Consider the following 57671-nt stretch of genomic DNA (forward strand, 5'->3'; position numbering starts at 1 on the left):
CGTCATTCCGGAAATCGATGCCGAGGATGCCGAGTTCCTCAAACAGGCCGCCGATATGCTGCCCGAAGGCGAGCTTGACGGCACCAGCTGGAAAACCTGGACCACAGCACTTAAGGAAGAAACCGGGCGCAAGGGCAAGCAGCTTTTCATGCCGCTGCGCAAGGCGTTGACCGCGCGTGAACATGGTCCGGAAATGTCGACGATGCTGGTTCTGATCGGGTCTGAAAAGGCGCGTGACCGGTTGTGTGGGAAGGCGGTCTAAGCAACTGCTTTGATCGCCGGAAAATGCACGCATTTGACCCGAAAACACAGCCAAACGGACATTTGAAATGACCAAAACCCTTCGCATCTTTGATACGCTCACCCGCGAAAAGCAGGTGTTCGCGCCGATTGATCCCGATCACGTGCGCCTCTATGTCTGCGGCCCGACGGTTTATGACTATGCCCATGTCGGCAATGCCCGCCCGGTGGTGGTGTTTGATACGCTGGTGCGCGTGCTGCGCCATATGTATCCCAAGGTAACCTATGTGCGGAACGTCACGGACGTTGATGACAAGATCAACGCACGTGCCAAGGAAAGCGGCGAGCCGATTTCCGAAATCACCAAACGCACCCATCAGGCCTATCTGGAAGATATGGGTGCGCTTAATGCCGCCAAGCCCGATATCGAACCGCGCGCGACCGAACATATCGCGGAAATGATCGCCATGTGCGAAAGCCTTATCGAACAGGGCTTTGCCTATGCTGCCGAGGGCCATGTGCTGTTCTCGGTCGAGGCGTTTGAGGACTATGGCAAGCTGTCGCGTCGTGACCGCAAGGAAATGATCGCCGGTGCCCGTGTGGAAGTCGCTCCTTATAAAAAAGACCCGGCCGATTTCGTTCTGTGGAAACCGTCGAGTGATGATATTCCGGGATGGGATAGCCCGTGGGGCAGGGGACGCCCGGGCTGGCATATTGAATGCTCTGCCATGTCGACGCGTTATCTGGGCGAGAATTTTGACATCCATGGCGGTGGTTCGGATCTGGTGTTCCCGCACCATGAAAATGAACTGGCGCAAAGCTGCTGCGCCAACAAGGGCTCCAGCTACGCCAAATACTGGATGCATAACGGCCATCTGATGGTCGAAGGCGAAAAGATGTCCAAGTCATTGGGCAACTTCGTCACCGTGCATGAGCTGCTTGAAAAATGGCCGGGTGAGGCGATCCGTCTGGCGATGATGGGGACCCATTATCATCAGCCGATCAACTGGACCGAAGAAAACCTGCGTCAGGCCAAAGAGGCGCTTGATCGTTTTTATACGGCCCTGCGCCAAAGTTCTGACGTGACCCCGGAAAATATGCCGGTACCGCGTGCGGTGCTTGATGCGCTGTGTGATGACCTCAATACGCCGCTTGCGATTTCGGAATTCCATAACCTTGTGACCAAGTTCAACAAGGCGGAAAAGAAGTTCGAACGTGCTGAGGCCAAAGGTGAAATCCTTGCTGCGGCAAAGCTTCTGGGCATTCTTGAAGCGGATCCCGAAGCCTGGTTCACCGGATCAGCCGATGAAGACGAGGCGGCCGAGATCGACGGGCTTATTGCCCAGCGTGCGGACGCCAAGAAGAACAAGGATTTCGCAACGGCGGACAAAATCCGTGATGACCTTCTGGCACGCGGCATCATCCTTGAAGACTTCAAGGAAGGTACAAGCTGGAAGCGGGTATAGAAAATTCTAAGTATCTTAGATGCTTTTAAAGGCCGAGGAGACCTCTCCTTGGCCTTTGTTTGTTTTACCGTGATTGACATGCACAAACGAAGATGGGGACTTTTTGGGGTTTGTTGGATATTATTTTTCAACCTATGGTTATGTTTGTGGTATAAGCGGGATTGGTTCTTTTAGCTTTCAGGAGGGGATGATGGCTACCGGGGTGAAGACCAAAGGTTCACAAAAAGGCGAACGAATTCCGTCAGACCAGCAGGTAAAGGCTGAAAAAGCAGCCACAATGTCACCACAAAAAATCGGGTTAGGTGTGATCGTTATTATTGCATTGTGTTTGAACCCAATGATTTTTGCCAACTTCCTTCGGGACGTATTTCTCAACGTTTTAGACGAAGGGGGTATCTTCGACGCGTATAATATCAGTTATTACGTATTTGGTTACATCGTCCTGATTCTTGTCGCTATTTTACTCGCGCAGCAGCTTCCTAAGGTACAATCTGTTCTCAATGGTCCCGTTTCTCGAGGTGAGAATAACCTAGATTCAGTGGTTGAACGAATGGTGAATGAGTTGCGTTCACGGGCGAGAATGCACCGCCGGTCTTGTGGCATGAATTTGTTAGTTATTGTGCTCGTGCTGTTTTGTTCGGGGCTTTTTATGATTTTTGCAGCCCAATTGATTGCAGGAGATCAAGGTCAGATACTTGGTAGCGCGCAAATCAACCAACAACTAGAAACTGAACACAGAAAAGAAACCAAACTGTTTGATGGAATTCCCGAACAACTACGAGAAATTGTTACTTACTACGAGGATTCTGCAAAAGCGATCATGGGAAGCATTGCGGATCAGGAAGAGAGACTTGTTCAGGCAACAAAGTTGACCGTGGTAGAGCCTTCATCTGGGGGGGGGGAGTGAAAACCGTATCGCGCTTGCGCAGATCCAAGCTACCTTCGACAGAGTAAGCAATGAACTTACATTGAGTTTGGAGAAACTCGAAGAATTTGTTGATGAATCCAGCACGAAACTGGCAATAGTTGCATCGGGTGGTGACATTTCATATGCCAATATCGCCAATAGAATTAGCAACCTTCAAGAAAAGTATGCTGAGATGCTTGCCAATGAGCATGATTCATTCGGAGATTACGAGTCACGTGAGAGAGCACAGCTAACTCGGATAACGATTATTAGACTGTTTGTTTTTTGGTTGCGATATATTTGGTTCAATTGCTTTACGGTATGTACAAATACAACAGTAAAGCTGCGGCGATTTATCTTGGTCGAGCTGATGCCTTGGCATTGCTTGGTGCGCACAAGCAATTGGACGACGCCAATAAACTCAAAGAATGGATCTCCATGCTGAGTGCTGAGGGGTATGATCTTGGGCACTCGCCTTCTAGCCCGTTGGAAATGACAATAAATACTATCGAGAAAATATTTGGTCGCAAAAATCATTCGTCTGAAGACAAAAAACAAAACAAGGAAGATTCGAAAAAGGGCTGAAACTGGAGATAAGTGTTCTTCTCTACCCAAATCAGAACCAGTTCGTTCGCTGAAAATGAGCTGACAATGCCACAACGTGATGTTGTGGCCCTTTTTTTGGGGGCGTCAACCGTGATCTATATTTGTGCAGATTTTTGCCCAAATCTTTATGGATCATGCTTTCTGATTGGTCCGAAGCAACGAAAAGGTGCTCTAAACCATGTCTGAATTTGAACGTCGAGGGTTTCTGAAGGCTTCTGCCTCATTAGGCGCGCTTGGCCTGTTGGCGTCGGGTGTCCCGGCCTGGGCGCAGGGAAGCTCCGATGCGCGCGCATCGGAAGTATTGCAAAAGCAAATTCCCTCAACCGGTGAAGAAATCCCCGCTGTCGGGCTTGGAAGCTGGATCACATTTAATGTCGGCCAAGACATTGAGCTGCGCAATCAGTGCGCGGATGTCATGTCGGCGTTTTTCGATGCCGGTGGGCGCATGATTGACAGTTCGCCGATGTATGGCTCTGCCCAGGATGTGATTGGCTACGGGCTTGATAAGCTTGGTGCGCGGGATCGTGTGTTTTCGACCGACAAGGTCTGGACCGCAGGCGATGGTGCCGAACAGATCGCCGAGACATCAGATCGATGGAAGATCGAGCAGTTTGACCTTTTGCAGGTCCATAATCTGTTGGGCATCAATGAAAACCTGCCGCTTCTGTTTCGCATGAAGGACGAAGGGCAGTTGCGCCATGTCGGTGTGACGACCTCGCACGGGCGACGTACCGAAGACCTGATCGCGGTGATGAAGAACGAACGGCTTGATTTCGTGCAGGTGACCTATAACCCGATTGACCGCAAGGTTGAGGATTATCTTTTGCCACTGGCATATGATCGCGGCATTGCGGTGATTGTGAACCGGCCGTTTCGCGGCGGCAGCCTGACCGAGCGTCTGGAAGGCCAGCCCTTGCCGGAATTTGCCGCCGAACTTGAAGCCAAAAGCTGGGCGCAGTTGATTTTAAAATATCTGATCGCCCATCCGGCGGTGACCTGTCCGATCCCGGCCACCACCAAACCGGCCCACGCGGCGGAAAACATGGCGGCCGCAACCGGGCCATTGCCCGATGAAAAAATGCGCGAACAGATCGCCGCCGTTATTGGCGTTCTGGTGTGATCAAGGCAATCGGGGGCAAACAGCATGACTGAATGGTGGGATTACGGACTGGCGGATTTGTTGCTGTTTTCGCCGCGTGTCTATTACCGGCTGTTTGAAACCATGAACACCACCTGGTGGCTGGTGGTTGCCAGTGCGCTGATTGCCGGGGTGATTGCATCGGGCCTTGCCCTGCGTCACGGTTTTCGCGGCAACCGGGTTATTCTGGTGTTGTTGGCACTGGTCTGGGCCTGGTCGGGCTATGGCTTCCTTTGGCAATATTATCAGCCGATCAACTGGGCAGTACCCTATCTGCTCCCGGCCTTTGCCCTGCAGGTGGTTTTGTTTGCCATCTTTGCCGCGCGTCCGTTGCCGCTTCGTTTTGGCTGGCGCGGGGATTTGTCGTGTTATGTCGGGGCGTCCCTGGTTGCCTTTGCGCTGCTTGTCTATCCGTTTATTGGCCTGATTGAAGGGCGCGACTTGGTGCAGGCCGAAATTTTTGGCAGTGCCGCCGATCCAACCGCCCTTGGCACCCTGGGCTTTGTTTTGCTGTCACGCGGCACCTGGCGGTGGGTATTGTTGCCGATTCCCCTGGCGTGGTGCGTGATATCCGCAGGCACGCTTTGGGTGATGGATCAGTATGTCGCGTATTTGATGCTAGCCGCCGTCTGGGTGACTGTTTTTTGCGGCTGGCTTGATCTTAAAAACGGGGTCACCACCAAACGCCTGACCGAGGCAGAGATCAGAGACCCGGCTGCTTAGGCCAAAAAATCCCCTTCATACCGAAAAAAGTCTGGAAACTGAATGTGATCAGTGGTTTCGTACTTTCCGCTGAGACTTGTCATTTGTCTGAACCAACACGACATCAGACCAAGGCGCGCTGAGCTCACAGACAGTCCGGTAATCCCCAAATTGCGAAAGGGCGATTCATGATCCAGGTTTTAACCAGTGTCTGGGCACTTCTTATTGGAGTTGTCCTGATCATGCTGGGCAATGGCATGCATTTCACCCTGATCGGTTTGCGCGGCGGGATTGAAGGTTTTTCCTCTGCCGAACTGGCGATTGTCACATCGGGTTACTTTGCCGGTTTCCTGTCGGGCGCGCGCATTACACCGCGCATGATCAAGCGGGTTGGCCATGTGCGCGTCTTTGCTGCACTCGGAAGCTTTACCTCCGCTGGGTTGATTGCCTTTCCACTGATTGCCGAGCCATGGGCATGGACGGCGTTGCGCGTGATCTTGGGCTTTTGCATGTCGGGGATCTATGTGACGGCGGAAAGCTGGCTTAACGATGCCTCGACCAACGAAACCCGCGGCAAGGTTCTGTCGGCTTATATGATTGCCCAGACACTTGGCATTATCGGGGCGCAGGGACTTTTGACGCTTGGCGATGCCGCGAACTCGGCCCTGTTTATTGTTGCGTCCATTCTGGTCTCGATTTCCTTTGCGCCGATCCTGCTGTCGGCCTCGTCCGTGCCAGTGACCGAGGCGGCGCGTCCGATGGGGCTTAAGGAACTGTTTGCCGGATCACCGCTCAGTACCGTGGGCATCTTCCTGCTGGGGTGTGTGTATGCCACCCAGACCGGTATGGCAGCAGTTTACGGTACCCAGATTGAAATGACGACCGTGCAGATCGCGACCTTTGTGGCGATGCTGTTTGCCGGTGCGTTGGTGTTCCAATATCCGATTGGCTGGTTGTCGGACCGCATGGATCGCCGCAAGCTGATTTTTGGTGCGGCGGCAGTTGCCATGTCAGCCTGTATGCTTGGTTGGCTTTCGGGTAATCAGTTGGTCTTTATGATGTGTGCAGCCTTTGTCGCAGGCGGCATGACCACACCGCTTTATGCGCTGTTTCTGGCGTACACCAATGATTTCCTGTCACTCGAAGAAATGCCGGCGGCATCAGGTGGTCTGGTCCTGACCTTTGGGGTGGGGGCAATTCTTGGCCCGTTGATTGCCGGTTGGTCGATGGAACATCTTGGTCCGCAGTCGTTCTGGCTGGTGCTTGCCGGGACGTTTGCGGTGATTGCGCTTTATGCGCTTTATCGCATGACGCGCCGTGAAGCCCTGCCGGTTGAAGAAACCGAAAGCTATGTCAGCGTTCTGCCGACGGCATCCCCCATGGCGGTTGAAACCGCCGGGGTTTGGGCGGCTGAGCAGGCCGAGGCCGCCGCAGAAGAGGCTGCTGCCGAAGAAGCAGCCGCTGAGGAAGCCGAAGCAGAAAAGGCCGAGGCTGCAGAAGACAAGAAGCCCAAGGCATAGCCTTTCGCTGACAGCTTAGCGGTTGAACAACAACCGCAGTCCGACGGCAGCAAAGAACACACCAAGCAATCCGTTGATCCATCCGGCTGCGCGGCGATAAATCGAAATCGCCGGGGCGGTGGAAAAGGCGGTGGCATACAGCAAATGAATGCTGGTTGAAATCAGACCACAGCCAATCACGATCGCCGCCCCAACCCAAAGCGGGGCACCTTCGTGAAAGCCGATTGAAATGATGGCGATCCAGGTCAGAATGGCCTTCGGGTTGGTCAGGTGAAGGCCCAATCCGCGAAAGTAATAGCCGCGTCCGGATATCTTTCGGGCATCAACGGCGTCGGCGATGTCTGATGTGGTGGGTGGTTTGCGAAATGCCGTACGAAACGCCCGATAGGACATCCACAGCAAATAAAGCCCGCCAAAAATCCGGATGGCCGTCATGGCATCGGCATAGGTGGCAAGAACAGCCGACAGCCCCGTCAGGGTCAGAAGTCCGATCGAAAACGATCCGGTTCCAATGCCAAGGGCAAAATGTTGTCCAGCACGGCGGCCCTGATCAAGCGACACCCCCATCAAGCCCAAAAGGGCAGGACCGGGGCTAATCAGGCCGACAAGCAAAGCAGCATAAGACAGCAATATTCCGGGCAGATATTGCCCAAATTCGGCAAGGCTGATCATGGGGCGTTTCCTTGTGTGGTGGCAAGATCAGCCTAGATCGGTATTTGAGTTCTGTCGAGGGTCACGAAAAAGCCCGATCCAATGGACCGGGCTTTGTTCATCTGTCTGTACTTGGGCCTAATCAGGCGTCGTTTTGCGCTTCGGCAAGAATTTCATCACCCTGGCGCGCAATTTCCGAAAGGGCCTGTTCGAACACTTCTGGCGGGTGGCCGCCGGAAATGGCGAATTTGCCATTGATCACATAGGTCGGTACCGAACTGATGCCGGCATCGCCAAATTCGTCTTCCTCGGCGCGGACTTCATTGGCGAATTCGTCGCTGGCAAGGATTTCGGCGGCGCGTTCCGGCGAAAGCCCAACTTCCTCAACTGCGCGTTTCAAGACACCATGGTCGGCGGTGTTGTCACCGCCCTGGAAGTAGGCGGCAAACAGATTGAGTTTAAGCGCGGTCTGCTGGCCGTACTCGCCTTCTTTGCCCGCCCAGTACAGTAAACGGTGGGCGTCAAAGGTGTTATAGATGCGTGCATCTGATCCGAAATGGATCGGGAAGCCGACATTTTCACCCATCATCGTGATGCGTGCACGGTTATCGGCACTTTGATCGGCGGTCAGGCCGTATTTTTCGCTGATATGTTCCGAAAGGTCCTGGCCCTCGGGCGGCATATCGCGGTTCAGTTCGAACGGGTGCCAGCGCAGGGTGACGTCAATTTCGCCGTCCAGACGGCTGATGGCATCTTCAAGGTTTTTGTACCCGATGATGCACCACGGACAGACAACGTCCGAAACAATGTCGATCTGCATGGGAATGGCTTTGGTCATTGGATTAGGCTTGCCTTGGATTATGTAACGTTGTGCTACCCCAACACATAATTGACATGGCGTCAAACGCAAGGAAAAGCCGGGGCGGACGCGTATTTGAGGGATGATTTATTAGTTGTATCTGATTTTGCGAGCGTGGTTACCCGCCGATCATCAGGATGATTGCCGCCGGGCGTTGTCGACCATGTATTCGGCAAACGTTTCAAGGATCGGGCAAGACCAATCCGCACGGGTCAGTTCCCCGTCCCGTTCCCAGTCGCCATACCAACGTTCATCAATGTCACGGAATATGATGTAGCGGGCAAAACGGTCTGATGCAGTCCAGCAATTGCGACCGGTACGTTCCCACGTCAGGCCGGCAAGCATCATGATATCAACGCTGGTGGGGGCGTCATTTGCCATTTTTATTGTCCTTGGACGTCGCGCGATCATTAGCTTTGTTCTACATGTGCAGGGTTTTGATCAAGCGTACTACAACCTAGGATAAAGGTAATCATCGCATAGTGGTGGTTGCAACCATTCAAGGGGACAGGTCAGCTATCCTAAAGATGGGTAATTTGTTGAATTAGAGCAGAAATTGTCGTCGGGATGGCAATTTGAGTAATGCTGTTGCGCTGCTGTCTGTTTTGCGGCAATTTGCCAGACCCGCAAAAGACATGAAAACATGAGCCTTGCGAACAGAATAGCGGCGGCCAAAAAACGGCCGCGGCACCCGAGACGATCGATCAGTTGGAATGAAAATGTCAGACAAGCGCGTCTATCTCTATGACAGTACCTTGCGCGATGGGCAGCAGACCCAGGGCGTGGATTTTTCGGCCGCGGACAAGACCGCGATTGCCAAGGCACTGGACGAACTGTCGATTGACTATATTGAAGGCGGCTGGCCGGGGGCAAACCCGACCGATGATGCATTCTTTGCCAATCCGCCCAAACTCAAGAATTCCAAACTGACCGCCTTTGGCATGACCCGCCGTGCCGGGCGTTCGGCGTCAAACGATCCGGGGCTGACCAGCCTGGCGCAGAATGCACCGATTGTCTGCATGGTGGGTAAAAGCTGGGATTTTCAGGTGACCGAGGCGCTCGGGATCGAGCTTGATGAAAATCTGGCGATGATTTCGGATTCCATTGCCCATCTGAAATCCAAGGTTTCCGAAGTCATGTTCGATGCCGAGCATTTCTTTGATGGTTACAAGGCCAACCGGGACTATGCGCTTGCCGCGATCAAGTCGGCCTATGAGGCCGGTGCGCGCTGGGTCGTGTTGTGTGACACCAATGGCGGCACACTGCCTGACGAGATTTTTGACATTGTCACCGATGTCTGCAGCCAGATCCCCGGCAGCCATGTCGGTATTCATTGCCACAACGATACCGAGAATGCGGTGGCGAACTCTTTGGCCGCGGTGCGTGCCGGTGCGCGGCAAGTGCAAGGGACGCTGAATGGTTTGGGTGAGCGGTGTGGCAATGCCAACCTGATTTCGATCATTCCGACGCTGATGCTGAAAATGGGCTATGACGTTGGCATTTCCCATGACCAACTGACCCATCTGCGCCGCATTTCGCATATCCTTGATGAGCGGCTTAACCGTGAACCGCTGCGTCAGGCGGCCTATGTCGGCGACAGTGCCTTTGCCCACAAGGGCGGCTTGCATGTCTCAGCGGTTGAAAAGAACCCAACCTGTTACGAGCATATCGAACCGCATCTGGTTGGCAACCAGCGCCATATCCTTGTTTCGGATCAGGCGGGCCGGTCCAACATTCTGGCGCGTTTCCGCGAGATCGGCGTTGAAGTTGATCCCAAATCCGAGGCGATTGGCAAACTGGTCGAAACCGTCAAGCGCCGTGAGTTCGACGGTTATGCCTATGACGGGGCCGAGGCCAGCTTTGAATTGCTGGCGCGCAAGGCCATGGGCGAGCTTGATCGTTATTTCCGGGTGACGTCGTTCCGTGTGATTGACGAACGCCGCTGGGTTGATGAGCAGGACGAACAGGTCATCACCATGTCGGAAGCGACCGTCAAGGTCGTGGTCGGCGATGATCAGTTCATGTCGGTCGCCGAAGGCAATGGCCCGGTCAACGCCCTTGATGCGGCCCTTCGTAAGGTCCTTTTGACTGTGCCGGAATACCGCGATGCGGTCGAACAGATCGAACTGATCGACTATAAGGTCCGCATCATAACCCGCGGCGATGGTACGCGCGCAGTCACCCGCGTCATGATCGAAAGCCGTGATGCCGAAGGCAACAACTGGGCAACGGTTGGCGTTTCGACCAACATTATCGAGGCGTCCTATAACGCGCTTCGGGATTCCATCACCTATAAACTGTTCAAATCCGGTGTGCGCAGCCAGCACGCCTGATCGTATGACCAACATAGAAGATACATGCAGCCGGACCTTGTTAAGGTCCGGCTGTTTTCGTTTGCGAGATGGAGACTGGCGCGAACGGTTGGCTTTTGCTAAGTAAGCGCCAATATGGACGGGGACGCCCTAAAAACAGCTTCTATGCCATCCTTTGACGACCGGAGAATACCGCGATGAGCGAGCCCATCGGCAGTGCCAAGCCTGAAACAGGCGGGATTGCCAATCCACCCGTGATCATTCTGATCGAACCGCAGCTTGGCGATAATATTGGCAAGGCTGCGCGTGCGATGCTGAATTGTGGTTTGGTGGATTTGCGTCTGGTGCGTCCGCGCGATGGCTGGCCCAATGAACGGGCAACCGCCAATGCATCGGGTGCTGATATCGTCATTGATAACACCAAGGTGTTCGAGCGCGAAGAAGACGCGCTGGCGGATCTCAATCGTGTTTATGTCACAACGGCCCGCACGCGTGACGCGATTAAACCGGTTTTCACGCCCAAGGGACTGGCGCCCGAAATGCGCAGCGTCATTGGGCGCGGTGAGAAAGTCGGGGTGATGTTTGGCCCGGAACGTACCGGTGTGCGCAACGAACATGTCGCCATGGGGGATGCGGTGGTTACTGTGCCGCTTAATCCCGGTTTTACCTCGCTCAATCTGGCGCAGGCGGTTCTTTTGATCGGGTATGAATGGTGGCAGGCGGGCATTGATGTGCCCGATTATCAATTGATGATGGCCGACACCTTCCCGGCGACCAAGGATGATATGGAACGTCTTTTCGTTCACCTTGAAAACGAACTTGATGCGTCGGGGTTCTTCCGTGTGCCCGAAAAGCGCCCCGGCATGGAACGCAATATCCGCAACATCTTTAACCGCGCAAACCTGACCCATCAGGAAGTCCAGACGCTGCGCGGCATGATCGTTGCGATGCGCGGCGGCAAATACAAGCCGTAAGGCCGCACTGGTTTGCCAAGAAACAAAGGGCTCCCAGACCTTGGTCGGGGAGCCCTTTGTTGTTTGTGGTGGGGCGGTTGGCACAGCGCCCAATCATCAGGTGTTACGGCCGGTCGAGACGATAGATCTTGTCCGGGTTCGGTTTGCTTTGCCAAGGCAGGCCGTCATTCTGCCAGCCATTAAGCAGGCGCAGGCCTTTCTGCGGGCCTTCCTTGATCGCACTGCCCTGAAAACCGTGAACGACATAATGGGCATTGGCAAAACCGTTTTCCTGCAGGAAGGCGGCACTTGGTTTTCCGCGTTCGCTGCCCGATCGGCACATGGTGATCACGGTGGCGTTCTTATCCATGCCGCGCGCTTTCAGGGCGCCTTCGATTTGGGCTGCAAAGTCTGGGTTGCGATAAAGCCGAAAGCGGCCCTTTTCGGCGTCCCACTGGGTGCGATCCACGATCAGATAGGGGATGTTGATATCGACCGCGTCGGTAAAGCCGACAAACAGGATTTCCACCGGATCGCGAACATCAACAAACAGCACGTTGTCCTTTTGCGATGAAAGTTCGAGCGCCTTTGTGGTGGAAATACCCAGATCATCAGCCTTGGCCGAAACCGGAAGGGCGGCGGAAAAGGCGATGGCACAAAGCAAAGCCAGACCGGCCAGAATGGGGCGAATTTTAAACATGTTCATCATCGGGGTCCTTGGGGCTTAGAACGAAAAGACGCGGGTGTCCTCATTAACCATCATCTTGGCCATGGCGGGCGGGGTTGCGACACCAATGCCATTACGGAGCGCGCTTTGATCATGCGAACTGTTGGGCAGATAAAGTGCACAGACATTAACCGTCGCACCGCCAGTCATCAGCTTGGCCAGAAGCTGTTCGGGGGTGACTTTCTTGGGTTCAAGGGCCGGGCTTTGTGTTGCGCTGAGTGCAAGATCGCCTGCCGTGTCACATAACAGAACATCGACCTGCACACCTTGGGCCTGCATGGTGTTGCCAAGAACCATCGCCATGCCCTGGGTTTGCAGGGATGGGCTGGTCAGGATGATCAGGGCCTTGTCGATTTTGTCATCCGCCTTGGCAATGGCGACATTCAAAACAAGAAGAACAGCCATCAGAAGAAACATGAAGGCAAAACGGCCAGGGGTGATGGTGGATTTGTCCATGGGGGCGCTCCAAATTCTGGATTATCGATTGATGATAATATTTTAATTTGAGGGCGGGTTTGGGCGATATGACAATCGTCAATATGGTGTGAAAACAGGGCTAAGGTCTTGGAAAGCCCTCAGATAATGTGGGCTGGTTTGGAAAAGCCTTGCGCTGGCGTGCCAAGCCCTGCAAAAATTGCAGGCAGTGCTTGCGTTCGCAGGTCATTGAAACGGCCATTTTCGTTTGACTCTCGGGCCGTGATCTCTATATTGCGCCTCACTTCCGAGAAAGTGGGTCGAAACAGGTGGTTTCGTCCCCGTTCCGCATGTCTGTCTTCAGGCGGTTGGAAACTATCGGGACAATAAGTGATCTTTAAAAAAAGAGAGTTACAAAATGTCGAAACGTATTGCTGCAAAGCATAAGATTGACCGCCGCCTTGGTGTGAACCTTTGGGGCCGTGCAAAATCGCCGCTGAACAAGCGCGAATATGCACCGGGCATGCATGGTGCTACCCGCCGTAAGAAGCCGACCGACTATGGTACCCAGCTGTTCGCTAAACAGCAGCTCAAAGGCTACTACGGCTCGATCTCTGAAAAACAGTTCCTGCGCTACTACAAAGAAGCGTCCCGTCGTCCGGGCGATACCTCCGAGCATCTGGTTGGTATTCTTGAGCAGCGCCTCGATGCGGTTATTTATCGCATGAAATTCGTTCCGACCGTGTTTGCTGCACGTCAGTTCGTTAACCACGGCCACATTCTTGTCAACGGCAAGAAAGTAACCATCCCGTCCTACCTTGTTAAAGAAGGTGACGTTGTCGAAGTGAAATCCGCTTCGCGCGAAATCCCGATGGTTATGGAAGCAGCCAACCTGAACGAACGTGACGTTCCGGAATATCTCGACGTTGACGCGAAGGCCTTCAAAGGCACCTTCGTTCGCGTTCCGAAATTCGCTGAAATTCCGTACCCGGTTCAGATGCAGCCGAACCTGGTTATCGAATTCTACTCGCGTTAATTCGCGACGAACATATCACAGACTTCTGGTCTGTTTGCAGGGCGGTACAATTTATTGTACCGCCTTTGCTGTATCTGCTCCTTGCCAAATCAGCGGCTTAGGGCGGGCAGGGCCGTCCTATCCGCACGGTGACGGTCGAGGCACGCTTCGCGAAAAGCTTCTGGTCGCAGTTCGATTGTTTCATTATGGTTGTTTATTATATCTGACTGCCGTTTGAGATTTTTGCCTGCTTAAAGAAAAGGGTCGAGAGCCGATGTATGCAGCCGCAATGTGCATGATTTCCATCCTGTTCCTTGCGTCAGCTGCCATAGGCCAAACCGTTGTAAAGGTCGGCATTACCTCGATCCAGCCACCTTTGGTGATTGACGCGGTCGAAAAGCGCGGCCTTGTTTATGATGTCGTTGCCGCCCTGAACGAGCTGCAGTCTGATTACCAGTTCAAGGCCTATCACTATCCTGCCAAGAGATTGCTCGTCAGCTATCGCGATGAGGATGTTCACCTTGTTGCGTATAACGATGTCAAATGGGGCTGGCTTGAGCGCGACGGTGTTGGATCCGTCGATATGATTGACGGGCGGGATCTGTTTTTCACGTTGCGCGGCTATCAACCCCCGACGCAAAGGCCAGAACAGATCGGGGCCGTGCGCGGCTTCCACTATGCATTTGCCGATTTCGACAGTGCGAAACTAAGCCAGATGCCCAATGTCTCGCTTGTGAATAATGAAGACGGTGTTTTGCGTCTCGTCGAACATGGGCGCGTGGATAAGGGGATCGTAAGCGAGACGTTTCTTGAATGGATCGCGGTGTCCGAACCCGATGTCTATCAGGCGCTTGAGATTGACCGCGAACATCCCGATGACACCTATCACCGACAGTTCGTCGCCTTTCCGTACTCACCGATCAGTGTCACTGAGTTCAATCGGCTGGTCATGCAACTGACTGAAACCGGTGATCTGCAAGAAATCTATGCCAGATATGGTTTGACGGTCCCGGCAGCACTGGATGAAGAAGGCGCTGATGGTTCTGACGGGCGAAGCTATCTGGTCGGTCTTCTCGACTAAGTTCTAAAGCCCTTTGTCAGGCCGGTGGTTTGTTGATCTGCTCAGAGGCCTGCTGGGCCGCGGCGGCAACGGCTTCCTGCTTTTGTTCCGGTGTGGCATCGGCGGGCACGGCGACCTTGACATCGCGCGAGGCCATCTGGATGCCGTTTTCCTTGAACATGGCGAGAACCCGCTGATAGACGGTTTTGCGGATCATGAACTGTTCGCCGGGTTTTGAGGTATATTTCAGCCCGATCACCATGTTGAATTCTTCCATGCGGCGCACGCCCTGGGATTTCAACGGTTCGATGAAGCTGTCCCCAATCAGCGGATCTTCAAGCAGTTCTGCTGCGAGTTTCTTGACCAGCTTCTTGACCTTGTTCACATCCGTTTCAAACGGCACGCGGAATTCAAGTTTCACGATCACCCAGTCGCGGCTGTGGTTGACGATGGATTTGATCTCGCCAAACGGGACGGTCTGAAGCGGGCCACGGTGATGGCGCAACTGCATGGAGCGGATCGAGATGTTTTCGACCCGGCCGCGCAGATTTTCGACCTCGATATATTCACCCAGCCGGAACGCATCATCGAGCAGGAAGAAAACACCGGCCACGACATCACGCACCAGAGCCTGACTGCCAAAACCAAGGGCCAGGCCGACAACACCGGCACCGGCAATCAGCGGGCCGATATCAACGCCCAGCGATGACAAGGCAACCATCACCACCATGATGACAATCACGGTGAGCGCAAAGTTCTTGAGCAATGGCAGAAGTGTCTCGACCCGGGACAGTCCGGATCCGCCGCCTTCGTCACCCGCATTGCCCTGATTGGATGCATTCATGCGTTCATCAAGGAAGGTCTTGATCAGCGACCAGATAAGATCGGCGATCAGAAGGATCATGATGATTTCGGTCGAACTATCAATGATCCGGGCAAGGATCCCGGCATCGTTGGCCTGTGCCAGGCGATCAAAGCCCCAGATGCGCCACCAGCTTGCCAGCACAAACACCAAGGCAAGAAGACGAACACCGCGTTTGAGGACTTTGGTAAAGACCGGCGCCTTGGGTTTGACGGGTTCGAACTCCTCGTCATTTTCAAGGGCGATGGCTTCTGCGCGGGCGTTATGTTCGGCGGCTTCCTGTTCTGCGACTTGCAGTTTCTTGCGATGCTGGCTTTCGATGATGTTGCGGAAGACGACATCAAACAGGCAGGCAATGCCAATGGCCAGAAGCGCCTTAAGGATGCGTTCCGCGCCAATGACGGCAACCCCGCCGACCAGGATGAACCAGCCACAGACAATCACGGGCCACAGGCGGGCCATGGATGTCGGCAGGGCCATTTTTTCAACATCGCGGCTCGAAACGTGGCTGGCAAAGAACCGGCCAAGCGACAAAGTGGCCGCGCAAAAGGCAATGACCGAAATCACCACGGCAACGTCAAACAGGATGATATCGCCGGCGACCATGGTGGGAGCCGCACTGAAGACACCGGCAAGTGCAAAGGCAAACAACGAAATGCCGGCCGCCCAGGTCAGGCTTTTGGTCAGGGCCCGGGCCGCCAGCGGATCAACATTGATCATGCGCAGCCCTTCGGCCTTGGGTGCGAACAGGAACTGCAGGATGATGACCAGAACCCGAAGCGCAAAGAACGCCATCAGAAGCGACATGACTGCCGCCTTCATGATGTCGGGCCAGTCGAACATCATGAACGTGCCAAGCGATCCGATGGCAAAAACAAACAGCGACAGCAGCGACAGGATACTGAGTGCCAGAATATGTTTGAGGCGTTCGGAGAATTTTTTGGGCGTGCGGGCTTCGAGATTGGCGCACATCGGTGCTGACAACCTGCGATAGATCACCTCGGCCAGTATCCCGACACCCACAAACACGATGGTGAACAGCACAATCCGCATCAGACCACTTTGGCCAAAGTCGCTTGCAAGCAAATCCTGTGTGGCGGCGATTTCGCCCGGCAGGGCGTCAAGCCCGTGGATCGTTTCGGCGATACGCGCCTGTGTCCGGGCCACCCCTTCGTCAAGGAAACCATAATAGCTGAAGGTCTCGGCAACCACGCCCTCATCGGGGGAAGGGGCGCTATCGGTTGCGGCGGTATCGTCACTACCCCCCATTGCAGCAACGGCGGCCACCTGTGCCTGTGCGGGCATGACGGGTGCGATGAAAGACATCGCAAACAGCCAGATGGCAAAACATGCCATTGTTTTGATTGCTGATTTCATGCCGGTGACCTTCCCCTGTGGCGCAATGGACAGCATCGGTTAAAGATGGGGAAGGATCGCCAAACCATCAAGAAATAGTTTTGCAGGCGTCGACAAATGATCGCATTTGGAGTGTTTTTTTAGGCACGCAGATACAAAAAACGCGCTGGCGGGTGACCCGCACAGCGCGTTTGAGTGTCGGAATTGCCTAGCGCTTTAAGCGGCAGCAACGCCCTTGTCTTTAAGGTGCTGGGACAGCTCGCCGCTGGCAGCCATTTCACGTACGATATCGCAACCGCCAAGGAACTCGCCTTTGACGTAAAGCTGCGGAATGGTCGGCCAGTTCGAGAAGTCCTTGATGCCCTGACGGATGGCCGGATCGACCAGTACGTTGACATCCTTGAACGGAACGCCGATCTCGGCCAGAACCTGCACAACAGCAGCGGAGAAGCCGCACTGCGGGAACATTGCGGTCCCTTTCATGAACAGGACGACGTCATTGTCATCGACGTCTTTCTGGATGCGCTCGAATACCGGATTGTCGGTCATGATGATTGTCCTTGGCTTTGGGCGGTGATCTCTCGACCGCGAATTCGGGTTAAACTTTTATGGCCGAAGATATGGCTGGAACCTGCGGTTCTGTCAACTCTTGGCGCGATTTTGCCGCGCGGTGCGCAGGTTATCCCAGCTGTAAATACCAAGTCCGAACCACACCAGGCCATATGTCACCATATGCGCGGTGGTAAAGGCTTCGCCAAATACCAGGACCGCAATAAGGAATTGCAATGTCGGATTAATGTATTGCATCAGGCCGAGTGCTGAAAATTTCATATTGCGCGCGGCAAAGGCAAACAGTACGAGCGGTATTGTTGTCAGGATCCCAAGACCGATCAACAGTGCGTCTTGCGCGATCCCGATATGGCCAAATGCCGCATCGCCCTGGCTTTCCAGCCAGAAAATATAGCCCAGCGTCACCGGTGAGAGCAGCGCACATTCCACAAAAAGACCGGCAATCGGATCGGCAGGGACAAATTTGCGGATCACGCCGTAAAAGGCAAACAGCGTAGACAGGCTAAGCGCAATCCATGGCAGATGGCCGTAAAACACCAACAGGTTCAAAACGCCGATGGTACAGATCGCAACCGAAACCAACTGAACGCGATTAAGCTTCTCGGCAAAGAAAACCCGGCCCAGCAGAAGCATGACCAGCGGCATGATGTAATAGCCAAGGCTTGCCTCAAGTGCATTGCCACTATTGATCGCCCAAATGTAAATGACCCAGTTTCCAGCGACCAAAATACTGCTCAGAAACAGCAGGCCGATGGTGCGGGTCGATGAGATGAGCTCGAGAAGTTTCTTTCGACGACCCAGTGCAAGCACCAGAATCAGCGTCAAAACCGCCGACCATAAAATCCGGTGCGCCAGAATTTCAAAAGGCTCGGCAAAGCCAACCTGCTTGAAATACAGGCCAAAGGCACCCCAGATGGTAAACGCGCCAAGCCCGGCGAGGGGGCCCGGGCCGATCAGTGCCGGTTTTTCTTGAGAAGACATAACATTAAGCCGTGGTCAGTGAATGGGGCTGTGACCGGCCGCTTAAGTCTTCGGACCAGCTCAGTTTGATCGGAAAGGCAACAGGGGCCGAAGGCAAACGGCCACTGAGTTTGGTCTGGCGAAGCGGTTCGTGGTGGCGAGGTGCTTTGCCAAAGTTTTATCTTGCGTGACCTTATTCCGGCGCAGAAGTCTGCAGGGCCAGCGCATGCAGATCGCCGCCCATTTTACCCTTGAGGGCGGAATAGACCATCTGGTGCTGAACCACGCGGGTTTTGCCGCGGAACTGTTCGGAGACGACAATCGCAGCATAATGATCGCCATCGCCGCGCAAATCCTCAATGCGGACCTGTGCATCGGGAAGGGCTTCCTTGATCATGCTTTCGATTTCATAGGCTTCCATGGCCATGGCGCATATTCCTTATGGTTGATCGGCGCATATTCGGGACCGCCGATATGACTTGTTTTCACTGGTATATGTTGTTGTCACGGGGGCTGTCAATTTTTGAGAAAGGCGCGCCATCCGCCGATGTCAGGCCAGAACCGCACAGTATCAGGCAATGCGAAAACCTTGTTTTTGGGCTGAGATTGGGCTAACACGCTTTTTACGGGGTGCGCACCCCTGCCGTCCGCAAGGTTTATGCCTTTGGTAAAGTGCGTGGAATGAAATTTTCGGACCCGTTTCCCGATCAGGATACGGCCCGGCAATGCGGACCCCCGGCCTCCTGCGTGGAGACGATTTATGACTTCCAATACGCTCAATATCAGCCGTGCCGACATTGAAACGGACGCGACCGAGCAATTCAAGGCACAGGCCAAACGCCTGCGCAAAGCCTTGGCCGCGCGTGATGTTTCGATCTCGCATACCGGTTCGCTAGAACTGCTGGCGCAAAGTCATGGTTTTCGTGACTGGAATACCGCCGTTGCCATGGCACGGCGCAATATCCCGACCAGTGTGTCTGATCTTGGCATCGGCAAACGGTTTGCCGGCTCCTACCTTGGTCATGCTGTCACCGGCTTGATCCGAAGCGTCACCGCGACCCCGACACCGGGCGTGTTCCGGGTCGAAGTGCATCTTGATGAACCGGTGGATGTGGTGGAATCAAAACGCTTTAGCGGCTTTCGCCAACGCATTGGCGCACGGATCAACGAACATTGCGAACCGGTCCTGACCAACGGCATGGCCGGACCCGGACTTTCGATTGATCTGTTGCTGCGAGACTCCCCGGACGCGTGAGCACATTTTTCCCAGAGATAAATGACCAAACCCTCCGGCAACTTCCAAAAGTTGCCGGAGCTTACGTTCTGGTGATCGAACTCGAAGCTGACCTGACGCTTCAAAACAAACGGTTTGCCGGGATCACCCTTGCCAAAGGAACCTACCTCTATTGCGGCTCCGCCAACGGTCCCGGCGGTATTGCGGCGCGTGTCAAACGCCACTGCAAGGCGGACAAGAAACCCCACTGGCATGTCGATGAACTGACGTCAAACGGGGCAGGGCGGGTTGTTTCGGTGCTGGTGGTGCCGGGTGGGAATGAGTGTGAACTGCGTGCTGGACTACAGGACCAAAGCACACCGGTTCCAGTGCCGGGATTTGGCAGCAGCGATTGCACCAAATGTGCGTCACATCTGATCAGTACAGGCGTTGGGAATCATTTGATGGTTCTGAGAAGTCTTGCCGGGGCTGCTTAGCCGCCAGTCATACTCATATGCCGACCGACAGCCGGTTTCTGGCCTTTGCGGTCGATGACAAAATCATGGCCCTTGGGTTTGAGGTCCATGGCGGCATCCAGCATCTGATCAAGGGCGCGCGGGTCGCCGGTACGAAGGGCGGCGCGCAGGTCAACGTGATCTTCCTGACCAAGGCACATGTAAAGCATACCGGTGCAAGTCACACGTACGCGGTTGCAGCCTTCGCAGAAATTATGGGTGAGCGGCGTGATAAAACCGAGCCGCCCGCCGGTTTCAGCCACCGTGGTATAGCGGGCCGGGCCCGGTGTGACATATTCGGACGGGATCAGGGTGTATTCCTGCTCCAACCTTTCGCGCACAGCAGTCAGCGGCAGGTATTGGTCGGTTCGGTCGCCATCAATGTCGCCAAGCGGCATGGTTTCGATCAGGCAAAGATCAAAGCCCTCCTTACCACACCAGGCGACAAGGCGTGACATTTCGTCTTCGTTGAAATTGCGAAGCGCAACCGTATTGATCTTGATCGAAATACCGGCCTGTTTGGCGGCCTCAAGCCCGGCCAGCACCTGTTCAAGGCGACCGCGGCGGGTGATTTCGGTGAATTTCTGAGAATCCAGACTATCAAGCGAGATGTTAAGGCGCTTCACACCCAGGCGCGCCAGATCATCGGCATAGGTGGCAAGCTGGCTGCCATTGGTGGTCATGGTCAGTTCATCGAGCGCGCCGGTTTTAAGATGGCGCGACAGATTGGCGATCAGATCCATGATGCCACGACGGACCAGCGGTTCACCGCCGGTCAGGCGCAGTTTGCGCACACCGCGCGTGATGAAAGCCGTGCAAAGCTGATCGAGTTCTTCAAGCGATAGAACATCGGATTTGGGCAGGAACGTCATGTTTTCCGCCATGCAATAGGTGCAGCGGAAATCGCAGCGATCGGTTACCGAAACGCGCAGGTAAGAGACATGTCTGCCATATTTGTCGATCAGCGGTTTGGTCATGGTGGCGTTTCAACGGTGTTTTTGAGTTTGCGGACTTTATGCAATCGTTGTGAGGCGACTGTGGCACAGCAGACGGGGTTTTGACCAGTCTGTTTCGATCTGTGGTGTTCACCTTTCCGTCAGGTAAAAACGATATGAGCCACGGTCCAATAACGATCGCAGCTTATATACTCGTTCGTTAAGGGTTAACCGTCAGGTAACGGGTGCCCGCAGGTCGCCGATCACTTTGATAATTTGGCGACGTCGGCATCAATGCATTTGACCACTTCGCGCAGGGTGGCGACGTTCTCGCGGCCCATCCGCGCGACCAGTTCGGCGGAATGTTCCGGCACGGCAAGCGTCTTGCGCACATCGGCAAACAGCGCATCAAGCAGGCGGATGCAATGGGTTTCTGTGAATTCCCAACGTTCTTCGCCGTGGACCATGTTGTCATTGACGAGCTGGATCAGCCATTTCTTGCGGTGTTCATAATTGCTGAAATGCAGCGCCATGCGGGCAAACACCAGATTGATCCGCGACCGGACTTCCGGGGTTTTGGCCAGATGATCCCAGTATTCCGAAGGATTGCGCAACTCGTCATCATCATTGGCGTGGGCTTCGATGATTTCGTGAATTTCACGATCGATTTCCTGAAGCATGTCCATGCCGACCATCATGCGGATGACCTTGAAGAAAGGCTGCAGGATGGTGCGTGACAGAGCACCATGTTCGATATCGCCGGCAGCATTGCCTTCAAGCAGATGATCAAAGCGCGAGACCAGCAGGCGCCCGAACGGGTCGTGACGCAGGGCTGCATGTTCGCGGGTCTTGATCGCTTCGAGGTCGCTTTCAAGGATCGCCCATGCATTGTCGAACAGGTCTTCGTTGTCGCGCAGGCTATTGAGCGATTTCAGGATCTGTTCTTCGGTAACGGAACCGCCATGGTTGCGGGCAACATGCACAAGACCCTGGGCAAATTGTTCCAGCACGGTAAAGGCCGCGACGTGGTGGCGCTGTTTAAAGCTGTCACGCGGTGGTTTATTGGCTGCGATCATGGGCTTCGAAACCTTCTTAAGACTGTTGTGCTCGTGTCAGGTTCATCTATCGAGTGTATGATAGAGTCCATCTTTATGGTGAATTGATTAACAATTCGATCCGAGCAATCCATGTGCCAAGCGTTGCCTTCAAGGACCGGTTGCAGGAAGGGCGCCTATTCGTAGCCCGCCGCGGCTTCGACAATTTCCAGAACGACATAGCGCTGGCGGATGATCTGGCGGCCGGCCTCTTCGAAATTGACAGCGATTCGATCTCCGTCAACGGCCTGAATGCGGCCCAGTCCCCAGTCCGGTTGATTGGGATGACGCACGATGGCGCCTGGCGTCAGCAAGAAATCCATTGGGTGCTCTGTATCCTGTGTTGCTGGCTTCAATATAGGTCGTTTGCCAAGGTCGCGCAATTTGCGGCTGCGTGTTGCGGATCGGATATCGGGCCCGATTTCGGAAAGCGGCAAAATTTGCCGGGTCGGAAAAGCCTGATTTTCGAGCGTGCTAAATAAGCTCTTAATATATCGGCGGCAATCTTGTGGCTTCTGCGAGTGACCTGTTCGCTCAGAACGGACCATTCGGGAAGCGCATCGTGTCTTGGGGCATGATGTTGTGACGATACGCAAAGACCTTGGAGAGCCCGCGCTATGGAAGAGGATGCCACCCTTGAACTGACCTTGATCGAACTGATCAGTTCGCGGATCTGTCATGATCTTGTCGGTCCGGTCGGGGCGGTCAATGCCGGGGCAGAACTGATGGGGGAAGACGGGGTTAGCGACGATGAGGCGCTGGCACTCATGCGCAAAAGCGGTCTTGAGGCCGCGCGTCGTTTGCAACTGTTCCGGTTGGCCTTCGGGCGTGCGGGCAGCAGTGCCGATACCGCCGCGATGCGTGAAGCGGCAAAACAGACTTATGCGGCCGAAGGGAAGGTCACACTCGATTGGCCGGATCTTCCAATTGATCCATCTCACGGGCGAATCGTATTGAACATGGTTATGCTAGCCCGTGAAGCTTTGCCGTTCGGTGGAACGCTTTCGGTTATGCGCGACTCCGGTAAAGTAACGGTTCTGGGCGAAGGCAAACGCGCTGCCTTGCGCCCTGAAATCATGAATGTATTGGAAAAAGAAGTTTCTACTGATGCACTCGATCCGCGCAATGTTCAGGCGTTTTTCTTGCGGAAACTGGCTAAACTCGGGGGTGGAGTGCTTTCGGTCTTGCAACAGGACGGAAATATTGCATTGATCTATGGATAAAAATTTGACCGGCAGGTCTGGTAATGGCGTGCAATAGCTTCTACCTAAGATACCGAAGTATAGTGTAATTGCACCAATTGGCGTTTTAATGGGAGTTCCAGTTCCGACAAGCTATTGATTGTTGGAGATTTGGAGGGGGTATATGGACGATCTTTTAAGTGAATTTCTGACCGAGACTTCTGAAAGCCTGTCGACGCTTGACGTCGAACTGGTGAAGCTGGAACAGAACCCGAATGATCCGGACATCTTGTCCAATATTTTCCGCTTGGTTCACACCATTAAGGGTACTTGCGGCTTCCTTGGCCTGCCGCGCCTTGAGGCTGTTGCCCACGCTGGCGAGAACGTGCTCGGTAAAATCCGTGACGGCGAACTTGTGGTGACACCTGATGCCGTGACGCTTGTTCTTGAGTCGATTGATACCATTAAGTACCTGCTGGGCGAGCTCGAACAGAACGAAACCGAGCCGGATGGCAATGATGCTGACCTGATCGGTCGTCTGAACCACTTTGCCGATACCGGCCAAATTCCGGGTGGTGCGCCGGCTGCTGCTGCAGCCCCGGCAGCAGAGGAAGCTGACGAAGAAGTTCCGATGACGGATGACGAAAAACTGCAGGCTGCTTTTGACGCCGCAGAATACGATCCCGATTTTGAAGTTCCTGACGAACCGGCTGCGGCCGCTGAACCGGAGCCGGAAGCACCGGCAAAACCGGCTGCTCCGCCCGCCGCTGCGAAATCCCAGGAAGTTGCGCCGGCCAAAAAGGCTGCCGAAAAGCCAAAGGCAGAGGCACCGCGCGCAGAAGCCAAGGAAAGCTCGGTTGCAGCCCAGACCATTCGTGTGAATGTCGAGCTGCTTGAAAACCTGATGACGCTCGTTTCCGAGCTCGTCCTGACCCGTAACCAGCTTTTGCAGATGGTTCGCGGCAAGGATGACAGTGAATTCACCGTGCCGTTGCAGCGCCTGTCGCACATCACGACCGACCTTCAGGAAGGCGTGATGAAGACCCGTATGCAGCCGATCGGCAACGCATGGGCGAAACTGCCGCGTATTGTTCGCGACCTTGCCCTTGAGATGAACAAGAAAATCGATCTGCAAATGATCGGTGCCGACACCGAACTGGACCGTCAGGTTCTTGAACTGATCAAGGACCCGCTGACCCACATGGTGCGTAACTCTGCCGACCATGGTCTGGAAGATATTCCGGGCCGTCGCGATGCAGGCAAGCCTGAAACCGGTACGGTCACGCTGAATGCGTATCACGAAGGTGGTCACATCATCATCGAGATTTCCGATGACGGTCGTGGCCTGAACCTTGAGCGCATTAAAGCTAAGGCGATTGCCAACGGTCTTGCGACCGAAAGCGAGCTTGAAGGTATGGGTGAACAGCAGATTCAGCAGTTCATCTTCAAAGCCGGTTTCTCGACCGCGGAAAAAGTGACTTCGGTTTCCGGTCGTGGTGTGGGTATGGACGTTGTGCGTACCAACATCGAAAAGATCGGTGGTACGGTCGAACTGAAATCGGTCGAAGGCCGTGGGTCGACCTTCATCATCAAGATCCCGCTGACGCTGGCCATTGTGTCGGCCCTGATCGTGGAAAGTGGCGGCGAACGCTTTGCCATTCCGCAGATCAGCGTTCTGGAACTTGTGCGTGCATCGAACAATTCCGAACATTCCATCGAACGCATTCACGATACGCCGGTCCTGCGCCTGCGTAACCGTCTGCTGCCGCTGGTCACGCTCAAGAAAATTCTTGGTCTTGATACCACTCAGGAAAGCGACGATGCCGTCGATGAAGAAGCATTCATCGTGGTTGCACAGGTTGGTACCTATTCGTTCGGTATCATCGTTGACCGCGTGTTCGACACCGAGGAAATCGTTGTTAAACCGGTGGCCCCGATCCTGCGCGATCTGTCGCTGTTCTCGGGTAATACCATCCTTGGCGACGGTAGCGTGATCATGATCCTTGATCCGAACGGCATTGCCACCCGCACCGGCGAAATCACCGTTGGTGGTTCGCAGGGTGTCGAAGGCAAGGCCAAGGCCGATGCATCGGATCGCGAAACCACATCCATGCTGGTCTTCCGGGCCGGTGGCAGCGAAGTGCGCGCGGTTCCGCTGGCGCTTGTTGCCCGTCTTGAAGAAATCGATGTCGAGAATATCGAACATTCGAATGGCCGTCCGCTGGTCCAGTACCGCGGCAAGCTTATGCCTCTTGTCTTTATCGATGGTAGCTACCAGATGAAGGCAGAAGGCCGTCAGCCGACCCTTGTGTTCCAGGATCGTGAACGCACCATGGGGCTGGTTGTCGACGAGATCGTCGATATTGTTGACGACGTGCTGAATGTTGAACTGACCGCAGATCAGGATGGTCTGGTTGGTTCGGCCGTGATTGACGGCAAGGCGACCGACCTTATTGATGCCGGTTACTACCTTGAACTGGCCTTCAGCGACTGGTTCGGCACCGAAGATAACGGCGGCGAGAAGAAGCGTGTTCTTCTGATCGATGACAGCCCGTTCTTCCGTAACCTGCTGACGCCGATGCTGTCGGTTGCCGGTTTCAATGTGACTGCGGTCGAAAATGCAGAACAGGCCATGGACCTTAAAAACCGTGGTGTTCTGTTTGACGCGATCATCAGTGACATCGAAATGCCGGGCATGAACGGCTTTGAATTTGCCGAAGCGCTTCAGGATGATGCAGAATGGGGTGAAATTCCGATTATTGCCCTTTCTTCGCACACCAAAGAGGAAGACTTCGAACGCGGTCGTCAGGTCGGTTTCAGCGACTATGTGGCCAAATTTGATCGCGATGCGCTTGTCTCGACCCTGATCCAGACACTGAGCAGCATGTAAGCGGGAGAACAGTCCTATGAGCGATAAAAACGCACTCGTCCCGAGCCAGGAAAAAGGCGGAGCCCTTGAACTTGGTGGTGACAGCCAGGATTTCGTGACCGCGAATATTGGCAAGCAGCTTTTCGGTATCCCTGTCCTGACCGTTCAGGATGTCCTGGGGCCGCAACGCATTACCCGTATCCCGCTTTCACCGCCGGAAGTGGCCGGATCGTTGAACCTTCGTGGTCGTATCGTGACCGCGATTGATGTCCGCAAACGTCTTGGTCTGCGTGACCGCGAAGATGATGAGCCGGGCATGAGCATCGTTGTCGATGAAGGTGGCGAACTTTACAGCCTGATGGTCGATCAGGTTGGAGAGGTTCTGAGCGTTCCGAAAAAGGCGTTCGAACAGAACCCGGCAACGCTCGATCCGCGCTGGCGCGAATTCTCGGACGGTATTTTCCGTCTCGACAAGAAGCTTCTGGTGATTCTCGACGTGACCCGTCTGCTTGATTTCACGTCTTCGATCAAGCAGGCCGGTTAACCTGATTTCCCATGCCGGGCACGCAATGTGCCCGGTTCCTGCCATTGTGGCTTAACGACCTAAGTAAGCGAGAAGGAAGTCGATGAAGAGTTGTCTCGTCGTCGATGATTCGAAAGTCATCCGGATGGTAGCAAGACGCATTCTCGAGGAAATCGGGTTTGCGGTTGTAGAGGCAGTGGACGGTCAGGAGGCACTCGACAAGTGCCTTGAGTCCATGCCCGACGCGGTTCTGCTTGATTGGAACATGCCCGTCAAAAGCGGAATCGAGTTCCTGCGTGAACTGCGTGCAACGCCTGGTGGCGATGATCCTGTTGTTGTGTTCTGTACAACTGAAAACGACCTTGAACACATTCAGGAAGCCATCACCGCTGGCGCGAACGAATACATCATGAAGCCGTTCGATAGCGAGATCATCCAGGCCAAGTTCGAGCAGGTCGGCCTGATCTAGGCCGGGGTGCTCACGAACCTGTAAGCCTTCAAGATCCGATCTCCATCATCAAGCGGGGACGCTACCACGTGGAAGAAACGCCCATCCATTCGCCATACAAAGTCCTGATCGTGGATGATTCCGCCATCGTGCGCGGACTTGTTACACGTATGATGACCGAAGACGCCGAAATCGAAGTCGTCGGATCGGTCAGCAATGGCGAAGAAGCACTGGCAGTCATGGAAAAAGGCGGCATCGAAGCCGTTGTTCTTGATATCGAAATGCCGGTGATGGATGGTTTGACGGCCTTGCCGAAACTGTTGGAGATTGATCCGACAGTCCGCGTGATCATGGCGTCCACACTCACCAAACGAAATGCCGATATCAGTTTCCAGGCGATGACGCTCGGGGCTGTGGATTACATCCCCAAGCCAAGCTCGTCAAAAGACCTGAATGTCGGCGAGGGGTTCCGCGAAGAACTTCTCGACAAGGTGAAAGCCTGGGCTGAACAGCGTCGCAAGATGCTTGAGGTCGAAGAATCTGCCGCGGCAGAAGCCGCTGCTGCCCAAGCCGCCCCCGAACCGGAACCGGAAGAAAAATCAACTGCGCCCGATGCCGAGGCATCTGAGCCCGATGACGCAGCTTCTGGCGGCAAGGCGGCTGCTTTCCGGGCGGAAATGTCGGTCGAACATCAGCAACTTCACAAACAAGGCCGGATCCAGCGCAAACGATTTACCGCCGAATTGCGCCCCCGTCCGATGCAGCAACACCGCCCGCAACCAACGCAGATGCGCCAGGCGCCGATGCCACAGCAACCGGCACCAAAGCCGCAACCGGCCACACCGGCATCGTCGGAGGCCGCAAAACCTGCTGCCAACCCGGCTGGTGGTGCAGCGCGTTCGACGACACCGTCACGCGATCCGGGCAGACTTATTCGCGATGCGGCCATTGCGGCAGGCGGGCAGGGCAAAACCGTGCCCAAAATGCCGGAACGCCCCGCCACAGCAGCACCCAGCGCAAGAACGGCACCGCCGGCCAAACGGCCAACCGCACCCGCGCCGCAAAAAAGTGCACGCGCCCAGCAGGTTCGTTCGGCAAGTGCACCGGCCCCGGCAAAACGCCAGTCCGCACGCGGTGGCGTCACGCTGCTGCCGGAAAAACGCATCAATGTCGAAGCCATCGCCATTGGCAGTTCGACCGGTGGGCCGCAGGCCTTGTTTGAAGTGTTGCGTGGCCTCAATGGCGTGCGCCAGCCAATCTTCATTACCCAGCATATGCCCGCGACCTTTACCACCATTCTGGCCGAGCACATCACCCGTCTGACCGGGCTTAAATGTCAGGAAGCACAAAACAATATGCCAATTGTTGGTGGACAGGTTTATCTTGCCCCCGGTGATTACCACATGACTGTAGAGGGGCGTGGTGCCAGCCGGCATCTGAAGCTAAATCAGAACCCGCCCGAGAATTTCTGTCGTCCGTCGGTCGATCCGATGTTGCGCAGTCTGGTCGCGAGTTACGGAGGAAACATTCTGACTGCAATACTTACCGGAATGGGGCAGGATGGTATGCTTGGTGGACGTGACGTGGTCAATGCGGGGGGCATGGTCGTGGCACAGGACGAGCAGAGTAGCGTTGTATGGGGGATGCCGGGCGCTGCGGCGCATGCCGGTATCTGTTCTGCGGTTTTGCCGGTGGGTGGGATTGCGGCCTATATCAAAAAATTCGCGGGGGGTCGTTAACCCACAATGATGAAGCCGGATGACTTCGAGTTTGTAAGCAGATTGATCAAGTCAAAGTCCGGGCTCGTTCTGAGCCAGGACAAGACTTATCTGCTCGAAAGCCGGTTGATGCCGATTGCACGCAAACGGGGCCTCAAGGACCTGACGGAGCTGATCGGTACGCTGCGAGGTGGCGACCGCAATCTGGTCGAAGAAGTCGTTGATGCGATGACGACCAATGAAAGCTTCTTCTTCCGCGATACCAAACCGTTTGACCAGTTCCGCCATGTTGTCCTGCCGCACATGATCAAGACACGTGCGTCGAAAAAACATCTGCGCATCTGGTGTGCTGCCGCCTCTTCCGGGCAGGAACCCTATTCGCTGGCGATGATCCTTGATGAATTCAAGTCGCAGCTCGCTGGTTGGCGGATCGATATTGTCGGGACGGATATCTCGCGCGAGATCCTGACCAAGGCGCGCGCAGGCCTGTATTCGCAATTCGAAGTCCAAAGGGGCCTTCCGATCGGTCTTCTGGTCAAATACTTCCAAAAGAAGGAAGACCAGTGGCAAATCTCGGCCGATATCCGGTCCAAGGTGCAGTACAAGGAATTCAACCTTCTGGAAGATTTCCGTCCGCTTGGGCAGTTTGATGTCGTCTATTGCCGTAACGTGCTGATCTATTTCGATCAACCGACCAAAAGTGACGTTCTTTCGCGTGTTTCTGCCCTGATGCCAGATGACGGTTTCCTGTTCCTTGGCGGGGCAGAGACGGTTCTGGGCATTTCCGACAAGTTCAAACCGCTTGCGCGTCAACGTGGCATTTATCAGCTTAACCGTCCGGGGGCACCGGAAGTCGATCTGACCGCTCTTGAAAAGGCGCAGGCGGGGGCCGCCAGTGCGGCCGGTGCTGCTGCACCCGGCGGCTTGGCCTTCCAGAAGCCCAAACATATGCAAACCGGTGCCGCGACCACGACGGGTACAACGGCCCGCCCGGCAGTCGGGACGACCGGAGCAACAGGAACAACCGGAACAGCAGGGACGGCAACAACCCGCCCCGCAGGTTCAGGTTTTGGCACCACGTCGACCCAGCGCCCGCTTGGCACCACCCCGTCAACCACCCGTCCGGGAACAACCGGAACCGGGAGCACGGGATCGGGCACAACTGGCAGCGCGTTCAGCAGACCGTCAGGTTCGACTGGTACAGGTTCAACCACACGTCCGGGAACAACGGATACCACGGGTTCGACCTATCGCCGCCCGCTTGGCACCGGAACCGGTGCTGGTGCCGGTGGTACGACACAGCGGCCAGGGACAGGCAGTAGCAATACAAGCGGTTCCAGCGGAACCACGCGCCCGTCCACGACCTTTGATCGGTCCCGCTTTGGCAAACCGGACGACAAGAAGTAGCTGACAGTTGGTTTCTTGCCGACTGTTCTGTTGAACTGAAAGTCGGGAAGGCCAATGACCTCAAATCCATCAAACACGATCGCCACACCGCGTCAGGACCTTCGCCGTGTCCAGCGCCGTCGCAAGCTTGCCATTGCAGGTATTGCGCTGTTGGTACTGTGTGCGCTTCCGCTCATGCAGTCGCTGGCACAGGTGGAGATGTTTACCCATGAAACGGTCGAGACCGGCGGGATCGTCCTGATTCTGATGGCCATTTTCGGGCGGGCCTGGTGCACGCTCTATATCGGCGGGCGCAAGGCGCGCGATCTGACCGATACCGGCCCCTATTCCCTCAGCCGCAATCCGCTTTATATGTTCAGCTTCATCGGCGCGACTGGCATTGGCGCGCAAACCGGAAGCCTTTTGATTGCCCTGTTGTTCGGGGTCGGGGCGTTTGGTGTGTTCTTGCCGGTGATCCTGCGCGAAGAAAGGGCGCTTGCGATGCTTTTTGGTGCATCGTTTGAAGATTACAAGACACGCGTGCCGCGGTTTGGCCCACGGTTTGGTGCCTGGCGCGACGCCGAGATACTTGAAGTTCGCCCGCATCTTTTGTGGCGAACATTGCGCGATGGGCTGGTCTTTCTGATGGTGATCCCGATTTTCGAACTGATTGATCGGTTGCAGATCAGCGGCCTTGTTGATCCGCTTATCTATTTGCCGTGATCAGAAACGAAAAACGCCCCGGTTCATCTCCGGGGCGTTTTTCGTATAGCGGCAACTGTTGGGGCGGTATCAGGCGTGCCTGATACCAAGTTCCCGAAAATCAGGCCGCAGCGCTGTTGGTGTCGGGATCGCGCAGGACATAGCCCCGGCCCCAAACCGTATGGATGTAATTGTCGCCCTTGGTCGCAGACTGGATTTTCTTGCGCAGTTTGCAGACAAAGACGTCAATGATCTTGAGTTCCGGCTCGTCCATACCGCCATAAAGGTGGTTGAGGAACATTTCCTTGGTCAGTGTCGTGCCCTTGCGCAACGACAGCAGTTCCAGAATGCCATATTCCTTGCCGGTCAGATGCAGCGGTTTGCCATCGACATCGACGGTGCGTGCATCCAGGTTGACGTTGAGTTTACCGGTCGAAATCATCGACTGGGCATGGCCGCGTGAACGGCGAACAATTGCCTGCACACGTGCCAGAAGTTCGGTTTTCTCGAAAGGCTTGGTCAGATAATCATCTGCGCCAAAGCCAAGGCCTTTGACCTTGTCTTCGGTTTCGGTCAGACCCGACAGGATCAGGACCGGTGTTTCGACGCGTGCGTCGCGCAAACGTCTCAGGACCTCGTAGCCGTCAATATCTGGCAGCATAAGGTCCAGAAGAATAATGTCATAATCGTAAAGCTTGCCGATCTCGAGACCATCTTCCCCAAGGTCGGTAGTGTCAATCACCATGCCCTCAGACTTAAGCATCAGTTCGATGCTGTCAGCATAGGTGTTGTCATCCTCAACAAGCAGCACCCGCATGTCTCTGCTCCGTTACCGTGTTCCGCAATAAGTCCGTGTTGATCCGGTAGATCGACAAGCGCCCCAACGATTGCCGGCCTTTGGGAAATTTTCCCCATTCGGTTAACGATACGTTGCTTTGCGACTCGTGGCAAGCAGGCGAGTCGCAACTTGTTAACTTTTTTTCGTTCAAAGAAGCGACTCGGGGACGGAACGCAAGTTTTCCCAACGGTTTGCGGTGTTAATTCCAAAAGCCTTATGCAACGAAAAAAAATCGATTTAATCGTCTACACGGCTTTTTAATACCGATTATGACTATATATTTGGTACGACGCGGTACGATTTGCCACCCCTGTTACCGTTCGGAGGGGCAAATTTCCGTGTTACAAGAGTTGTTTGTACCATTTTCGCTGAAAAGAACCGCCCGTGTTTCAGATTGGCCGCAATATCGTCGCAGAACTCCGCCGTATTCCCGACTATCGCGTGGTTGGCCGGGTGACTGCCGTTTTGGGCCTTCTGGTCGAGATTGGCGGGGTTGAAGGTGCGTTGTCGGTTGGCGACCGCTGCAAGGTCAAACGCCGCGATGGCAAAACCGTGATTTGCGAGGTTGTCGGTTTTCGCAACGAACGCGCCCTTTTGATGCCGTTTGGCATTCTGGACGGGATCGGGATCGGCTGCGAAGTCGAACTTGGCGATACCCAACCGCAAGTCTATCCCGATGAAAGCTGGCTGGGCCGTGTGGTCAATGCGTTTGGCGAGCCGGTTGATGGCAAAGGCCCGCTGTCTGAGGGCAACCGCCCGTATCCGATCCGCAACATGCCGCCATCGGCCCATTCGCGCCAGCGCGTGGCCGGCAAGATCGATCTGGGCGTTCGGGCGATGAACACGTTTCTGACCTGTTGCCGCGGGCAACGTATGGGCATCTTTGCCGGGTCGGGCGTTGGTAAATCAAGTTTGCTGTCAATGATGACGCGCCATACGACATCGGATGTGTCGGTGGTAGGGCTGATTGGCGAACGTGGCCGTGAAGCGCGCGAATTCATCGAAGATGATCTGGGCGAAGAAGGCCTGCGTCGTTCTGTTGTCGTCGTGGCGACATCGGATGAACCGCCGCTGATGCGCCGCCAGGCGGCCTATATGACCATGGCGCTTTCGGAATATTTCCGTGATGTCGGGCGCGATGTCTTGTGCATGATGGATTCCGTGACGCGCTTTGCCATGGCGCAACGTGAAATCAGCCTTTCGGTGGGCGAACCGCCAGCATCAAAGGGCTATACGCCGACCGTCTTTGCCGAATTGCCGCGTCTTTTGGAACGTGCCGGTCCCGGTGGGCCGGGGCAGGGATCGATCACCGGGCTGTTTACGGTTCTGGTTGATGGCGATGACCACAACGAACCGATTTCGGATGCGGTGCGCGGTATCCTGGATGGCCACGTGGTGCTGGACCGTGCGATTGCCGAGCAAGGCCGTTATCCGGCGATCAATATCCTGCGCAGCGTGTCGCGTACCATGCCAGGCTGTAATAACGAGGAAGAAAACCAGATCGTTGCCCGCGCGCGTCAGCTTTTGGCGACCTACGATGATATGGCGGAACTGATCCGCCTTGGCGCCTATCGCAAGGGTACCGATCCCAAGGTCGACGAAGCCATTCATTACTTCCCGCTGATCGAGGAATTCCTTAAACAGCGCAAGACAGAATGCACGCGCCTCAATGAGGGATATCTGGAATTGGCCCGGCGTCTCGATATGCTGGCCGAGCAACCCGAACAGCCTGCCCCTGCCCAAGGACAACCGGGTGGACAGGCGCGGCAAGCGGGAAGCGCCAATCCGCAACAGCCCGCAGCAGCGCCCGAAATGCAGCCCCCCCGCCCAGCACCGCCACCATCAATCGGGCCCAAGATCAATCGCGGACCCAAGGTCAGCAGCCGATCAAAACGCGACGGGCAGGACCTGAACGCGGCCAAGCGGGCGCTGCGTCGGGGCGGTAATGATGGCACCGGCGGGGCATCGGAATGATCGCGGACCCTAGGGGGTAACCCATGGCCAAGAATTTCAAAACACTGGTGCGCATGCGCAAATGGGCGCTTGATGAAAAGCAGCGCCAATTGGGCGAGATGCTTGGTGTGCTGGGTAATCTTGAGGCGGAAAAAGAGGCCCTCGAACAGGCGGTGCTGGCCGAGCAAAAGATCGCGGCCGAAAACCCGGAACTTGCCGGGTTTGCCTATGGCGGATTTGCCACCGCGGTGATCGCCGAGCGCGAGGCAATCGAAAAAATGATTGCCGAACAGGAAGAAAAGATCGACATCTTTCGCGATGAAGTTGCCGATGCCTTCAAGGAATTTAAAACCGCCGAAATTGCCGAACGTAATCGGCTTGAGGCCGAACGCGCCGAAGAAGACAAGAAAGAACAAGACGAACTTGACGAAATCGGCATGCGTTCGGCGACACGCGATGACGGGCTTATGTGATTTTCGGGAGAGTTAGACGGCGATATTAACGCCGGTTTCTATGCCGGTTACGCGTTTGAGGTCGCTTGTTTTAAGCTCAAACACTGTTTTCGGTGTCCCGGCGGCAAGCCAGACGGTTTTCTTTGCCAGAAGCTTTTTATCAATCAGCGTTTCCACGGGCTTGGCGTGTCCAAAGGGCGGAACGCCGCCAATGGCGTAGCCTGTATGTTCGCGGACCTCGGTTGCATCGGCCTTGCGGACGGATAAACGCAGCAGGGCGGCGACCTTGTCCAGATCGACCTGATCGGCACCATTCATGATGATCAGGACCGGGCGGGATGCCTCGGTCATGAACACCAGTGATTTTCCAATGTCGCTGATATCGCAGCCAATGGCGTTTGCGGCATCAGCAGCTGTGCGCGTGCCTTCGGGAAACTCAAATACGTCGACGTTTTCAAGTTCGCGTTCCATGAAGGCGTTTGCCAGACATAGCGGCGGATCAACTTTTTTCATCAGCCATTCTCTTGCGCACGACGTTTGAGTTTACGTTTGTGGTTCAGAAGATTGAGCGTCTCGACCGACAGGCTAAAGGCCATTGCAAAATAGATGTAGCCTTTCGGTACGTGAATCTCGACCCCGTCCAGCAGCAAGACAAACCCGACCAAAATCAAAAACGATAATGCCAGCATTTTGACAGAGGGGTGTTGTTCTACAAATTCGCCAATGGTCTTGGCTGCCATCAGCATCACCAGAACAGACAGGATCACCGCGATCATCATGATCGAAATATGATCGACCAGACCAACCGCTGTGATGACGCTATCGAGCGAGAAAATCATATCAAGCAACATGATCTGCACGATGGTCATTGCAAAGCTCGACATGATTTTGCCCGGACCGTGTTCTTCGGGCTCGTCAATTGTGTGATGAATTTCCTTGGACGCCTTGGCAATCAGGAACAGACCACCAAAAATAAGGATCATGTCGCGGCCGCTGATTTCCTGACCGAAGGCAGCGAAAAGTGGCGAGGTCAGTTGCATGACCCAGGCGATACCGGCCAAAAGCCCCAGCCGCATGCCCATTGCCGCAAGAAGACCGATGCGGCGCGCCGATGCCTGTTGGTTTTGCGGAAGTTTCGAGACAATCACCGACAGGAAAACGATGTTGTCGATGCCCAGCACAATTTCCAGCGCGGTCAGGGTGGCAAGGCCCATCCACATGTTGGGATCACTCATCCATTCAAACATCGAAAACTTCCTAAACAGGGGCGCAAAAAGCGAACAACTTGTTGCAGACAAAGTGTGTTTGATAGGCCCCTAACGCAAGCGTGAATTGATTTTATGTGCCGTCTGTTGAAAAACTGACGAGTATAAAACCAATCAATCAGCCACACCCGGCATGCGGGAAGGGCTTTGGGTCATCAGGTAAAAGGATTGTCCGAGATGCGATCAAAAATGCGCACTTTCGTTTCTGCTTTGGCGCTGGCAGTGGGGCTTGCGACGACGACGTTGTCGACGCCTGCCTTTGCAGACCCGGCACCGGATGTCGGAAACTGGCAATCGGTTCTTGATCAGGCCCGTGGCCAGACCGTTTATTGGCATGCCTGGGGCGGGGAGCCGCGCATTAATGATTACATCGCCTGGGCCGGTGAACAGGTGCGCGAACGCTATGGCGTTGAAGTCGTTCAGGTCAAACTGACTGATACCGCCGATGCGGTGACCCGCGTTCTGTCGGAAAAGACCGCTGGCGTCGATGACGGCGGGGCGGTTGATATGATCTGGATTAACGGTGAAAACTTTGCCGCGATGAAGCGCAATGACCTTTTGTTCGGACCGTGGGCGGAACAGACGCCAAACTTTGCCTATGTCGATGTTGAAGGCAAACCGACAGTGATCAATGACTTCACTGTTCCGACCGACGGGCTTGAAGCCCCTTGGGGCATGGCGCAGGTCAGTTTCTATTACGATACCGCCAAGCTTGATAGCGTTCCGAAAACTGCCCAGCAATTACTGGAATGGCTGGTGAAACATCCGGGCAGATTTACCTATCCGCAGCCGCCCAATTATATGGGATCGACTTTCCTTAAACAGATCCTGACCGAACTGGTTGCCGATCCTAGTGTTCTACAGCAGCCCGCTGATGAAACCGATGCCGAAGCCACCCTGGCACCGCTTTGGGGCTATCTGGAAGATTTGCAGCCGCTTTTGTGGCGTAACGGTCAGGCCTATCCGCAGAACGGGGCGTCTATGCGCACCCTTCTGGCGGACAACGAAGTCGATATCGCCTTTTCGTTCAGCTCTGGCGAGGTATCATCCGCGATTGAGGCGTTTGAGCTTCCCGATACCGTGCGCTCCTACGTGTTTGAGAACGGTACCCTTGGCAACACCAACTTTGTTGCCATTCCCTATAACGCGTCGGCCAAGGCCGGTGCGGTTGTTCTGGCCGATTTCCTGATGTCACCCGAGGCCCAGCTGCGCAAGCAGGACCCGCAATATTGGGGTGCTGATACGGTACTGGCGATGGATAAGTTGCCTGCCGATATGCAAGACGCGTTTGCCAATCTTGATCTTGGCATAGCATCGCTTGCGCCGTCCGAACGCGGAACGGTTCTGCCGGAACCGCATCCAAGCTGGATGTCGCTGGTCGAAACCGAATGGCAAAAACGTTACGGCGTTGTACAATAATAACGCATGCTGCGTTTTGTTCCGATCCTGACACTTGTTCTGATGATCGGCCCGGTTTCGGCCGGGTTGATCGGAACTTTGTTGCCTGCATTTGGCATCTTGCCCGCCCTTGGCGGGACGACACCATCGCTTGATCCGTGGCAGGCAATGTTTGCGCAGCCCGGCCTTGGCACATCCATCCGCCTGTCATTCGTCAATGGTTTGATCGCAACCGCGATTTCGGTTTCGATCGTCATGCTGTTTTGTGCCGCCTGGCAGGGAACGCGAATCTTTCACGCCATGCAGCGGGTGTTGTCACCAATCCTGTCGGTACCGCATGCAACGGCGGCCTTTGGTCTGGCCTTCTTGATTGCGCCGTCGGGCTGGATCGTGCGTGTGGTGGCACAGGTTGCCGGGTGGGAACGGCCGCCTGATATCGCGATCATTCATGACCCTTGGGGCATCGCCCTGATTGCCGGGCTGGTTGCCAAGGAAATCCCGTTTCTGTTTCTGATGACGTTGTCTGCCTTGCCACAGGCAGACACAGACCGCACCGCACAGGTCACGGCAAGCCTTGGCTATGGCAGGATTGCGGGATGGTTCAAGGCAACATTGCCACGCATCTATCCACAGATCCGTTTGCCGGTTCTGGCGGTTCTGGCCTATTCGACGTCGGTTGTTGATGTGGCGATCATTCTGGCCCCGACAACACCGGCGCCACTTTCGGTGCGCATTCTGGGATGGTTGTCCGATCCCGATCTTGCCTTGCGGTTCATGGCATCAAGCGCGGCCGTGCTGCAATTGCTGATCGTGATCGCGGCCATGGCAATCTGGATTGCGGGCGAGCGGCTTGTCGCCGTGATTGGTGCCCGTTGGGCCATCGATGGCAACCGGTTCAAGCAAGATGGCGCTGTGCGTGGGGTGTCGGCGGTGATGGCGCTGGTCGCGGCCGGAACAGTGGTTCTTGGGCTTGTGGTTTTGCTGGTCTGGAGTGTTGCCGGGTTCTGGGCGTTTCCCGATCTGTTGCCGCGTGGTTTTTCGCTGCGTCTTTGGGCGCGCGAACTTGATGCCATTGGCAATAGCCTGACAACGACCCTTCTGATCGGTATCCCGGCGGTTGTGATTGCCGTAACACTGGTTCTGGCCTGTCTTGAGAACGAAGTGCGCAGCGGCAAGGTCGCCGGGCGGCGGGCGATGTTTTTGATTTACCTGCCGCTTCTGGTGCCGCAAATCAGCTTCATGTTTGGCTTGCAGGTGTTCTTTAGCCTGCTTGGGCTGGAACGTACCTTGGTCTCGGTTGTTCTTGGGCATCTGGTGTTTGTTGCGCCCTATGTGTTCTTATCGCTGTCTGAACCGTTTCGTGCCCTTGATCCGCGCTATGGGCAGACGGCCCTTTGTCTTGGCGCGTCGCCCACTCGGGTGTTTTGGCAGGTGCGTTTGCCGTTGTTGACCCGTGCGGTTTTAACCGCCGCCGCCGTCGGGCTTGCCGTGACGGTCGGGCAGTATTTGCCGACACTTCTGATCGGGGCAGGGCGCTTTGCCACCGTCACCACCGAGGCGGTTGCCTTGGCATCGGGCGGGGATCGTCGGATGATCGGGATTTACGGCCTGTTTCAGATGGTTTTACCGTTCGCCGGATTTGCCTTGGCCTTGCTGATCCCGGCGGTTTTATTCCGTCACCGGCGCGGCATGGGCGCCCAGAACAAAGGATGACAAGGATGCTAAATGCCTGAAGCAGCCAAAAACGGTCTGGAATTGCATGACGTGCGGGTGCGCCTTGACGGGCGCGAACTGGTTGCGGTCGATCTGACCATTGCGCCGGGCGAGATTGTCACCCTGATGGGCCCCAGCGGATCGGGGAAATCCAGTTTGCTTGGGCATATCTGTGGCACCTTGCCCGATGCGTTTGAGGTGACCGGTCAGGTGGTTCTTGATGGCAGGGTGCTTGATGGCTTGGCGCCACAAGACCGCCATGTCGGCATTCTGTTTCAGGATGACTTGCTGTTTCCCCATCTTTCGGTGGGTGGAAATCTGGCCTTTGCGGTGCCCGCGCATATCAAGGGGCGTGCGGCCCGGCGTGCGCGGGTTGAGGCAGCCCTTGGCAGTGCAGAGATGGACGGGTTTTATGATCGTGATCCGGCAACATTATCAGGCGGGCAGCGCGCGCGGGTGGCCTTGATGCGGGTTCTGTTGTCAGAACCTTGTGCCTTGTTGCTTGATGAGCCATTTTCAAAACTCGATAGCGGCCTTCGGTCCCAGATCAGGTCGGTTGTGTTTGACCTGTGTCGCAAGAACAGCTTGCCGACCCTGATGGTAACCCATGACCCCGAAGACGGTGCAGCCGCTGGTGGGCGGGTGATTGAACTGCGTGGCTAGATACGCGGACATGGATCGATGACAGGGTTTGAATTTTCTGGTATCGCGCGATGATTGGTCTTAAGAGCATCTTGTCGCAAAGAATGATCTTGGGCCCCAGACGTTAAATCAAAAGGCCCGTGCGGCCTGGAGAGTGTCGTAAATGTTCCCTGAAGAAATGTTTGCAATTGTCCCGGATGCGCTTGATCCGGCGACCTGTGACCGCCTGATCAATGGCTTTGCCCACGAGATGGATGAAGGTGGCCTCGTACAGGGGCAGGCCGCGACGCATATTCGCCGATCCAAAATCACCTGGTTTAACGAAGAACAGGAACCGGTTGTCTGTCGGCGGATTGTCGATCTGGTTGCCGAGGTCAATCGCAACGTCTTTGACTTTTCCCTGACCGAGTTTGCCGAGGATGCCCAGATTGCCTGCTATGCCGGGGATCTGCGTGGGCATTATGACTGGCACAGTGATGTGGGTGCATCAGACGTTGCGCGCCGTCGCAAACTGACCATGGTGATCCAGCTTTCCGAGCCCGATCAGTATGAAGGCGGACAATTGCAGCTTAACCCGGCCGGGCATTTTATTGATGCACCGATGGCGCGGGGATCCGCGATCTTCTTTCCGAGCTTTGTTTTACATCGCGTGGCGCCGACCACGGCGGGTCTTCGCTATTCCCTGACCCAATGGGTGCACGGGAACCCGTTCCGCTGATTGCTCAGTAACGTTCGAGACGATCCAGAAGACGCGGGTTGCCCCATTTCGGCTGGCGGTCTTCAAGGGCGGTTTCGTGGTGGAAGACCTGATCGTTATCGGCTGTCTGTTTGTCCAGACGCAGGCTGATCCAGCGCGGGACGAGTTCGTTGTTGAAATCATCCATCAACAGAACGGCGGCGGCTTCGAAATTCTCGAACTCGATACTGGCGATCTCCGCGTAATATTCCGCGAGATTATTGGTCTTAAGAATCAGGCGGTCGGGCACATAACGCAGCGTCAGGCGGGCCGGAAAGACATCCTTGGCACCGGTCAGATTGCTTTGCAGGGTAACGACGTAATCAATCCTTGTGCCCGGGTTCGGCTCTGTCTGGATCAGATTACGGCGCTGATAAATCTCAAGCATGGCTTCCAACCGTTGTCATAAGAGGTAAATTCAAGGATACGTCCGCGCCCGAGGCAGGAAAAGCATTCATTTCAGGATGATGATCCTTATGCTTCGATCCCGTGGTGGGAATGCGGGTCCTTGCCATCGGGCACCGGACCAATTTCGACAAAACGCGACCCATCCTGAAACAGGATATGGCCGGTGTAACCGGCAATTTGAAGGGCCTCGCGGAAGATACCGCGAATGTCATCGCGATTATGGGATTGCAACGGGTTTTCGGTGCGGACAATCAGGTCAAACTTGCTGTCCTCGCCTTTCACAAGGCCATCCAACTGGGTGTGACCCACTACACTGAAAGACAGATCCAGCAGGAAACGCGTGCCCTGATCATCGGGTTTGTCGGGATCATTTTCGCGATCGCCATGCCGCCAACCCAGTTGAAGCTGTTCGATCTTGTCGCCCATATTGAACGGCATCGCCATCACGCGCCAGCCATCCGGACGTTCTTCGGTTGCCATCGCACGCAACTGGGCAAAATCACCTTCAAGCCGTTTAAGCCCGCCACCGTCTGTATCGGACAGTGTGGCCAGGCTGGTCGCGGCGCGATCGCCCAGCCAGCCACGCAAACTGCCGCCCTGACCTGTCATGGCAGCAAAGAAGAACATCATGGTGGTGGTCAGTTTGGGGCCAGCCTGGGGAATGTTGTTTAGCATGCTGAGTGCCGCGCCGGGATCATGTTGCTGCAGGGCGCTAACTGCCCTGTGCAGACTGTCCCAGTCATGGGTGAGGGCGGCGGCCTGACCGCGCGCGATCAATTGTGCCTCGGTCATCGGGACAGATGTCGATACCTTGGCACCGCCCGATGGATCAACGTTAAATGACAGGGTTGCGCCCGTGGGCGCGGGAACCGGCAATTTGATGCCGACAATCCCGGCAGAGGTGCGAAGGGCTGTGAAACCCTGCGGCAGCAGGCGGGCCTCGGCACTATCAGGGGGCAAGACTGTCCCGGTCAGCATCAAGGTGCCAGCGGGGGCCTGCCCGGCGGCTGTTTGTGCGGCAACGGTTGGTCCCATGCCGGCAGCCATACCGCCTGTGCCTGCGCCACTTGCCATACCCGCCGAACCAGCAGAACCGGCTTGGGCAGCGGACGCCATGGCGTTGGCGGCCTGCTGTGCGGTTACCGTGCCCTGACCAAGGAAGATAACCTGTGTCTGGCTTCCGGCGGGTAACTGGGTGCCATTGGGCATGGTCAGGATGGATGTCGTCACTGCGCCAAATGTCTGGCCGGGTGTCAGGCTGCTGCCAGCGATATTTCCGTTGGCAAGGGCACCGGTCACCCCGGATCCCCCCGGCGACAGTGTTTGCGGCAGAAGTTGCAGACGCATGCCATCGGCCGGGTTGCCGCCAATTGCAGATTGCCCGGTGCCGGGATTGGTTGTCGGAATGCGGGCCCACAAAAGATCGCCGAGATTGCTGGGAAGCGGAGTGGGGATCCTGACCGTGACCGAGCCAAGGGCGGTGGCAAGGGTCAGTTGATTGCCTGATTGCGATTGAACCGATGCCTGCAACAACGTTTCGACCGGGAGCTTTGCCAATGCGGCAGCGACCTGTTGCGGGGTGGCGGTTGTGACGGTTGCATTGATTTGTGCCGGAGCCGAACCCTGATTGGCCTGCCCGGCAGTACCACCCGCCGAAGCATGTCCACCGACGGCAGGGCCGGGCGATATTGCTTGTGGCGGGAGCGTCATGACAACCTACTCCTCAAGAAGGGTTTGGGCGATTGCCTCTATATCCTGGGCGGCATCGCAGTTCGGATGACGGGTCAGAAGCGGCGTCTGGTTGCGAATGCATTCCGATACCTTGGAATCCGCACGAATAACGCCAAGCAACGGCGGCGAAATTTTCAAGAAGCCCTCGCACGCCTTGAGTAGCTTGTTGTAGATCGCCTGACCTTCTTTCTTGTCCTTGGCCATATTGACCACCACCCGGATATCGGTTTTCGGGCGGGCCATATGGGTGATCTTGATAAAGGCATAGGCGTCGGTCAAAGACGTCGGATCGCCGTTGGTAATCACAATCACCGTATTGGCAAGGCCGGTCATCTGACGCACGCCCTGATCAACACCGGCACCAAGATCGATCAATACCTTATCATATTCCTTGCCGGTCTGGAGCAGTTCGTCCGACAGCGCCTGAAGCCGGGTGGCCGGCAGGTTGGCAAGGCTGCCTGACCCGCTGCGCCCGGCAATGATATCAAAATCGCCATCGGGGAAGTGGGTTACCGCGTCTTTCAGGCTGATCCGCCCGGCAATCACGCCGCCCAGATCATATTTCGGCATCAGGCCAAGCTGAATGTCGATGTTGGCCAAGCCAAGGTCACCGTCAAACAAAAGGGTCTTGTGACCTTCGAGAACCATCGCATGGGTGAGCGTAATGGAAAACCAGGTCTTGCCAACGCCGCCTTTGCCAGATGCAACTGCAAGGACATTGCGGCCTTTGGCCCGCGGGGCAGATTTGGGTGATGCATCAGACTTGGTAGTCATTTCACGACCTCGGAGAAGCTCGGTTTCGCGGTATCAGCGCGATGGGACGGTATCAGAAGTTTTGCCAAGGCAAGGGGACTAAGGGCGGTGAGGCCGTCCGCAACCTGGGCTGTCATACTGACATTACAAAGGGAAAGATTTCCTGAATCGGCTCCATATAGCGCACCGCCAAGTCGGGCGGCAACATCAAGTCGCGAGATCACGACACGTGTTGCGCCACCATCGGCAAAGGCATTGGCAATGTCAGCCGCCTCATAGGCATCAATCCCCGCAGGGTTCACCAGCACCGGTTCACTCGGCACCGCTTTCATGAATTCACGAAGCGTGCCAATTTCGGTTTCAAGATAGGGGTTGCAGCTTGCCGTATCGATCAGGATGACATCAGCTTCGCGGATTTCGCCAAAGCGCGCCTTGAGATCGTCCGGTGATTTCGCCGCAAGCAGATCAATCTTGAGAATTCTCGTAAAGGCCTCAAGCTGGGCCATGCCACCGGCACGTTTGTAATCGGTTGAAAGAACAGCAACTTTGCGTTTTTTCATCACCGCACGTGCCGCGGTTTTGGCAACCGCCAGTGTTTTGCCCGATCCGGGCGGGCCAACGAAGGCCAGCGCGCGCGGCGTATTTTTTTCGGGTAGTGGGGAGAAATCAAAGATTTCATCAAGCGCACCGGCCAACAATTGTTGCTCGGATGCAGCAGCCGTTTCGCGCCCCATCAGATCACACAGGCGAATGCGCAACCGTTCCGGCAAATTATGCCGCGTCAGGGCGGCCTCAACCGCATCAAGCTGTTCCTGAAGGGCGGGGGCCGGGCCGTCGTCATCGCCATAGTCGGGATCACGATCAAGGGCGGCCGTCAGGCGCACACCACTGCCGGGGATATCCTGTGTTGAGACGATGATGGCATCAGTGCCCATGTGCTCTTTAACAAGCGCCATCGCCTCGGTCATGGTCGGGGCAGTGAAGGTCTTAAGACGCATTCAGTTCCCCCCGGTTTGTCATTTCCGCAAGCAGGGCGGTTTGCTTGATCATCGCCATCACACCTGCCCCAGCGTTTTCAGCTGTGCCTTGGGGTGGATTTCGTTTTGCGACATCACCACGGTGCTTGGTCGGAAACGCTCGACGATGGATCGCACATATGGCCGGATGCCCGGGCTGGTCAGAAGGACCGGGCTTTCGCCCATCATGCCAAGGCGCTCGAACGTCGTTCTGACCTTGTTGATGAATTCCTGAAGCTGGCTTGGCGGAATGGAAAGCTGCTTTTCCTCGCCCTGACCAACCAGGCTTTCGGCAAAGATCTGTTCCCACTGCGGCGACATGGTCACCAGCGGAATGACGCCGTCCTGATTGGTATTCACATCTGACAACTGACGGGCCAGGCGTGACCGGACATGTTCGGTCATGAAGGTCGGATTGCGGGTAAAGGCGGTTGATTCTGCAATGCCTTCAAGGATGGTCGGCAGATCGCGGATGGAAACGCGTTCGGTCAAAAGGTTCTGCAATACGCGCTGAACACCGCCAACCGAAACCTGACCGGGAACGATGTCCTCGACCAGTTTTTTCTGGTCTTCATCAAGTTCATCAAGCAGCTTTTGCGTTTCGGCATAAGACAGCAGTTCGGGCATGTGATCCTTGATCACTTCGGTAATATGCGTCGTGATCACGGTTTGCGGATCAACCACCGTATAGCCACGGAACATTGCCTCTTCCTTCATGCCCTGTTCGATCCACATGGCCGGCAGGTTGAAGGTCGGCTCCATCGTCTTTTCGCCAGACAGGGTAATTTCCTCGCCGCGCGGATCCATCACGAGCAACATGTTCGGGCGCAGATCACCGCGGCCTGCCTCGATCTCCTTGACGCGCAGCACATAGGTGTTGGCGGGCAGTTGCATGTTGTCCTGAATGCGTACCGACGGCATGACAAAGCCCATATCACCGGCAAGCTGGCGACGCAGTGCCTTGATCTGATCGGTCAGTTTCTGGCCGCGTTCAGTACTGATCAGCGATAACAAGCCATAGCCAAGTTCAAGACGCACATAGTCCATGCGCAAGGCATTGGCGATGGGTTCTTCTGGCGGTGGGCCAGCGGCATCGGCCGCGGCCTGGGTTTCTTTCATCTGTTCTTCGGCAACGGCTGCGTTCTGGCGTTTGCTCATGTAGTAGGCGAGATACCCCAACCCGATCGCCAATCCGAGGAACCAGATCATCGGAATGCCCGGCAGAAGGGACATGCCCCCCATCAGGGCGGCAGCAACGCCAAGGGCCGCCGGATAGTTACTGACCTGCCCGAAAACGGCCTTCTCGGTTGCGCCATCAAGGCCACCCTTGGTGACCAGAAGGCCTGCTGCGGTCGAAACGATCAGAGCCGGGATCTGGGACACCAGACCATCACCAACGGTCAGGATCGTGTAGGTCTCGGTTGCCTCGGCAAGGGAAAGGCCCATCTGGGCGGTGCCGATGATGATACCGCCAATCACGTTGATAAAAGTAATCAGAATACCGGCAACCGCATCACCACGGACAAATTTTGATGCACCATCCATCGACCCGAAGAAGGAACTTTCATCTTCAAGTTCCTTACGGCGGGCCTTTGCCTGTTCTTCATTGATCAGGCCTGATGACAGGTCGGCGTCAATCGCCATCTGTTTGCCGGGCATTGCATCAAGGGTAAAGCGTGCTGCGACCTCGGCAATACGGCCGGAACCCTTGGTGATAACGACAAAGTTGATGATGACAAGGATGGCAAAGACGATAATCCCGATGACGAAATTGCCCGAAATCAGGAAGCTGCCAAAGGCCTCGATCACCGCACCGGCGGCGTGCGTCCCTTCGTGCCCATAGCCAAGGATCAGTCGGGTTGTCGCAATGTTCAGCGCAAGTCTGAGCGACGTCGCCACCAGAAGGATCGTCGGGAAAGAGTTGAATTCAAGCGGCTTCTGGATGAACAGCGATGTCATCAGGATCAGCACAGAGAAGCTGATCGAAAGGGCCAGCATGAAATCAAGCAGCCAGGGCGGCATCGGGAACATCATGACCACAAGGATCATGATAAAGCCGAGCGCCATGGCGATATCGCCACGTTTCATGGCCGAAGCGACACGCGACTGAATGGCGCCGAGATTTAACCCGCCCGGCGCACCGCCGCCGGGGCCGTCAGAACCGCCGGAACCAGTCGGTGTGATGTCTTGACCTTCGGCCATTGTCTTTGCTTGTTATCCTGTTGCTTGCTCGGTGTTCGTTGCGCCTTTACCTGCCTTGAAGATGGGGACAGCGCGCCGAAATTTCATGTTCAGTCGTGACCGTCGCCCGGGGCCGGTACAGCAAGTCCTTCGTCGGTATACTGGCGCAGCTTGTTGCGCAGGGTCCGGATGGAAATGCCAAGAATGTTGGCCGCATGGGTCCGGTTGCCAAAGCAATGCTTGAGCGTATCAATGATCAGATCACGTTCGACATCAGCAACAGTGCGCCCGACAAGTGCCGAGGTCACAGAACCGTTTCCAGCCGTGCTTTCATCGGATGCACCGTCATCGCCGCTGTCTGCGTCATCATCCCGAGAAGGAGCCTCATGCGCCGGTGCGGATGGGGCAGGAGCCGGTGCGCTGGGTTGATAGGCCGATGATGCTGCGCCATAGGCGGCATTGGCACTGGCATAGGCCGAACTGGCGCGTGCCGTCGTAGACGGGGCTGGTGCAGATGCAGATGGTGCCGGGGCCTGCGATACGGGGGCTGCGGCTGCCGGGGCAGGTGCGTTGCTTTCGCCAGACAGCATGATGGCTTCTGGCCCGATTTCATCGGGACCGGCGATCAGAACCGCGCGATGCATGGTGTTTTCAAGTTCGCGGACATTGCCCCGCCAATGGTGAGACAGCAGGCGCTGGATCGCAAGCGGGCTGATCGGGCGGATGGGAACATCATTGGCATCAGAGTATTTTTTGACAAAGAACTCGGCCAAAACCGGGATATCATCGGGACGTTCACGCAGTGACGGGATATCAAGATTGACCACGTTCAGGCGGAAATACAAATCCTCGCGGAAGTTGCCGGCATTGACTTCGGCCTCAAGATTGCGGTTTGAGGTCGCAAGAATGCGGACATCGACCTTGACCGGGCTTTTGCCGCCAAGCCGGTCAATTTCCTTTTCCTGAATGGCACGGAGAAGCTTTGCCTGAAGGCGCACATCCATTTCGCTGATTTCATCAAGCAAAAGGGTGCCGCCGTTGGCTTCTTCGAACTTGCCGATACGTCGTGCCTGGGCACCGGTAAAGGCGCCCTTTTCATGGCCAAACAGTTCGGATTCAAGAAGGTTGTCGGGGATGGCCGCGCAGTTGACCGCAACGAACGGCTTGTCCGAACGATTGGACTTGCGGTGCACATAGCGCGAAATGATTTCCTTACCGGTGCCGCTTTCGCCCGTGATCAGGATGGATGCCGAACTGTTGGCCACCTGACTTGCCAGTCGGAGCGTCTCGGCCATGCGCGCATCGCGATGGATCAGCGCGTGGCTTTCTTCGGTGACGGCTTCGAAAATTGCGGCAATCAAATCGGCTTCGGGGGGCAGGGGGATGAATTCCTGGGCACCTGCCTTAATCGCATTGACTGCACCATTGACGTCATTGCCGATGCCACACGCGACCACCGGGGTCGTGATGCGTTCGGCAACCATACCTTCAATCAGGGCGGCGACATCAAGGGTGATATCAGCCATAACCAGATCAATCCGGTTGCCCGCCCGCAGGATGTTAAGCGCAGTCGTGACACTTTCGGCCAACTGGACCGAAGCGCCGCGCGCCATTGCGATCTTGCTGGCTGCGCCTATCTGTCCGCCCAGTCCACCAACGATCAGTACCTGCATCGTATCATCTCTTTCCGATCAGTTTCGGGGACCCGGCGCATCACAAGAGCGTTGATGCGCCAGAACCACCATATTCACATTCACTATCAATCGAAGTAGCTGACGCGTTTTGACGGCGGCAGGATCGAGTTGATCAGCATTTCCAGACGACGGGGGTTTTCCTGTCGACCGATGGAAACAGCACCAACCATGTAGACCGAATTCAAAAGTTCCTCGTCGCTGGAGTTGCGTTCAAGCTTACCGGCAAGCGGCATGAACACCATGTTGGCCAGAACCGCGCCATAGAAGGTCGTCAAAAGCGCAACAGCCATCGACGGACCAATCGATGACGGATCATCAAGGTTGCCAAGCATCTGCACCAGACCGATCAGCGTTCCGATCAGACCCATTGCCGGTGCAACGTCACCGGCTTTTTTCATGATGTTGGCACCTTTCTGGTGGCGGCCGATGGTGGCGTTCATGTCCTTGCGCATGATGGCTTCGACTTCCTCGGGCGGGGTGCCGTCAACGACAAGCGACAAGCCTTTCCAAAGGTATTCTTCGCTTTGCAGGCTATCAAGATGCCCCTGAAGAGACAGCACGCCACCTTTACGGGCGATTTCGGCAAGCTGAAGAATTTGAAGTGCCGCATCCGCCGGATTGCGCGATTTGTGGAAAATCGTACGCATCAGCACTTTGCCAGAGCCGAGAAACTCGCCCAGCGCAAAGCTGACAGCAGTAATGGCTGCTGTACCGCCGATAACAATCAGGACAGAGGGGATATCGATAAACGCACCCGGCGATCCACCAAAGATGATTGCAGCAATCACCAACGCAAAGCCAATGGCCAGTCCCCCGACTGTCGCAATGTCAAACGACGTTTTAGTCCCCCCTTCGGCCATAGTCGGATATCCTCTCTTACGTTAGCTTTTCTCGGATTTGATGATTTCCGTCATGGTCACACCAAGCCGGTCTTCCACGACCACCACCTCGCCGCGTGCGACGAGACGGTTGTTCACATAGATATCAATAGCTTCACCAACTTTACGGTCAAGCTCTACCACGGCACCACGACCAAGTTTCAGCAATTGGCTGACTTGCATGGTTGCTTTGCCAAGAACTGCGGAAACCTGAACGGGAATATCGTACACGGCTTCGAGATCCTTGGAGGTCTTCATCTGCTCGCTGCCGGCTTCGGCCGCAGCAAGAAGTTCGGTCCCTTCGCCCTCGAGTTCGATGTTATCGTCGTCGAGCTCCGAGAGTTCCAGATCGTCATCATCAGCCATTTTCGTCTCCTGCGTCTCTGGTCGGTTGCTTCACAGCAGCCGTTTCATCGGCTGTGGTCGTCGGGTCTTCCTGCGCAGCCGTCTGTTCGGTTTCCGGGCCGGAATTACCGGGCTGTGCAGAGCCTTGCGCTGTCGCCGTTGTCTGGTCTTTTTGTGGTTCAGGCTTGTTTTCCGCCTGATCTGTAATGTTTGGTTCCGGTGTCGGCTGTGGCGGCGGTGTCGTGTCCGTTTCAGGTCCGTGCATCGCGCCATCGGTGGTTGCCGATTCAGCCTTCGTATCTTCTTGCAATGTTTGCATATTCCGCGCCGCGGTGCCATCGCCTTCTTGCGTATCAGAGCCGGGCTCAGTTGGTTCTGCGGCGGATGGCATTTCGGGTGTGATCTGATTTACGGTTTCGGCCTGATCCGGTGCTGGTCCGCTTGGCTGAACCGGTGCAGAAGGCTGTGCCGGGGCTTTCGCCTCGGGGGCGAGGCGGCTTTCCTGAATTTCGGGATCGCCCATATCGCTTTCGGGCAGATCATGGTCGTTGGCATGCAGGGTCAATGCGTTGTCGATGATCGCGTTGATTTCCGACCATATCCGCGCACTGTCGCGAACAGCCGTGCCATCGCCCCAGGATACCTGACAATCACCCATTGCGACGTCCGGTTCGCCAACCACAACAACCTTGCCGGAAAATCCACGGGACTCTGCAATGCGCTGGGCTGCGGCACCAACTTCTGTTTCAAGGTCGGGATTGACCTTGATCATGACTTTCGGCGCTTCAAACAGGTTGGCAAGACATTGCCGAACAATGTCTTCGATTTCGGTCATCTGGTATTGTTTCGACCAGGCCGGGGCCAGCTTGCGAAGGACACCAAGGGCAACGTGAATGGCATCTTCGTTGATCTTGGCGTTAGCGCGCTTTTGCTGCTCGTCAATCTGGGCGAGCTTTTCGGCGATTTCGGATTCCACATCGCCAACCGCCTTTTCAAGCGACGCCATGATTTGCTGGTGGGCTTCGTCATAGCCTTGTTTGTGACCTTCGGCAAAACCCTGTTCGTGGCCGCGCTTTTCGGCATCGGCGACCATCTGTGCGCCCTGTTCCTCAGTATAGACAGGCGGCGGGGGCGGAGGGGCTTCTTCTTCTTTCTTTTTCTTCTTTTTCGTACTCAGTTCGTAATGCTCATCCTCTTTGCCTGCCGAACGGATTACGTTGTCGGCATCGTCGAAGCTGAGTGAGAATGTGAACTTTTCAATGGCCGTCATATCGAACTGCTAAAACGCCTTGAGCAACAAAAGGAAGGCAGCCCTGCGGCTGCCAGTGAGCCGATAACTGTCAGGAGAATTAGCTCTCCTGATACAGCCAGTTGCGAATGATCGAGAGAGCTTCTTCCGGGTGTTTCTCCACGATCTCGCCAATCTTCTTGACCGAGGATGCTTTCACGCGACCTTCAACCTGCGACAGGTTGATCAGTTCTTCGCCGTCATCCATGCCAGGTGCCATCGGAACGGGTGCCGGACCTTCAAGGGCCGGCGTGCCATCGGCGGTCATGTCATCGGCGAGAAGCTGACGCTGTGCCATATCCGCCGCACTCGGCAGAGTTTCGAACGCACGGGTCAGAAGCGGGCGTACCACCAGCAGGATGACGAGGATGGCAACAATCGCCAGCACCAGCATTTCGGCGATGCGGAAGATCTCAGCCTTGTCGAGACCAAGGAACGTCTCGATCTCTTCATCCGGGAACAGGTCGGCAGTATCAGCAAACTGCATGTTGATGACCTCGACCTGATCGCTGCGTTGCGGGTCATAGCCGATGGCACTGCGCACGAGTGCTGCGATCTTTTCAAGGTCTTCCGGGGAGCGTTCCTGATACAGGCGCTCGCCATTTTCATCAGTGGTGTAGGTGCCATCAACAAGGACGGCAACCGTCACACGCGAAATCTCGCCAATTTCCTTGATCTGCGTGGTGGTTGTTTTGGAAATCTCGTAATTGACCGTTTCTTCGGTGCGGCTTTCCTGACTTTGGGTTCCTGCACCGTTGGCGGCATCAAAATTGGCATCCGGCAGATTGTTCTGAAGCGTTACCGGATCGGTGCCCTCGGTCTCGGAATTGGTCGCGTTTTCTTCAATCGTCTGGCTGGAACGAATGACGCGCTCATCCGGATTAAACCGCTCATTGGCGGTCGTAATCTTGTTGAAGTCCATTTCGACCGAGACTTCGGCGCGGACTTCGCCGTAACCAAGGGAGCGCGACAGAAGATCTTCGATGGTATTGCGCAGGCGGCTTTCGGTGCGAATGCGCATTTCATCGGCGGTCTGGGTCAGGAATGTCGACGACTGTTGTTCGCCATCACCGCGCGCAAGCAACCGGCCGCGTTCATCAATGATCGATACCTTGCCCGGATCAAGCTGGGGTACCGCAGCAGCCACAAGATGCTGGATTGCGACAACCTGTTCAGGTTTCAGTTCGCCACCGGCCATCTTGACCGCGATAGAGGCACTGGCTTCCTGGGTTTCACGTGAGAACATCTGACGTTTTGGCAGAACCAGATGAACACGTGCCTGCTGGATCGCCTGAATGGATGCGATCGTGCGGGCCAGCTCGCCTTCAAGGGCGCGAACATGGTTGATGTTCTGTTCGAAACTGGTGGCGCCAAAGCCGTCGGAATTGTCAAATACTTCGTACCCGACAGAGCCGCCGGTCGGCAGGCCGCTTTCGGCCATGGTCAGACGCATGCGGTTGACCTGATCGGCCGGGACAAGAATTTCGGTACCGTTGTTGAGCAACTGGTACTGAACCTGCTGGTCTTCGAGGCGATTGACGATCTGGCTGGCGTCTGCCGGATCCAGATCGCGATAGAGCAGTTCCATATTCGGGGCTGAAACACGCATGATCAGGAATGCAAAGAAGACAAGCAACAGCACGCCCACGCCACTGATAGCCATCAGCCGCGTCGGTCCCAGACCCTTGAGTGTTTGTAACAAGCCGCCCACGTTCGACTGCTCCGAAACGAAAATTTACCACTGTCCCCATGCGGATCGATCCGTGCGGAATACGACCAGCATTAACAACGAATAGTTCTCCATGCTGAAGAACAGGTTAACAACCGGCAATTTTTGCCCAGTCATCGGATTCAAATTTATCAGTGATTTGAATCGCTTGGATATTTGATGACCGAATTGTTCTGCCCTTAATGTAGTGAGTCAATCGGGCAAAAAGAAGCCCGGCAATTGTGCCGGGCGAGTCTCTATTGGTGCAATATGTTTCAGGGCGGGCTAACGCCCTGAAACAGATGTCAATTACCGTTTGATACGGATCAGCTCGTCGAGCATTTCATCGGTCGTGGTGATCGTCTTGGTGTTCGCGGAATAGGCGCGCTGGGTAACGATCATGTTGGTGAATTCCTCGCCAAGATCGACGTTGGACCCTTCAAGCGCAGATGCGACAACGTTACCCGCCCCGTTCAGGCCCGGTTCACGCAGCAGGTAATCACCTGACTCACGTGTCTGGCGATAAACGTTACCAGTGTGGTTTTCCATTTCATCAGGGGCTTCGAACGTTGCGATCGCCAACTTGTAGACCGGGCGTTTCACACCGTTTGCGAATTCCACCTGCAGGAAGCCGTCCTCGGTGAAGGCATAGTTCACCATGGTCCCGGCCTGTGCACCGTTCTGGTTGATGAAGTGGGTGGTGTATTCGACAAGGTTCCCGTTCGCATCCGAACCGGCGGCGAACTGGGTAATGCCGTTACCAAGACCAATGGTACCAAAATCAAGGGTGAAAGAGCTTGCGTCTGAACCATTGGTCCATTCAGCCGAGATGTTGGTATCGACGAGGCTTCCGTTCACACCGACGGTCGTCGCGCCGACAGTCGCCTGAACACCTGTAAAGCTCTGCAAGTTACCAGAACCGTCGAATGTAATCGTACCGGCCTGGATCAGGCCGTTCGGGTGGTCGGTGGCATCAAGCTCACCAGTTGTAGTATTTCCTGTAAGTTCGAAGCCCCAGCGGTTTTGACCGAGTTTGACAACCTGAAGGTTTACAGTGTGTGCGGAACCAAGGGAGTCATAGATGGTAACCGGCATGGTGTTATCTTCGGCAACGGTTCCACTTGCGAGATCACCCGCTGAATAAGTGGAAGCAAGGGTCGCCGGGAACGGCCCGGTAAAGCCAAGGGCAGTAAGCGGGGTATTGTTGTTGTTTGTAATGGTGACATTCTGATCGGCAAAGGCGCCGGTCAGCGTCATGGTATCATTGGTGCCAGTGGTGGTCGTCGTGGCCGATATGCCAGTCACAGCACTGATCTTGGCCGCGAGAGTTGCGAGTGTATCCGCAGCAGTGATAGTAATGGTTGTTGTCGTTCCCTCATGGGTGATATCAAAACTGTCACCAGCAGAAATGCCGCCGAACCCGTCAAGAAGGGTCGTGTCGTAGTCAAGACCTGCCGTTGTCGAGACATTGGTGCCACCGGTAACAGCCGTTTCGTCAGAGTTCAGGTTGGCACCGAATTCGATAGTAGTGGTCGATGCGGCAGCCGTCAGAATCGAGTTGATATCAAGAACCTGAAGGTCGGTCACAGCCGAGCTGTTTGACGTTGTGGCGTTGCCGTTTCCATCAAGAAGGCCGCCATCACGGTCAGTAGCCCAACCCTGAACATAATAGCCCGCAGTGTTGCGCAGATAGCCGTCATCATCCGGCTTGAAGTCGCCAGCACGTGTAAAGAACAGTTCGTCGTTTGTGCCAGGGTTTGCAGTACCACGAACGATGAAGAAACCATCACCAGAAATGGCTGCTGCCGTGGTTGACGAGGTTGCTTGCAACAGACCCTGCTTGCTGATCAGGGCGGTCGGATGGAACCGAACGCCACCAGGCGTGTAGCGGGTATCTGTGGCAGATTCAGTTACAAGGGTCGAGAAACGACCGATGGTTCCCTTGTAACCGATCGTGTTTAGGTTCGAGATGTTGTCCGAGATGACGCCCAGGTTCTGAGACTGGGCATTCAGGCCGGAGACACCGGAAATCATTGCACCAAAAAGGCTCATTTTTCTTCTCCTGTTTCACAGGGTGTTGATCAAATCCGGATGAATGCCCTAGGCGGCTTCTTCCTGCTGTTCAGATCCGGAGTTATCCCCGGTATTATCAGTATTATCGGTATTGTCAGTGCCAGTATCGGTGCTGTTCGCGCCCAACTTGACGTTGGTGAGCGTCGAGAACGGCACAGAGACATCGCCAAGACGGAGATAGATGTCTGTATCGTCGATATCGACACTGTCGACAGTACCGATGATGCCAATCGCGACAGAGGCGGGTCTGCCTTTGTCATCCTTGAAGGTGTCACCGTTTGCGGCCATCGGTTGAACAACCAGCGTGTAGGCACCTGCGTCCTGTTCAACACCGTTGTTGTTTTTGCCATCCCAGGTAAAGGTCTGGAGGCCAGAAACATCGGTGAGTTCTTCGGAGTAGATCGTTTTGCCGCTTTGATCCTGAATTTGCAGTTTCATACGGGGAACTTCTGGCGCGACATTGTATTTGTAGGTGAGCTCTTCGCCTTCGTCGCGCCAGTTGGTGTCACCAACTGCCTCGATCTGCGCACCGACATAAGACAGGGCAGAGAGCTGACGCTGCTGTCCCTGCATTGCGAGCAGGTCTTCGAGGTTCTTGTTGCTCTGAATGCCTTGCTCAACCTGGGCGAACTGGCTCAACTGGTCAGTGAATTTGTCACTTTCCATCGGCGAGGTCGGATCCTGATTCTTGAGCTGTGTGGTCAGCAGGGTCAGAAACGTATCGAAGTTTTGCGCTAGCTGACTGGCAGAGCTGCTTGAACCGGCATTGGTGTTGGTCTGAGAGAGGCCAACGTTTGTCAGGGATGAAACGGTCATGGGATTTGCCCTCTACCTTTTCTATATCCGGATATCGACAAGGCCGTTGGGATTAATCCCGTAGCCAATGGCGACATGTTCGGCGAGTTCGGTTCCACTCATGACATCACCTTCATCCGGGCTGCTGCCCTGATCGGCGGTCATACGGGATTGGCCGTTGCCTTCCTGACTCTGGCCACCTTCATTCCTGTGTTCGAAGGTGAAGCTTTGACTGTCTGCATTCAGACCGGCGTCTTTCAGCGCTTGCTGCAAGGCACGGGAATCCTGACGTAACATGTCGAGTGTTTCGCGTGTGTCAGCCTGAATGACACCCTGGATTCGACCATCCTGACCAATTTCCATTTTGACATCGACGCGCCCAAGATGTTCAGGTCGAAGCTGAACAGAGATCTTGTCAACGCCTTCGCTGGCTGCATTGCGGACCGAAACAGCGACTTGCTGCTGAACCTGTTGCGAGTGGGCCTGACGTGCGGTGTGTGCGGTCTGACCACCCGTGTTGGTCTGATGCAGATTGTTGGCACTTCCCGGTTGGCCGTTGGCTGTTGCTGTGGCCTCAGTGCCGCCAGTTGCGGTAACCGCACTGCTGGTTGACATATTCTGCGCGGCGGTCGGGTTGTTTTGCGCGTTCGGTCCGGCTGCTGCGGCCATTGCCTGCTGTGCTGCCTGGGCAGTTTGTGCCGGGTTGGCTGCGGAAGCCTGCTGGGTGCTATTATTGGTCTGGCCGGTGGTAGCCGTGTTTGTGGTGCCGGTGGCATCGGTTTTACCTTTGCCGTCACCGGTCATTGAATCGACAACCCGCGAAAGGAACTTGTCGGAGGACATTTCATCGCCGGCCCCCGCATCCGCACCATTCAGTGCCATCTTGGCAGAGGACGCTGCAGCAGGCTGCGACAGGGCAGTTGAATTCATCAAGCCGTCTGTCGTGCTATCCGCAGTGGCGTTACCATTGGTGGCACCGGTTGCGGCCTGACCATTTGCCAGGGCTGCATTCTGGGCATTTGCTGCACCATTAGTACCAGCAGCCTTCATTTTGGCGGCTTCTGCCTTGGCCAATTCAATGGCTTCGGGGGATCCGGGAAGCGGAACGGCTTGTGTCGGCTGGTTGGGGTCGACCACGCCAGCGTCGGCCGTCAGGGGGCTGTCGCCGTCTGACTTGGTATCATCTGATTCTGCTGATGTGGTTTCGTCGGATGCGGAAGCAGTGTTTTCCCCTTCCTGAGGTGCAGCTTCGTTATCGTTTGAACGATCACCGCCATCGGCAGTTTCCATGTCCTCGCCAGCGAGATCATCTTCCGAGTTGGCTTCCACGTCGCGCGGTTCATCGGATTTAGGATCATCGATTTTGGCATGATCATCATGATCTTCGTAGTCATCATGTGATGCGCGGATGGGGTCTTCTTCGCGGCGATCTTCGGAACGCGCCTCATTGATGCTGCGTTCGTCGCGTGCGGATCTTTCGGCAGCCCTATCCGAGCGCCGATCATCGAAATTCTTCTGGGCAGATTTTGCCGCGTCGTATTTGACCTGATGACTTTGCTCAGACCAGTTGTCTGTGATTGATGCCATGACATCACCAAAGCCTGATCCCTTGCGTTCGCTAGGGTTTGTGCCGGGAATGGAGACAGTTGGCATCACGCTATTTGTAATCGCAGAGCTGTTCATGACCTTGGTCCTTATGGAAGCAGTGTCAGAACATGTGCAAGTGGCGGGCCAGTTTTGATTGTTAACGTTTTCTACATAGTTTCAGCAGGTTAGCAGTGCCTTGGCAGAAAGGGCAGATTTTGCCTTACGCGGGGTTTGGCCAATGCCGGGCAAAAATGAACCTGTGATTTAGGGGCCCGGTCAAAAGCAGGCCAAAAACAAAAAAGACCTCCGAAAATTTCGGAGGTCTTTAATCTGATGCGAGATACCTGGTGTTTGGGATCAGGCAGAAATTGACAGGCCGGTTTTCGCCGGTGCCTGTGGTTCTGTTTCTTCGCTTGCAGTTGCCGTTTCGTTGGTAAGCGCCGGGCGTGCTTGTTGCGCGGTCAAAACTGCCTGACGCAGTTCACCTTCGCTTTTCTCAGAAAGCTCGGCCCATGAATCGCGAAGTGGTGTCAGAAGCTTGATCACTTCTGCTGCGGCGTTGGGATCATTTTTTCGATCCACATCCATCAGACGGAGCATGCAGTGGGTATAGAGCCGTTCCAGATTTGCGGCGATTTCGCCGCCCTGTTCCATATCCAAAGTGTTCGAAAGATGGGCAATCAGTTCCTGTGCACTGCAGTTCGCATTGCAACGGCCCTGAATGTCATTCCGCTCAATCGCGTGTTGCGCCTCCTGCAAGCGCGACAAGGTCTTTTCAAACAGCATGAACACCATCTTTGCCGGTGTGGCTGTATTGACCTGTTGTTGCTTGTATGTATGGGCGGCGTGTTCGTTCATGCGACACTCCTTGGTATGCTAAGCGTGAGTTCAGTGTGCATGTATGGCAGACAAAAGTTAACCACTATCTTTTCCAGCGGCCATCAATTCGTCGAGAGAACTCTGAATGTTCTTCATGCGTGCAAGGGCCGATTCCATTGCAATGAACTGATCCATAAGGACTTCTCGCTGACGGGTAAGACGTTCGTCAATGCGGTCAACTTTTTCTTCGTAAGAAGTGGTCTGGACTTCCAGATCGGAGATGGCCTGGGTCAAACTACCGTCTTCTTCGTCCAGAATAGAATCCAGTTCGAAGTAGAATTGCGCACCGATCCCGATGCTGGTGGTTACAGTCGCTGTATCGGATGCATTTGCATCCCCACCGTAAAACAGGCGCAAACCGTCGGCCGTGCGGATACTGTTGCCGGATACAACGGCGTTCTTGCCGGTCGTTGTCACGCCATTGACGGTGATATCG

Annotated in this window: 55 protein-coding genes and 1 pseudogene (2 of these 56 cut by a window edge); 26 read left to right on the forward strand and 30 right to left on the reverse strand. The window is 55.4% G+C overall.

The window, feature by feature from the left end; translation table 11 throughout:
- From gltX to TH2_RS16590, 7 genes are all read left to right on the forward strand, one after another.
- Positions 1-262: the final stretch of a glutamate--tRNA ligase gene (gltX, locus tag TH2_RS16560; protein WP_040824419.1), read on the forward strand. Its footprint begins 1091 nt before the window's first position; only the last 262 of its 1353 coding nucleotides appear in the window; its start codon lies off the left edge, out of view; it ends in the stop codon at positions 260-262.
- Between the two features lie 67 nt (positions 263-329).
- On the forward strand, positions 330-1706 hold the full coding sequence (gene cysS, locus TH2_RS16565; RefSeq protein WP_008891591.1) for a cysteine--tRNA ligase: 1377 nt from the start codon (positions 330-332) through the stop codon (positions 1704-1706).
- Between the two features lie 103 nt (positions 1707-1809).
- The gene (locus TH2_RS16570) at positions 1810-2613 is read left to right on the forward strand and encodes a hypothetical protein (protein ID WP_167549078.1); all 804 of its coding nucleotides are present in this window, start codon (positions 1810-1812) and stop codon (positions 2611-2613) included.
- Positions 2614-2913: 300 nt separating this feature from the next.
- The gene (locus tag TH2_RS16575) at positions 2914-3198 is read left to right on the forward strand and encodes a hypothetical protein (protein WP_157194193.1); all 285 of its coding nucleotides are present in this window, start codon (positions 2914-2916) and stop codon (positions 3196-3198) included.
- Between the two features lie 199 nt (positions 3199-3397).
- The gene (locus TH2_RS16580) at positions 3398-4339 is read left to right on the forward strand and encodes an aldo/keto reductase (protein WP_008891594.1); all 942 of its coding nucleotides are present in this window, start codon (positions 3398-3400) and stop codon (positions 4337-4339) included.
- Positions 4340-4363: 24 nt separating this feature from the next.
- Positions 4364-5080, forward strand: coding sequence for a hypothetical protein (locus TH2_RS16585; protein ID WP_008891595.1), 717 nt, complete (start codon positions 4364-4366; stop codon positions 5078-5080).
- A gap of 167 nt (positions 5081-5247) precedes the next feature.
- Positions 5248-6579 (forward strand): MFS transporter, encoded by a 1332-nt coding sequence (locus TH2_RS16590; protein ID WP_008891596.1) that lies wholly within the window; start codon positions 5248-5250, stop codon positions 6577-6579.
- Between the two features lie 15 nt (positions 6580-6594).
- Here the strand turns inward: TH2_RS16590 and TH2_RS16595 are convergent, their stop codons facing one another.
- The 3 genes from TH2_RS16595 to TH2_RS16605 form a co-directional block, all read right to left on the reverse strand.
- Positions 6595-7251 carry a LysE family translocator gene (locus tag TH2_RS16595; RefSeq protein ID WP_008891597.1) on the reverse strand — a complete coding sequence of 219 codons (657 nt, stop codon included), beginning with the start codon at positions 7249-7251 and terminating at the stop codon, positions 6595-6597.
- A 121-nt stretch (positions 7252-7372) separates the two neighbouring features.
- Positions 7373-8068, reverse strand: coding sequence for a DsbA family oxidoreductase (locus TH2_RS16600; protein WP_008891598.1), 696 nt, complete (start codon positions 8066-8068; stop codon positions 7373-7375).
- A 153-nt stretch (positions 8069-8221) separates the two neighbouring features.
- The gene (locus TH2_RS16605; RefSeq protein ID WP_008891599.1) at positions 8222-8470 is read right to left on the reverse strand and encodes a hypothetical protein; all 249 of its coding nucleotides are present in this window, start codon (positions 8468-8470) and stop codon (positions 8222-8224) included.
- A 338-nt stretch (positions 8471-8808) separates the two neighbouring features.
- Between TH2_RS16605 and cimA the strand changes: the two genes are divergently transcribed.
- On the forward strand, positions 8809-10422 hold the full coding sequence (cimA, locus tag TH2_RS16610) for a citramalate synthase (RefSeq protein WP_040824421.1): 1614 nt from the start codon (positions 8809-8811) through the stop codon (positions 10420-10422).
- 176 nt (positions 10423-10598) lie between these two features.
- A complete protein-coding gene (locus tag TH2_RS16615) occupies positions 10599-11375 on the forward strand; it encodes an RNA methyltransferase (RefSeq protein WP_008891601.1) in 777 nt (258 codons plus the stop codon).
- A 103-nt stretch (positions 11376-11478) separates the two neighbouring features.
- Here the strand turns inward: TH2_RS16615 and TH2_RS16620 are convergent, their stop codons facing one another.
- Both TH2_RS16620 and TH2_RS16625 read right to left on the reverse strand, forming a co-directional pair.
- Positions 11479-12060 carry a rhodanese-like domain-containing protein gene (locus TH2_RS16620; protein WP_008891602.1) on the reverse strand — a complete coding sequence of 194 codons (582 nt, stop codon included), beginning with the start codon at positions 12058-12060 and terminating at the stop codon, positions 11479-11481.
- A gap of 18 nt (positions 12061-12078) precedes the next feature.
- On the reverse strand, positions 12079-12537 hold the full coding sequence (locus TH2_RS16625; protein ID WP_008891603.1) for a DsrE family protein: 459 nt from the start codon (positions 12535-12537) through the stop codon (positions 12079-12081).
- A 376-nt stretch (positions 12538-12913) separates the two neighbouring features.
- On the opposite strand from TH2_RS16625, the gene rpsD reads away from it, so the two are divergent.
- Together rpsD and TH2_RS16635 are read left to right on the forward strand one after the other, a co-directional pair.
- Positions 12914-13531: a 30S ribosomal protein S4 gene (gene rpsD / locus TH2_RS16630; protein WP_008891604.1), complete on the forward strand. Its 618-nt coding sequence runs from the start codon at positions 12914-12916 to the stop codon at positions 13529-13531.
- Positions 13532-13784: 253 nt separating this feature from the next.
- Positions 13785-14591 carry a hypothetical protein gene (locus TH2_RS16635; RefSeq protein WP_008891605.1) on the forward strand — a complete coding sequence of 269 codons (807 nt, stop codon included), beginning with the start codon at positions 13785-13787 and terminating at the stop codon, positions 14589-14591.
- Between the two features lie 16 nt (positions 14592-14607).
- On the opposite strand, the gene TH2_RS16640 is transcribed toward TH2_RS16635, so the two are convergent.
- The 4 genes from TH2_RS16640 to TH2_RS16655 form a co-directional block, all read right to left on the reverse strand.
- Positions 14608-16809 carry a mechanosensitive ion channel family protein gene (locus TH2_RS16640; protein WP_008891606.1) on the reverse strand — a complete coding sequence of 734 codons (2202 nt, stop codon included), beginning with the start codon at positions 16807-16809 and terminating at the stop codon, positions 14608-14610.
- Positions 16810-17004: 195 nt separating this feature from the next.
- Positions 17005-17337, reverse strand: coding sequence for a Grx4 family monothiol glutaredoxin (gene grxD, locus TH2_RS16645; protein WP_008891607.1), 333 nt, complete (start codon positions 17335-17337; stop codon positions 17005-17007).
- A gap of 93 nt (positions 17338-17430) precedes the next feature.
- Entirely contained in the window at positions 17431-18339 is a 909-nt protein-coding gene (gene rarD / locus TH2_RS16650) for an EamA family transporter RarD (protein ID WP_008891608.1), read from the reverse strand.
- A gap of 172 nt (positions 18340-18511) precedes the next feature.
- Complete coding sequence (locus TH2_RS16655) at positions 18512-18745, reverse strand: BolA family protein (RefSeq protein WP_008891609.1); 234 nt, start codon at positions 18743-18745, stop codon at positions 18512-18514.
- A 333-nt stretch (positions 18746-19078) separates the two neighbouring features.
- On the opposite strand from TH2_RS16655, the gene TH2_RS16660 reads away from it, so the two are divergent.
- A complete protein-coding gene (locus TH2_RS16660; RefSeq protein WP_008891610.1) occupies positions 19079-19573 on the forward strand; it encodes a glyoxalase superfamily protein in 495 nt (164 codons plus the stop codon).
- A gap of 71 nt (positions 19574-19644) precedes the next feature.
- Positions 19645-20028, forward strand: a complete 384-nt coding sequence (locus TH2_RS16665) for a GIY-YIG nuclease family protein (protein ID WP_008891611.1) — start codon at positions 19645-19647, stop codon at positions 20026-20028.
- Here the strand turns inward: TH2_RS16665 and moaA are convergent.
- The 3 genes from moaA to TH2_RS16680 all read right to left on the reverse strand — a co-directional run bounded on the left by moaA (position 20025) and on the right by TH2_RS16680 (position 22398).
- Entirely contained in the window at positions 20025-21023 is a 999-nt protein-coding gene (gene moaA, locus TH2_RS16670; RefSeq protein ID WP_008891612.1) for a GTP 3',8-cyclase MoaA, read from the reverse strand. The two genes, TH2_RS16665 and moaA, sit on opposite strands and share 4 nt — an antisense overlap.
- 221 nt (positions 21024-21244) lie before the next feature.
- Positions 21245-22057 carry a hypothetical protein gene (locus tag TH2_RS16675; RefSeq protein ID WP_008891613.1) on the reverse strand — a complete coding sequence of 271 codons (813 nt, stop codon included), beginning with the start codon at positions 22055-22057 and terminating at the stop codon, positions 21245-21247.
- A gap of 155 nt (positions 22058-22212) precedes the next feature.
- Positions 22213-22398 carry a DUF3553 domain-containing protein gene (locus TH2_RS16680; RefSeq protein WP_008891614.1) on the reverse strand — a complete coding sequence of 62 codons (186 nt, stop codon included), beginning with the start codon at positions 22396-22398 and terminating at the stop codon, positions 22213-22215.
- A gap of 294 nt (positions 22399-22692) precedes the next feature.
- Between TH2_RS16680 and TH2_RS16685 the strand changes: the two genes are divergently transcribed.
- The 7 genes and pseudogenes from TH2_RS16685 (at position 22693) to TH2_RS16720 (ending at position 30923) form a co-directional block, all read left to right on the forward strand.
- Positions 22693-23298, forward strand: a complete 606-nt coding sequence (locus TH2_RS16685; protein ID WP_008891615.1) for a histidine phosphotransferase family protein — start codon at positions 22693-22695, stop codon at positions 23296-23298.
- A gap of 142 nt (positions 23299-23440) precedes the next feature.
- Positions 23441-26146, forward strand: a complete 2706-nt coding sequence (locus TH2_RS16690; RefSeq protein ID WP_008891616.1) for a hybrid sensor histidine kinase/response regulator — start codon at positions 23441-23443, stop codon at positions 26144-26146.
- A 16-nt stretch (positions 26147-26162) separates the two neighbouring features.
- Entirely contained in the window at positions 26163-26669 is a 507-nt protein-coding gene (locus TH2_RS16695) for a chemotaxis protein CheW (RefSeq protein WP_008891617.1), read from the forward strand.
- Between the two features lie 82 nt (positions 26670-26751).
- Positions 26752-27117, forward strand: coding sequence for a response regulator (locus TH2_RS16700; RefSeq protein WP_008891618.1), 366 nt, complete (start codon positions 26752-26754; stop codon positions 27115-27117).
- Positions 27118-27185: 68 nt separating this feature from the next.
- Positions 27186-28835 (forward strand): chemotaxis protein CheB, encoded by a 1650-nt coding sequence (locus tag TH2_RS21925; protein ID WP_008891619.1) that lies wholly within the window; start codon positions 27186-27188, stop codon positions 28833-28835.
- Between the two features lie 9 nt (positions 28836-28844).
- A pseudogene (locus tag TH2_RS21820) lies at positions 28845-29657 on the forward strand (CheR family methyltransferase); the annotation flags it as partial.
- A 618-nt stretch (positions 29658-30275) separates the two neighbouring features.
- Positions 30276-30923: a methyltransferase family protein gene (locus TH2_RS16720; RefSeq protein WP_008891621.1), complete on the forward strand. Its 648-nt coding sequence runs from the start codon at positions 30276-30278 to the stop codon at positions 30921-30923.
- Between the two features lie 100 nt (positions 30924-31023).
- Here TH2_RS16720 and ctrA read toward each other — a convergent pair whose 3' ends face one another.
- The gene (ctrA, locus tag TH2_RS16725; RefSeq protein WP_008891622.1) at positions 31024-31719 is read right to left on the reverse strand and encodes a response regulator transcription factor CtrA; all 696 of its coding nucleotides are present in this window, start codon (positions 31717-31719) and stop codon (positions 31024-31026) included.
- Positions 31720-32124: 405 nt separating this feature from the next.
- Here ctrA and fliI point away from each other — a divergent pair, with 405 nt between their 5' ends.
- Together fliI and TH2_RS16735 are read left to right on the forward strand one after the other, a co-directional pair.
- Complete coding sequence (gene fliI, locus TH2_RS16730) at positions 32125-33714, forward strand: flagellar protein export ATPase FliI (RefSeq protein ID WP_008891623.1); 1590 nt, start codon at positions 32125-32127, stop codon at positions 33712-33714.
- Positions 33715-33737: 23 nt separating this feature from the next.
- Entirely contained in the window at positions 33738-34166 is a 429-nt protein-coding gene (locus TH2_RS16735) for a flagellar export protein FliJ (protein ID WP_008891624.1), read from the forward strand.
- A 12-nt stretch (positions 34167-34178) separates the two neighbouring features.
- Here TH2_RS16735 and TH2_RS16740 read toward each other — a convergent pair whose 3' ends face one another.
- Together TH2_RS16740 and TH2_RS16745 are read right to left on the reverse strand one after the other, a co-directional pair.
- Positions 34179-34658 (reverse strand): YbaK/EbsC family protein, encoded by a 480-nt coding sequence (locus TH2_RS16740; RefSeq protein WP_008891625.1) that lies wholly within the window; start codon positions 34656-34658, stop codon positions 34179-34181.
- Positions 34658-35392 carry a TerC family protein gene (locus TH2_RS16745; RefSeq protein ID WP_008891626.1) on the reverse strand — a complete coding sequence of 245 codons (735 nt, stop codon included), beginning with the start codon at positions 35390-35392 and terminating at the stop codon, positions 34658-34660. Before TH2_RS16745 ends, TH2_RS16740 begins: the two co-directional genes overlap by 1 nt.
- A 207-nt stretch (positions 35393-35599) precedes the next feature.
- On the opposite strand from TH2_RS16745, the gene TH2_RS16750 reads away from it, so the two are divergent.
- The 4 genes from TH2_RS16750 to TH2_RS16765 all read left to right on the forward strand — a co-directional run bounded on the left by TH2_RS16750 (position 35600) and on the right by TH2_RS16765 (position 39881).
- Positions 35600-36829 carry an ABC transporter substrate-binding protein gene (locus TH2_RS16750; protein WP_157194197.1) on the forward strand — a complete coding sequence of 410 codons (1230 nt, stop codon included), beginning with the start codon at positions 35600-35602 and terminating at the stop codon, positions 36827-36829.
- Between the two features lie 6 nt (positions 36830-36835).
- The gene (locus tag TH2_RS16755) at positions 36836-38521 is read left to right on the forward strand and encodes an ABC transporter permease (protein WP_008891628.1); all 1686 of its coding nucleotides are present in this window, start codon (positions 36836-36838) and stop codon (positions 38519-38521) included.
- Positions 38522-38533: 12 nt separating this feature from the next.
- Positions 38534-39184: an ATP-binding cassette domain-containing protein gene (locus TH2_RS16760; protein ID WP_008891629.1), complete on the forward strand. Its 651-nt coding sequence runs from the start codon at positions 38534-38536 to the stop codon at positions 39182-39184.
- Positions 39185-39326: 142 nt separating this feature from the next.
- Positions 39327-39881, forward strand: a complete 555-nt coding sequence (locus TH2_RS16765; protein ID WP_008891630.1) for a prolyl hydroxylase family protein — start codon at positions 39327-39329, stop codon at positions 39879-39881.
- 4 nt (positions 39882-39885) lie between these two features.
- On the opposite strand, the gene TH2_RS16770 is transcribed toward TH2_RS16765, so the two are convergent.
- The 15 genes from TH2_RS16770 to fliD all read right to left on the reverse strand — a co-directional run.
- A complete protein-coding gene (locus tag TH2_RS16770) occupies positions 39886-40287 on the reverse strand; it encodes a hypothetical protein (protein ID WP_008891631.1) in 402 nt (133 codons plus the stop codon).
- Between the two features lie 86 nt (positions 40288-40373).
- The gene (locus TH2_RS16775) at positions 40374-42017 is read right to left on the reverse strand and encodes a hypothetical protein (RefSeq protein ID WP_008891632.1); all 1644 of its coding nucleotides are present in this window, start codon (positions 42015-42017) and stop codon (positions 40374-40376) included.
- Between the two features lie 6 nt (positions 42018-42023).
- Positions 42024-42812 carry a MinD/ParA family protein gene (locus tag TH2_RS16780; RefSeq protein ID WP_008891633.1) on the reverse strand — a complete coding sequence of 263 codons (789 nt, stop codon included), beginning with the start codon at positions 42810-42812 and terminating at the stop codon, positions 42024-42026.
- Entirely contained in the window at positions 42809-43789 is a 981-nt protein-coding gene (locus tag TH2_RS16785; protein ID WP_008891634.1) for a flagellar biosynthesis protein FlhF, read from the reverse strand. Before TH2_RS16785 ends, TH2_RS16780 begins: the two co-directional genes overlap by 4 nt.
- A gap of 57 nt (positions 43790-43846) precedes the next feature.
- Positions 43847-46009 carry a flagellar biosynthesis protein FlhA gene (gene flhA, locus TH2_RS16790; protein WP_008891635.1) on the reverse strand — a complete coding sequence of 721 codons (2163 nt, stop codon included), beginning with the start codon at positions 46007-46009 and terminating at the stop codon, positions 43847-43849.
- An 89-nt stretch (positions 46010-46098) separates the two neighbouring features.
- Complete coding sequence (locus tag TH2_RS16795) at positions 46099-47661, reverse strand: sigma-54-dependent transcriptional regulator (protein ID WP_008891636.1); 1563 nt, start codon at positions 47659-47661, stop codon at positions 46099-46101.
- An 86-nt stretch (positions 47662-47747) separates the two neighbouring features.
- Positions 47748-48542: a motility protein A gene (locus TH2_RS16800; RefSeq protein WP_008891637.1), complete on the reverse strand. Its 795-nt coding sequence runs from the start codon at positions 48540-48542 to the stop codon at positions 47748-47750.
- A gap of 21 nt (positions 48543-48563) precedes the next feature.
- Entirely contained in the window at positions 48564-48926 is a 363-nt protein-coding gene (gene fliN, locus TH2_RS16805; protein ID WP_008891638.1) for a flagellar motor switch protein FliN, read from the reverse strand.
- Positions 48919-50175 carry a FliH/SctL family protein gene (locus TH2_RS16810; RefSeq protein WP_008891639.1) on the reverse strand — a complete coding sequence of 419 codons (1257 nt, stop codon included), beginning with the start codon at positions 50173-50175 and terminating at the stop codon, positions 48919-48921. Before TH2_RS16810 ends, fliN begins: the two co-directional genes overlap by 8 nt.
- Positions 50176-50254: 79 nt before the next feature.
- Positions 50255-51856: a flagellar basal-body MS-ring/collar protein FliF gene (gene fliF, locus TH2_RS16815; RefSeq protein WP_008891640.1), complete on the reverse strand. Its 1602-nt coding sequence runs from the start codon at positions 51854-51856 to the stop codon at positions 50255-50257.
- A gap of 354 nt (positions 51857-52210) precedes the next feature.
- Entirely contained in the window at positions 52211-53953 is a 1743-nt protein-coding gene (locus tag TH2_RS16820; protein ID WP_008891641.1) for a flagellar hook protein FlgE, read from the reverse strand.
- Positions 53954-54001: 48 nt separating this feature from the next.
- Positions 54002-54790, reverse strand: a complete 789-nt coding sequence (locus TH2_RS16825) for a flagellar hook capping FlgD N-terminal domain-containing protein (RefSeq protein ID WP_008891642.1) — start codon at positions 54788-54790, stop codon at positions 54002-54004.
- 21 nt (positions 54791-54811) lie between these two features.
- The gene (locus TH2_RS16830) at positions 54812-56452 is read right to left on the reverse strand and encodes a flagellar hook-length control protein FliK (protein ID WP_008891643.1); all 1641 of its coding nucleotides are present in this window, start codon (positions 56450-56452) and stop codon (positions 54812-54814) included.
- 261 nt (positions 56453-56713) lie between these two features.
- Positions 56714-57214: a flagellar export chaperone FliS gene (gene fliS / locus TH2_RS16835; protein ID WP_008891644.1), complete on the reverse strand. Its 501-nt coding sequence runs from the start codon at positions 57212-57214 to the stop codon at positions 56714-56716.
- A 57-nt stretch (positions 57215-57271) separates the two neighbouring features.
- Positions 57272-57671: the end of a flagellar filament capping protein FliD gene (gene fliD, locus TH2_RS16840; RefSeq protein ID WP_008891645.1), read on the reverse strand. The gene runs 1373 nt beyond the window's last position; 400 of the gene's 1773 nt are visible here — the last part of the coding sequence; the start codon falls outside the window, past its right edge; it ends in the stop codon at positions 57272-57274.

This window comes from Thalassospira profundimaris WP0211, from assembly GCF_000300275.1.
GTDB lineage: Bacteria > Pseudomonadota > Alphaproteobacteria > Rhodospirillales > Thalassospiraceae > Thalassospira > Thalassospira profundimaris.

Bases quoted from the DNA above. Each gene is read 5' to 3' on its own strand.
- cysS (WP_008891591.1), top strand. From the start codon at position 330: ATGACCAAAACCCTTCGCATCTTTGATACGCTCACCCGCGAAAAGCAG.
- TH2_RS16580 (WP_008891594.1), top strand. From the start codon at position 3,398: ATGTCTGAATTTGAACGTCGAGGGTTTCTGAAGGCTTCTGCCTCATTA.
- TH2_RS16585 (WP_008891595.1), top strand. From the start codon at position 4,364: ATGACTGAATGGTGGGATTACGGACTGGCGGATTTGTTGCTGTTTTCG.
- TH2_RS16590 (WP_008891596.1), top strand. From the start codon at position 5,248: ATGATCCAGGTTTTAACCAGTGTCTGGGCACTTCTTATTGGAGTTGTC.
- TH2_RS16595 (WP_008891597.1), bottom strand. From the start codon at position 7,251: ATGATCAGCCTTGCCGAATTTGGGCAATATCTGCCCGGAATATTGCTG.
- TH2_RS16600 (WP_008891598.1), bottom strand. From the start codon at position 8,068: ATGACCAAAGCCATTCCCATGCAGATCGACATTGTTTCGGACGTTGTC.
- TH2_RS16605 (WP_008891599.1), bottom strand. From the start codon at position 8,470: ATGGCAAATGACGCCCCCACCAGCGTTGATATCATGATGCTTGCCGGC.
- cimA (WP_040824421.1), top strand. From the start codon at position 8,809: ATGTCAGACAAGCGCGTCTATCTCTATGACAGTACCTTGCGCGATGGG.
- TH2_RS16615 (WP_008891601.1), top strand. From the start codon at position 10,599: ATGAGCGAGCCCATCGGCAGTGCCAAGCCTGAAACAGGCGGGATTGCC.
- TH2_RS16620 (WP_008891602.1), bottom strand. From the start codon at position 12,060: ATGAACATGTTTAAAATTCGCCCCATTCTGGCCGGTCTGGCTTTGCTT.
- TH2_RS16625 (WP_008891603.1), bottom strand. From the start codon at position 12,537: ATGGACAAATCCACCATCACCCCTGGCCGTTTTGCCTTCATGTTTCTT.
- rpsD (WP_008891604.1), top strand. From the start codon at position 12,914: ATGTCGAAACGTATTGCTGCAAAGCATAAGATTGACCGCCGCCTTGGT.
- TH2_RS16635 (WP_008891605.1), top strand. From the start codon at position 13,785: ATGTATGCAGCCGCAATGTGCATGATTTCCATCCTGTTCCTTGCGTCA.
- TH2_RS16640 (WP_008891606.1), bottom strand. From the start codon at position 16,809: ATGAAATCAGCAATCAAAACAATGGCATGTTTTGCCATCTGGCTGTTT.
- grxD (WP_008891607.1), bottom strand. From the start codon at position 17,337: ATGACCGACAATCCGGTATTCGAGCGCATCCAGAAAGACGTCGATGAC.
- rarD (WP_008891608.1), bottom strand. From the start codon at position 18,339: ATGTCTTCTCAAGAAAAACCGGCACTGATCGGCCCGGGCCCCCTCGCC.
- TH2_RS16655 (WP_008891609.1), bottom strand. From the start codon at position 18,745: ATGGCCATGGAAGCCTATGAAATCGAAAGCATGATCAAGGAAGCCCTT.
- TH2_RS16660 (WP_008891610.1), top strand. From the start codon at position 19,079: ATGACTTCCAATACGCTCAATATCAGCCGTGCCGACATTGAAACGGAC.
- moaA (WP_008891612.1), bottom strand. From the start codon at position 21,023: ATGACCAAACCGCTGATCGACAAATATGGCAGACATGTCTCTTACCTG.
- TH2_RS16675 (WP_008891613.1), bottom strand. From the start codon at position 22,057: ATGATCGCAGCCAATAAACCACCGCGTGACAGCTTTAAACAGCGCCAC.
- TH2_RS16680 (WP_008891614.1), bottom strand. From the start codon at position 22,398: ATGGATTTCTTGCTGACGCCAGGCGCCATCGTGCGTCATCCCAATCAA.
- TH2_RS16685 (WP_008891615.1), top strand. From the start codon at position 22,693: ATGGAAGAGGATGCCACCCTTGAACTGACCTTGATCGAACTGATCAGT.
- TH2_RS16690 (WP_008891616.1), top strand. From the start codon at position 23,441: ATGGACGATCTTTTAAGTGAATTTCTGACCGAGACTTCTGAAAGCCTG.
- TH2_RS16695 (WP_008891617.1), top strand. From the start codon at position 26,163: ATGAGCGATAAAAACGCACTCGTCCCGAGCCAGGAAAAAGGCGGAGCC.
- TH2_RS16700 (WP_008891618.1), top strand. From the start codon at position 26,752: ATGAAGAGTTGTCTCGTCGTCGATGATTCGAAAGTCATCCGGATGGTA.
- TH2_RS16720 (WP_008891621.1), top strand. From the start codon at position 30,276: ATGACCTCAAATCCATCAAACACGATCGCCACACCGCGTCAGGACCTT.
- ctrA (WP_008891622.1), bottom strand. From the start codon at position 31,719: ATGCGGGTGCTGCTTGTTGAGGATGACAACACCTATGCTGACAGCATC.
- TH2_RS16735 (WP_008891624.1), top strand. From the start codon at position 33,738: ATGGCCAAGAATTTCAAAACACTGGTGCGCATGCGCAAATGGGCGCTT.
- TH2_RS16740 (WP_008891625.1), bottom strand. From the start codon at position 34,658: ATGAAAAAAGTTGATCCGCCGCTATGTCTGGCAAACGCCTTCATGGAA.
- TH2_RS16745 (WP_008891626.1), bottom strand. From the start codon at position 35,392: ATGTTTGAATGGATGAGTGATCCCAACATGTGGATGGGCCTTGCCACC.
- TH2_RS16750 (WP_157194197.1), top strand. From the start codon at position 35,600: ATGCGCACTTTCGTTTCTGCTTTGGCGCTGGCAGTGGGGCTTGCGACG.
- TH2_RS16755 (WP_008891628.1), top strand. From the start codon at position 36,836: ATGCTGCGTTTTGTTCCGATCCTGACACTTGTTCTGATGATCGGCCCG.
- TH2_RS16760 (WP_008891629.1), top strand. From the start codon at position 38,534: ATGCCTGAAGCAGCCAAAAACGGTCTGGAATTGCATGACGTGCGGGTG.
- TH2_RS16765 (WP_008891630.1), top strand. From the start codon at position 39,327: ATGTTCCCTGAAGAAATGTTTGCAATTGTCCCGGATGCGCTTGATCCG.
- TH2_RS16770 (WP_008891631.1), bottom strand. From the start codon at position 40,287: ATGCTTGAGATTTATCAGCGCCGTAATCTGATCCAGACAGAGCCGAAC.
- TH2_RS16775 (WP_008891632.1), bottom strand. From the start codon at position 42,017: ATGACGCTCCCGCCACAAGCAATATCGCCCGGCCCTGCCGTCGGTGGA.
- TH2_RS16780 (WP_008891633.1), bottom strand. From the start codon at position 42,812: ATGACTACCAAGTCTGATGCATCACCCAAATCTGCCCCGCGGGCCAAA.
- TH2_RS16785 (WP_008891634.1), bottom strand. From the start codon at position 43,789: ATGCGTCTTAAGACCTTCACTGCCCCGACCATGACCGAGGCGATGGCG.
- flhA (WP_008891635.1), bottom strand. From the start codon at position 46,009: ATGGCCGAAGGTCAAGACATCACACCGACTGGTTCCGGCGGTTCTGAC.
- TH2_RS16795 (WP_008891636.1), bottom strand. From the start codon at position 47,661: ATGCAGGTACTGATCGTTGGTGGACTGGGCGGACAGATAGGCGCAGCC.
- TH2_RS16800 (WP_008891637.1), bottom strand. From the start codon at position 48,542: ATGGCCGAAGGGGGGACTAAAACGTCGTTTGACATTGCGACAGTCGGG.
- fliN (WP_008891638.1), bottom strand. From the start codon at position 48,926: ATGGCTGATGATGACGATCTGGAACTCTCGGAGCTCGACGACGATAAC.
- TH2_RS16810 (WP_008891639.1), bottom strand. From the start codon at position 50,175: ATGACGGCCATTGAAAAGTTCACATTCTCACTCAGCTTCGACGATGCC.
- fliF (WP_008891640.1), bottom strand. From the start codon at position 51,856: ATGGCTATCAGTGGCGTGGGCGTGCTGTTGCTTGTCTTCTTTGCATTC.
- TH2_RS16820 (WP_008891641.1), bottom strand. From the start codon at position 53,953: ATGAGCCTTTTTGGTGCAATGATTTCCGGTGTCTCCGGCCTGAATGCC.
- TH2_RS16825 (WP_008891642.1), bottom strand. From the start codon at position 54,790: ATGACCGTTTCATCCCTGACAAACGTTGGCCTCTCTCAGACCAACACC.
- TH2_RS16830 (WP_008891643.1), bottom strand. From the start codon at position 56,452: ATGAACAGCTCTGCGATTACAAATAGCGTGATGCCAACTGTCTCCATT.
- fliS (WP_008891644.1), bottom strand. From the start codon at position 57,214: ATGAACGAACACGCCGCCCATACATACAAGCAACAACAGGTCAATACA.